Annotated in this window: 51 protein-coding genes (1 of these 51 cut by a window edge); 21 read left to right on the top strand and 30 right to left on the bottom strand. The window is 70.7% G+C overall.

Annotation, left to right across the window (positions count from 1 at the left end; all coding sequences use genetic code 11):
• Positions 1–1134, top strand: partial view of an ROK family protein gene (locus tag ACFWP7_RS06880; protein ID WP_384377145.1) — the 3' portion only. It extends 114 nt beyond the left edge of the window; 1134 of the gene's 1248 nt are visible here — the last part of the coding sequence; the start codon falls outside the window, past its left edge; it ends in the stop codon at positions 1132–1134.
• Here ACFWP7_RS06880 and ACFWP7_RS06875 read toward each other — a convergent pair.
• The 5 genes from ACFWP7_RS06875 to ACFWP7_RS06855 form a co-directional block, all read right to left on the bottom strand.
• Positions 1131–2306 carry an MFS transporter gene (locus ACFWP7_RS06875; protein WP_384377142.1) on the bottom strand — a complete coding sequence of 392 codons (1176 nt, stop codon included), beginning with the start codon at positions 2304–2306 and terminating at the stop codon, positions 1131–1133. The two genes, ACFWP7_RS06880 and ACFWP7_RS06875, sit on opposite strands and share 4 nt — an antisense overlap.
• 90 nt (positions 2307–2396) lie before the next feature.
• On the bottom strand, positions 2397–2996 hold the full coding sequence (locus ACFWP7_RS06870; protein WP_384377139.1) for a TetR/AcrR family transcriptional regulator: 600 nt from the start codon (positions 2994–2996) through the stop codon (positions 2397–2399).
• Positions 2997–3054: 58 nt separating this feature from the next.
• A complete protein-coding gene (locus ACFWP7_RS06865; protein ID WP_384377136.1) occupies positions 3055–3963 on the bottom strand; it encodes a phosphotriesterase in 909 nt (302 codons plus the stop codon).
• Positions 3960–4544, bottom strand: coding sequence for a DUF4865 family protein (locus tag ACFWP7_RS06860; protein WP_384377133.1), 585 nt, complete (start codon positions 4542–4544; stop codon positions 3960–3962). The genes ACFWP7_RS06865 and ACFWP7_RS06860 overlap by 4 nt, the downstream gene beginning before the upstream one ends.
• Positions 4545–4562: 18 nt before the next feature.
• The gene (locus ACFWP7_RS06855; RefSeq protein WP_384377130.1) at positions 4563–5144 is read right to left on the bottom strand and encodes a TetR/AcrR family transcriptional regulator; all 582 of its coding nucleotides are present in this window, start codon (positions 5142–5144) and stop codon (positions 4563–4565) included.
• Between the two features lie 199 nt (positions 5145–5343).
• On the opposite strand from ACFWP7_RS06855, the gene ACFWP7_RS06850 reads away from it, so the two are divergent.
• From ACFWP7_RS06850 to ACFWP7_RS06840, 3 genes are read left to right on the top strand one after another with little or no spacing between them, the layout of a single operon-like run.
• On the top strand, positions 5344–5634 hold the full coding sequence (locus ACFWP7_RS06850) for an SHOCT domain-containing protein (RefSeq protein WP_384377204.1): 291 nt from the start codon (positions 5344–5346) through the stop codon (positions 5632–5634).
• Positions 5631–6389 (top strand): ABC transporter ATP-binding protein, encoded by a 759-nt coding sequence (locus tag ACFWP7_RS06845; protein WP_384377127.1) that lies wholly within the window; start codon positions 5631–5633, stop codon positions 6387–6389. The genes ACFWP7_RS06850 and ACFWP7_RS06845 overlap by 4 nt, the downstream gene beginning before the upstream one ends.
• Positions 6386–8947, top strand: a complete 2562-nt coding sequence (locus ACFWP7_RS06840) for an ABC transporter permease (RefSeq protein ID WP_384377125.1) — start codon at positions 6386–6388, stop codon at positions 8945–8947. The genes ACFWP7_RS06845 and ACFWP7_RS06840 overlap by 4 nt, the downstream gene beginning before the upstream one ends.
• Positions 8948–8973: 26 nt before the next feature.
• Here the strand turns inward: ACFWP7_RS06840 and ACFWP7_RS06835 are convergent, their stop codons facing one another.
• Positions 8974–9489, bottom strand: coding sequence for an ATP-binding protein (locus tag ACFWP7_RS06835; RefSeq protein WP_384377122.1), 516 nt, complete (start codon positions 9487–9489; stop codon positions 8974–8976).
• Positions 9490–9705: 216 nt separating this feature from the next.
• Entirely contained in the window at positions 9706–10029 is a 324-nt protein-coding gene (locus tag ACFWP7_RS06830; RefSeq protein WP_384377119.1) for a hypothetical protein, read from the bottom strand.
• 347 nt (positions 10030–10376) lie between these two features.
• Between ACFWP7_RS06830 and ACFWP7_RS06825 the strand changes: the two genes are divergently transcribed.
• Positions 10377–11501 (top strand): PLP-dependent cysteine synthase family protein, encoded by a 1125-nt coding sequence (locus ACFWP7_RS06825; RefSeq protein ID WP_384377116.1) that lies wholly within the window; start codon positions 10377–10379, stop codon positions 11499–11501.
• A 56-nt stretch (positions 11502–11557) separates the two neighbouring features.
• Here the strand turns inward: ACFWP7_RS06825 and ACFWP7_RS06820 are convergent, their stop codons facing one another.
• Positions 11558–12037, bottom strand: a complete 480-nt coding sequence (locus ACFWP7_RS06820) for an SRPBCC family protein (protein WP_384377113.1) — start codon at positions 12035–12037, stop codon at positions 11558–11560.
• Positions 12038–12143: 106 nt separating this feature from the next.
• The gene (locus ACFWP7_RS06815; protein WP_384377110.1) at positions 12144–12974 is read right to left on the bottom strand and encodes a DeoR/GlpR family DNA-binding transcription regulator; all 831 of its coding nucleotides are present in this window, start codon (positions 12972–12974) and stop codon (positions 12144–12146) included.
• Positions 12975–13247: 273 nt separating this feature from the next.
• On the opposite strand from ACFWP7_RS06815, the gene ACFWP7_RS06810 reads away from it, so the two are divergent.
• Positions 13248–15650: a hypothetical protein gene (locus ACFWP7_RS06810; protein ID WP_384377107.1), complete on the top strand. Its 2403-nt coding sequence runs from the start codon at positions 13248–13250 to the stop codon at positions 15648–15650.
• On the opposite strand, the gene ACFWP7_RS06805 is transcribed toward ACFWP7_RS06810, so the two are convergent.
• The 4 genes from ACFWP7_RS06805 to ACFWP7_RS06790 form a co-directional block, all read right to left on the bottom strand.
• Positions 15620–18055 (bottom strand): right-handed parallel beta-helix repeat-containing protein, encoded by a 2436-nt coding sequence (locus ACFWP7_RS06805; protein ID WP_384377104.1) that lies wholly within the window; start codon positions 18053–18055, stop codon positions 15620–15622. The genes ACFWP7_RS06810 and ACFWP7_RS06805 overlap by 31 nt on opposite strands.
• A gap of 157 nt (positions 18056–18212) precedes the next feature.
• Positions 18213–18818, bottom strand: a complete 606-nt coding sequence (locus tag ACFWP7_RS06800) for a hypothetical protein (RefSeq protein WP_384377101.1) — start codon at positions 18816–18818, stop codon at positions 18213–18215.
• Positions 18819–19006: 188 nt separating this feature from the next.
• Positions 19007–19831 carry an MOSC domain-containing protein gene (locus ACFWP7_RS06795; RefSeq protein ID WP_384377098.1) on the bottom strand — a complete coding sequence of 275 codons (825 nt, stop codon included), beginning with the start codon at positions 19829–19831 and terminating at the stop codon, positions 19007–19009.
• Positions 19832–19891: 60 nt separating this feature from the next.
• Positions 19892–20332 (bottom strand): DUF6643 family protein, encoded by a 441-nt coding sequence (locus tag ACFWP7_RS06790; RefSeq protein WP_384377095.1) that lies wholly within the window; start codon positions 20330–20332, stop codon positions 19892–19894.
• A gap of 279 nt (positions 20333–20611) precedes the next feature.
• Between ACFWP7_RS06790 and ACFWP7_RS06785 the strand changes: the two genes are divergently transcribed.
• A complete protein-coding gene (locus ACFWP7_RS06785; RefSeq protein ID WP_384377092.1) occupies positions 20612–21949 on the top strand; it encodes a TerD family protein in 1338 nt (445 codons plus the stop codon).
• Positions 21950–21953: 4 nt separating this feature from the next.
• Here ACFWP7_RS06785 and ACFWP7_RS06780 read toward each other — a convergent pair whose 3' ends face one another.
• Positions 21954–23129, bottom strand: coding sequence for a glycosyltransferase (locus tag ACFWP7_RS06780; RefSeq protein ID WP_384377089.1), 1176 nt, complete (start codon positions 23127–23129; stop codon positions 21954–21956).
• 58 nt (positions 23130–23187) lie between these two features.
• Between ACFWP7_RS06780 and ACFWP7_RS06775 the strand changes: the two genes are divergently transcribed.
• Positions 23188–23973 carry a glutamate racemase gene (locus ACFWP7_RS06775; protein ID WP_384377086.1) on the top strand — a complete coding sequence of 262 codons (786 nt, stop codon included), beginning with the start codon at positions 23188–23190 and terminating at the stop codon, positions 23971–23973.
• Between the two features lie 126 nt (positions 23974–24099).
• Positions 24100–24645, top strand: coding sequence for a hypothetical protein (locus ACFWP7_RS06770; protein WP_384377084.1), 546 nt, complete (start codon positions 24100–24102; stop codon positions 24643–24645).
• Here the strand turns inward: ACFWP7_RS06770 and ACFWP7_RS06765 are convergent.
• Positions 24599–25729 (bottom strand): O-antigen ligase family protein, encoded by a 1131-nt coding sequence (locus ACFWP7_RS06765; protein WP_384377081.1) that lies wholly within the window; start codon positions 25727–25729, stop codon positions 24599–24601. The two genes, ACFWP7_RS06770 and ACFWP7_RS06765, sit on opposite strands and share 47 nt — an antisense overlap.
• Before the next feature lie 265 nt (positions 25730–25994).
• Here ACFWP7_RS06765 and lnt point away from each other — a divergent pair, with 265 nt between their 5' ends.
• From lnt to ACFWP7_RS06745, 4 genes are all read left to right on the top strand, one after another.
• Positions 25995–27629 (top strand): apolipoprotein N-acyltransferase, encoded by a 1635-nt coding sequence (gene lnt / locus ACFWP7_RS06760; RefSeq protein ID WP_384377078.1) that lies wholly within the window; start codon positions 25995–25997, stop codon positions 27627–27629.
• Between the two features lie 34 nt (positions 27630–27663).
• Positions 27664–28137, top strand: a complete 474-nt coding sequence (locus ACFWP7_RS06755; RefSeq protein ID WP_384377075.1) for an NUDIX domain-containing protein — start codon at positions 27664–27666, stop codon at positions 28135–28137.
• Between the two features lie 60 nt (positions 28138–28197).
• Positions 28198–28998, top strand: a complete 801-nt coding sequence (locus tag ACFWP7_RS06750; RefSeq protein ID WP_384377072.1) for a 3-hydroxybutyrate dehydrogenase — start codon at positions 28198–28200, stop codon at positions 28996–28998.
• A gap of 76 nt (positions 28999–29074) precedes the next feature.
• Complete coding sequence (locus ACFWP7_RS06745) at positions 29075–31096, top strand: helix-turn-helix domain-containing protein (RefSeq protein WP_384377069.1); 2022 nt, start codon at positions 29075–29077, stop codon at positions 31094–31096.
• An 87-nt stretch (positions 31097–31183) separates the two neighbouring features.
• Here ACFWP7_RS06745 and ACFWP7_RS06740 read toward each other — a convergent pair whose 3' ends face one another.
• The 5 genes from ACFWP7_RS06740 to ACFWP7_RS06720 form a co-directional block, all read right to left on the bottom strand.
• Positions 31184–32020, bottom strand: coding sequence for a trypsin-like serine peptidase (locus ACFWP7_RS06740; protein ID WP_384377066.1), 837 nt, complete (start codon positions 32018–32020; stop codon positions 31184–31186).
• A 606-nt stretch (positions 32021–32626) separates the two neighbouring features.
• Entirely contained in the window at positions 32627–33931 is a 1305-nt protein-coding gene (locus ACFWP7_RS06735; protein WP_384377063.1) for a hypothetical protein, read from the bottom strand.
• Between the two features lie 60 nt (positions 33932–33991).
• Complete coding sequence (locus tag ACFWP7_RS06730) at positions 33992–36319, bottom strand: transglycosylase domain-containing protein (RefSeq protein ID WP_384377060.1); 2328 nt, start codon at positions 36317–36319, stop codon at positions 33992–33994.
• A gap of 436 nt (positions 36320–36755) precedes the next feature.
• Positions 36756–37511, bottom strand: a complete 756-nt coding sequence (locus ACFWP7_RS06725; protein WP_384377057.1) for a TIGR03943 family putative permease subunit — start codon at positions 37509–37511, stop codon at positions 36756–36758.
• On the bottom strand, positions 37508–38527 hold the full coding sequence (locus tag ACFWP7_RS06720) for a permease (protein ID WP_384377054.1): 1020 nt from the start codon (positions 38525–38527) through the stop codon (positions 37508–37510). Before ACFWP7_RS06720 ends, ACFWP7_RS06725 begins: the two co-directional genes overlap by 4 nt.
• Positions 38528–38718: 191 nt before the next feature.
• Here ACFWP7_RS06720 and ACFWP7_RS06715 point away from each other — a divergent pair, with 191 nt between their 5' ends.
• The 6 genes from ACFWP7_RS06715 (at position 38719) to ACFWP7_RS06690 (ending at position 44357) form a co-directional block, all read left to right on the top strand.
• Positions 38719–40227 (top strand): purine-cytosine permease family protein, encoded by a 1509-nt coding sequence (locus ACFWP7_RS06715; RefSeq protein WP_384377051.1) that lies wholly within the window; start codon positions 38719–38721, stop codon positions 40225–40227.
• A complete protein-coding gene (locus tag ACFWP7_RS06710; protein ID WP_384377048.1) occupies positions 40224–40787 on the top strand; it encodes a cysteine hydrolase family protein in 564 nt (187 codons plus the stop codon). The genes ACFWP7_RS06715 and ACFWP7_RS06710 overlap by 4 nt, the downstream gene beginning before the upstream one ends.
• On the top strand, positions 40784–41491 hold the full coding sequence (locus tag ACFWP7_RS06705; RefSeq protein ID WP_384377045.1) for a GntR family transcriptional regulator: 708 nt from the start codon (positions 40784–40786) through the stop codon (positions 41489–41491). The genes ACFWP7_RS06710 and ACFWP7_RS06705 overlap by 4 nt, the downstream gene beginning before the upstream one ends.
• A gap of 35 nt (positions 41492–41526) precedes the next feature.
• Positions 41527–42531, top strand: coding sequence for an ADP-ribosylglycohydrolase family protein (locus tag ACFWP7_RS06700; RefSeq protein WP_384377042.1), 1005 nt, complete (start codon positions 41527–41529; stop codon positions 42529–42531).
• A complete protein-coding gene (locus ACFWP7_RS06695) occupies positions 42528–43460 on the top strand; it encodes a PfkB family carbohydrate kinase (RefSeq protein WP_384377038.1) in 933 nt (310 codons plus the stop codon). Before ACFWP7_RS06700 ends, ACFWP7_RS06695 begins: the two co-directional genes overlap by 4 nt.
• Positions 43461–43943: 483 nt before the next feature.
• Positions 43944–44357, top strand: coding sequence for an SseB family protein (locus tag ACFWP7_RS06690; protein WP_384377035.1), 414 nt, complete (start codon positions 43944–43946; stop codon positions 44355–44357).
• Positions 44358–44595: 238 nt separating this feature from the next.
• On the opposite strand, the gene ACFWP7_RS06685 is transcribed toward ACFWP7_RS06690, so the two are convergent.
• From ACFWP7_RS06685 to ACFWP7_RS06645, 9 genes are read right to left on the bottom strand one after another with little or no spacing between them, the layout of a single operon-like run.
• Positions 44596–45969 carry an FAD-binding oxidoreductase gene (locus ACFWP7_RS06685; protein WP_384377032.1) on the bottom strand — a complete coding sequence of 458 codons (1374 nt, stop codon included), beginning with the start codon at positions 45967–45969 and terminating at the stop codon, positions 44596–44598.
• Complete coding sequence (locus ACFWP7_RS06680) at positions 45966–47174, bottom strand: acyl-CoA dehydrogenase family protein (RefSeq protein ID WP_384377029.1); 1209 nt, start codon at positions 47172–47174, stop codon at positions 45966–45968. Before ACFWP7_RS06680 ends, ACFWP7_RS06685 begins: the two co-directional genes overlap by 4 nt.
• Positions 47171–48175, bottom strand: coding sequence for an ABC transporter substrate-binding protein (locus ACFWP7_RS06675; RefSeq protein WP_384377026.1), 1005 nt, complete (start codon positions 48173–48175; stop codon positions 47171–47173). The genes ACFWP7_RS06680 and ACFWP7_RS06675 overlap by 4 nt, the downstream gene beginning before the upstream one ends.
• Before the next feature lie 27 nt (positions 48176–48202).
• Entirely contained in the window at positions 48203–49303 is a 1101-nt protein-coding gene (locus ACFWP7_RS06670) for an LLM class flavin-dependent oxidoreductase (RefSeq protein WP_384377023.1), read from the bottom strand.
• Positions 49304–49357: 54 nt separating this feature from the next.
• Complete coding sequence (locus ACFWP7_RS06665; protein ID WP_384377020.1) at positions 49358–50329, bottom strand: ABC transporter substrate-binding protein; 972 nt, start codon at positions 50327–50329, stop codon at positions 49358–49360.
• Entirely contained in the window at positions 50326–51042 is a 717-nt protein-coding gene (locus ACFWP7_RS06660; RefSeq protein ID WP_384377017.1) for an ABC transporter ATP-binding protein, read from the bottom strand. Before ACFWP7_RS06660 ends, ACFWP7_RS06665 begins: the two co-directional genes overlap by 4 nt.
• A 2-nt stretch (positions 51043–51044) precedes the next feature.
• The gene (locus ACFWP7_RS06655) at positions 51045–51941 is read right to left on the bottom strand and encodes an ABC transporter permease (protein ID WP_384377014.1); all 897 of its coding nucleotides are present in this window, start codon (positions 51939–51941) and stop codon (positions 51045–51047) included.
• Between the two features lie 23 nt (positions 51942–51964).
• The gene (locus ACFWP7_RS06650) at positions 51965–52813 is read right to left on the bottom strand and encodes a sulfurtransferase (RefSeq protein WP_384377011.1); all 849 of its coding nucleotides are present in this window, start codon (positions 52811–52813) and stop codon (positions 51965–51967) included.
• On the bottom strand, positions 52810–53541 hold the full coding sequence (locus ACFWP7_RS06645; RefSeq protein ID WP_384377008.1) for an alpha/beta hydrolase: 732 nt from the start codon (positions 53539–53541) through the stop codon (positions 52810–52812). The genes ACFWP7_RS06650 and ACFWP7_RS06645 overlap by 4 nt, the downstream gene beginning before the upstream one ends.
• Before the next feature lie 353 nt (positions 53542–53894).
• Here ACFWP7_RS06645 and ACFWP7_RS06640 point away from each other — a divergent pair, with 353 nt between their 5' ends.
• Together ACFWP7_RS06640 and ACFWP7_RS06635 are read left to right on the top strand one after the other, a co-directional pair.
• Positions 53895–54743 (top strand): LysR family transcriptional regulator, encoded by an 849-nt coding sequence (locus ACFWP7_RS06640; RefSeq protein ID WP_384377006.1) that lies wholly within the window; start codon positions 53895–53897, stop codon positions 54741–54743.
• 178 nt (positions 54744–54921) lie between these two features.
• On the top strand, positions 54922–56091 hold the full coding sequence (locus ACFWP7_RS06635) for a hypothetical protein (protein ID WP_384377003.1): 1170 nt from the start codon (positions 54922–54924) through the stop codon (positions 56089–56091).
• Positions 56092–56148: 57 nt separating this feature from the next.
• On the opposite strand, the gene ACFWP7_RS06630 is transcribed toward ACFWP7_RS06635, so the two are convergent.
• Positions 56149–56541: a MarR family winged helix-turn-helix transcriptional regulator gene (locus ACFWP7_RS06630; RefSeq protein WP_384377201.1), complete on the bottom strand. Its 393-nt coding sequence runs from the start codon at positions 56539–56541 to the stop codon at positions 56149–56151.
• Positions 56542–56569: the final 28 nt, after the last annotated feature.

Here is a 56569-nt window from a genome sequence, read left to right as displayed (position 1 = left end):
CCGACGCGCGCCGTACTCACCGCCGAGCTGGGCGTCACCCGGGCGACCGCCGGCGCGGTGGCCGCGGAGCTGGAGGCACTGGGGCTGATCAGGGTCGACGCGCGGCCTGGAGCGGCGGCGGGTTCGCAGGGCCGGCCCTCGCACCGTCTGGAGGTCGCCGAGGACGGTCCGGTCGTGCTCGCCGCGCAGGTGCACGCCGACGGATTCCGCGCCGCGCTGGTCGGTCTCGGCGGGCGCCTCGTCGCCACGGCGCCCGGCTGCGAGACGGTCGAGGCCGATCCGGGCAAGGTGCTCGGCTCCGTCGTCGAGGCCGGCGCGGAGCTGCTCCGCGAGACGGGGCTGCGCTGTGTGGGCGCCGGCCTCGCCGTGCCGTCCGCCGTCACCGAACCCGAAGGGCTCGCCCTCAACCCGCTGCACCTGGCCTGGCCCGCGGGCTCCCCGGTGCGCCAGATCTTCGCCGAGAAGGTGCGCGCGGCCGGAATCCTGGGGCCCGCGTTCGCCGCCAACGACGTGAACCTCGCCGCCCTGGCGGAACACCGGCACGGCGCGGGCCGCGGCGCCCGCGACCTGCTCTGCGTGGCCACCGGGCACCGGGGTGTCGGCGGCGCGCTCGTGCTCGACGGCCGCCTCCACACGGGCAGTTCGGGGCTCGCTCTCGAAGTCGGCCACCTCACCGTCAACCCGGAGGGCCGCCCCTGCCACTGCGGCAGCCGTGGCTGTCTCGACGTCGAGGCGGACCCGCTGGCCTTCCTCACCGCGGCCGGCCTCGATCCAGGGCCCGAGGTGTCGCTGCTCCAGCAGGCCAACGACCTGATCCGCCACCAATACGCAGACCCGGCCATCGGCCTGGCCACCGAAGCCCTGATCGACCGCCTCGGCCTCGGCCTCGCCGGCCTGGTCAACATCCTGAACCCCGACCGCATCATCCTCGGCGGCCTGCACCGCACCCTCCTCGACGCCGACCCCGACCGCCTACGCGCCGTCGTCGCCGCCCGAAGCCTCTGGGGCCGGAGCGGCGGCGTACCCATCCTCGCCTGCACCCTGGACCACAACAGCCTCGTCGGCGCTGCCGAGTTGGCGTGGCAGCCGGTGCTGGACGATCCGTTGGGTGCGTTGGTCGAGGCCGGAGACTAGGCAGGTTCCACCGCGCACTCGGGCGGGCGGGCCTGCTCGGTACGGCGGGCGAGGGCCGGCAGGACCGTCGCGATTCCCAGCAGGGCCATGCACGCGCCGAGCCACAACGGCGCGCGCAGCCCGAAGGCACCGATCAGCGGACCGCCCAGCGAGGTCGCGATGATGATGCCGAGCGTGATGAACGACGAGTGGACCGTGTTGACCAGGGGGCGCGCGTTGCCCTCGCGCTGCACGCGGGTCACCATCGCCGGATTCATGGTGACGCCGACCAGGCCGATACCCATCACGAACACCACTGCGGGGAGGGGTAGTTGGGCAAGCAGAGCAAAGCCGGTCAGGAAGCCTGCGTTGAGCACCAGACCGATGAGCAGCACGCCGAGGGTGTGGCGGTCGGCGAGCCGCCCGACCACCGTGTTGCCCAGCACCGTGGCGGCGCCGTACGCGATGAGCAGCGGCGGCACGGTCCCGTTACCGAAGCCGGTGACCTCGGTGAGGATCGGGTTGAAGTAGCAGAACGCGGAGAACGTGGCACCGATGACCAGGGTGCTGGTGGACAGCGCCAGCCACAACCGGGGCCTGCGGAAGGCCTTGAGCTCCTGGCGCAGATCCGAGTCGCCGACCGCTCGCCCCAGGCGCGGCACCCCGGCGAGGGTGCACAGCGCGGCGAGTACCGTCAGGACGGTAATGGCCCAGAACGCCGCACGCCAGCCCAGCCGTTCACCGATCAGTGTGGAGAGCGGCAGGCCCAGCAGCGTGCCCAGCATCAGACCGTTCATGGCCAGGGCGATGGCCCGACCGCGCATCTCGGGCCTGGTCAGCTGGGCGCAGAGAGAGATGCCGACGCCGAAGAAGGCCTGGGACGCGATGCCCGTGACGACACGGGCCGTCATCATCGCGCCGTACGAGGACGCGGTCGCCGCCAGTACGTTCCCCGCGAGGAAGATCCCGAACAGCACTAGCAGCGCGTTCCTCTGAGGGAGCCTCAGCAGCGCCACGGTCAGGAACGGCCCGCCCACCGCCATGGCCACGGCGAAGGCAGTGATGAGGTAGCCGATCTGTGGGATCGAGGCTTCGAGTCCCTCGGCCAGTTGCGGCATCAGGCCGGCGACGACGAACTCGCTTGTCACCATGGCGAAGATGCCGAGTGCCAGGACGTATACGGCGCGAGGCATGTGTTCGGGTACTCCTCTGTGTCTCGAGTTGTTTTGGATTGATTGGTTCAAAACGATGGCATGGGAAAGAAGAGCCGAGGGTGGGTGGGATCAGTGTGCGGTCAGTGCGTCCAGTGCTGTCGCCGCGATGGACTCCAGTACGGCGCGGTCGGCGCCTCCCTGTGCCGACACCCGCAGGCCGCCGATCAGGGCGTTGATGAAGCGGGCAAGCGCGTCGGCGTCCCGCGTCGAGGCGATCTCGCCGTGGCGCTGCCCCTCCTGGATGGTGGCCCGCAGTGCCGCGATCCGCCGGGCCAGGTCGCGTTCGAGCATCGCGCCCGCCTCCGGGTCGCGCCCACCGAGCTCCACCGTCGTGTTGACCGTCAGGCAGCCCAGGCTGCGCCCCCCGGGCCGGTTCTCGATCTCACCGTCGATGACGCCCGCGAAATATGCCCGGATGCGCTCCAGGGGTGGGCGCTCCGCATCCTCCAGGAGCTCGATCTGAGCCGTCGTCATGACGTCGATATAGCGAGCCAGCGCCCTCTTGAACAGGTCGTGCTTGCTGCTGAAGGTGTTGTAGATGCTGCTGCGCCCCAGTCCCGTGGCGTCGCACAGATCCTGGGTCGAGGTCCCCTCGTAGCCATTCGCCCAGAAGGTGCGCATCGCGGCCTCGAGGGCCCGGTCCTCGTCGAACGTCCTTGGTCGGGCCATGCGGGAACGGTAGCACGGTATTGGATCGATCAGTTCAATAAGCGCTCTGCGTCGTGGCCTAACGCCAGTCCACACCGAAAGCGCGCCCAGGGTTCACGGTGAGCATCTGCTCCACCAGGCCCTCGCCCAGGGCGAGTTCGAGCCTCTGTCGCACCCTGCGCAGCAGATACGGCATCCCCGGACCGCCGTTGACCGAGCGGGCCGCGGCGGTGGTCGTTTCGCCGCCCAGGAGCAGACGGTCGCTGAAGCCGGCGTCGGCGAGGGCGCGTACGGCGTCGGGCATGCACCAGTCGGTGCCGTGGTGGGCGCGGGAGGGGCCGTCGAAGGCGAGGTAGGCGCCCGACTCCGCTGCCTGACGCTGGGTCACGAAGCCAGGGGAGCGGTTGAGATGGCCGAGGATCACTCGGTGCGGGGGCACGCCCAACTCGCCGGACAACAGGTCGAGTACGTCCAGCGCGCCGGTGCCCAGCTCCAGGTGGACGGCGATCGGCGCCCCCGTGGCGTGGTGGGCCTCGGCCGCGGCGGTCATCGTCCACCGGGCGTGCGCGTCCAGGGTGTGGAAGCCGCCCGCGACCTTGATCAGTCCGGCCCGGACACCGGAGGTGCCGATGCCCGTCGTCAGCTCGGAGGTGAAGGTGTCGGCCAGCTTGCCGTGCAGCTGAGTGAGCAACTCCGGTGTGTAGTGCGCCGCTTGGTGGAGTCCGGTCGCGGCGATCACCTGGACGCCGGTGTCACGGGCGATCAGCGGCAGGTCCGCGGCGCGTCGGCCCATGCCGTACGGCGTCCACTGCACGACGCTCCCACCGCCCGCCGCGCGGAACGCCGTCAGCTCGGCCCGCGCGGCGGAGGCGTCGTTGAGTTCCTGTCCGGCGAGTCGGGGGCTGCTCAGGAAGAGGTGGTCGTGCGCGTCGCACACCCCCAAGTCCTCGGGGAGCGTGTCCCCGAGGACGGTACGGACCCTGCTCACCACTGCCGGCCACGCGGGAGCCGGTCACGCTCGGGCGTGTTGACGTACAGCACCTGGAACACCTCACCCGGCGCCTTCGGAGCGTCATGGTCCCAGAGTGAGAAGTGCACGAGCTCCCAGTGACGCGGATCGACAACAGCGGCCGCGCACACCGCACCGTCCAGCGCGGCCAGCCGCTCGGTCTCCCGTACCGCCTCCGCCATCACCTCGGAGAGCCGCACCCCCTCGGGCACGCTCTGCCGCCGCCGCACGGCGACCGTGGCCGGGGAACCCGCGGCGACCCCCTCCTCGTACGACAGGCAGGTCCAGTGCCGCACCTCCGGCCGCCCGAAGTCGTCGACGAGACCCTGGAAACCCGGTCCCCAGAGGAAGGAGTTCATGCCCTCCGGGGCGTTCCACAGATAGAACGGCCCGTACTGGTTGACCGGCGACCCGTCGACCCCGCGCTCGCGCATCAGATACGCCTTCAGGCCGAGGCCGGGAAAGTCGTCGAGCAGCGGCCCCTTGCCCGTCGCCCGGGTGCGGATGATGTCCATGTCGTAGTCGGCGGGCAGGGTGAGCTCGTACTGCATGGCATGCATCGTTTGTCTCCTGGAGGTTCAGCGGTGCGTCGAATGGGCGGAGCCGACTGGCCTGAGCAGGGAGAGCAGCCCGCGAACTCCCGTGTCGAACGCGGCCGGTGAACCTGAGGCGCGCGCCAGCACATAGCCGCCCTGCACGGTCGCGAGGATCGTCGCGGCGATCTCCTCCGCGTCGAGTGAGGCGGCGAACTCGCCCTGCTCCTTGCCCTCTTCGACGATTCCCGCCAGCCGCTCACGCAGCCAGTCGATCGTCTCGTCGACCGGCGCGCGCAGCTCGCCGCTCGCGACCACTTCCGGGTCCATCGTCAACCGCCCGACGGGGCAGCCGCGCAGGACGTCACGCTCGCGGCGTAGATACGCCTCGATGCGTTCGTACGGCGACCCGGGCGCGCTCAGTACTCCCTCGGCGGCAGCACGCAGTTCCTCGGCGGTGCGACGGATCGCGGCGAGGGCCAGATCGGGCTTGCCCTTGAAATGGTGGTACATGCTGCCCTGCCCCGCGCCCGCGCGTTCCAGGATCGCCTTGGGGCTGGTCCCGACGTAACCGCGCTCCCACAACAGCTCGCGCGTGGACTCGATCAGCCGCTCCGGAGTACTCATGAGCGCACTGTACATACTAGTAGGTACAGACGTCTAGGCGCTGGGGAAGCAGTCGAACGGAGCCCATGTACTCCCGTGGAGGTACGCGCACTGCCGCTGGCCGTACGACGACTGAGACCCCCTCCCGGAGCGAGTCTCAAGGCATCGGAAACCAATCCCGCGGTCGATCGGAAACGGTCCCGCAGAGGAGATGACTGAGATGCAGACCCTGTCGAACTGGGACGGCGGCCCCGGGCCGTGGATCCTCTTCTTCCCGCTCATCTGGGCGGCCGTCGTGATCGGCGTCGTGACCGTCCTGCGCCGCACCGTCTGGCGCGGCCGTCGCGGCCCGTGGCGCGCGATGGCCGACCCCCGCCCGACGGGTGACGCGCCTATCGCGGTGCTCGGCCGCCGCTTCGCCTCGGGCGAGATCGACGAGGACGAGTACTGGCGGCGGCTCTCCGTCCTGGACGAGCAGTTCGGTCCTACGGGCAAGGGCGGTGCGGCATGACCACCGTGACGGTCACTCGGACGGCGGCCCGTGTCACCGACGCCGTCAAGGTGTACGGCAGCGGCGACACCGCAGTGCGGGCCCTGGACGGGGTGAGCGTCGGCTTTCCCACCGGGCGCTTCACCGCGATCATGGGGCCCTCGGGCTCCGGCAAGTCCACCCTGATGCACTGCGCGGCCGGCCTGGACACCCTCACCTCCGGTGCGGCCTTCATCGGCGACTCGGAGCTGAGCACGCTCGACGACCGCCGCCTCACCCTGCTGCGCCGCGACCGCGTCGGCTTCGTCTTCCAGGCGTTCAACCTGCTCCCGACGCTGACCGTCGCGGAGAACATCACCCTGCCCCTGGACCTCGCGGGGGCGAAGGGTTCACGGGAGTGGATCGACGCGCTCATCGACATCGTCGGCCTGCGCGACCGGCTCCACCACCGCCCCAGCGAGCTCTCCGGCGGACAGCAGCAACGTGTCGCCGTGGCAAGGGCGTTCGCCGGACAGCCCGATGTCGTCTTCGCCGACGAACCGACCGGAAACCTCGACTCGCGCTCCGGCGAGGAGGTGCTCGGCCTCCTCGGCCGGGCGGTGCGCCAGATGGGCCGTACGGTCGTCATGGTCACCCACGACCCCGTAGCCGCCGCCCACGCCGACGAGGTCGTCTTCCTCGCCGACGGCCGCCTCGTGGACCGGATGGAATCCCCGACGGCGGACAAGGTCCTTGACCGCCTGAAGGCCTTCGACGGCAAGGGGGCGCCGTCATGAACGCCTCCCTGCGCATCAGCGTCTCCTCCCTGCGCGCCCACAAGCGACGCTTCGCCGGTACGTTCCTCGCGGTGGTCCTCGGTGTCGCCTTCCTCGCCGGAACCCTCGTCATGGGCGACACCCTGCGCGCCAGCTTCGACACGATGTTCGGCAACGCGAGCAGCGGCACCGACGCCGTCGTCCGCAGCGCCGACACCATCACCACGCCCGGCGAGAGCGAGGGAGTGCGGCAGCCCGTCGACACCGACCTGGCGTCGACGATCGAGAAGACCCCGGGTGTGGCGGCCGCAGTGCCCGACATCCAGGGCGCCGGCCAGCTGGTCGGCGCCAACGGCAAGCCCATCGGCGGCCAGGGACCGCCCACTCTCGCGGGCAACTGGATCGACGACCCGGAGCTCAACGCCTACCAACTCGCCGAAGGTCGCGCCCCGTCGAAGTCCGGCGAGGTCGTCGTCAACCGGGGCGCCGCCGACAAGGGCGACCTGAAGATCGGCGACACCACCACGCTGCGCACGCCCGACCCCGTCAAGGTGACGATCGTGGGCCTGGCGACCTTCGGCGGCGAGGACGGTATGGCCCAGGTGACCTTCACCGGCATGACCCGGGCCGACGCGGAGAAGTACCTCACCGCCAAGCCCGGCGAGGCCGCGAGCATCCGTGTGCGGGCCGGCCCCGGAGTCAGCCAGGAGGAACTCGTCTCCGCTCTGACACCCGTACTGCCGAAGGGGGTTGAGGCGATCACCGGCCAGGAGTCGGCCCAGGAGAACACCGACATGATCTCCAGCCAGTTCCTGAGCATCTTCACCACCCTCCTCCTGGTGTTCTCCGGCATCGCGCTCCTCGTCGCGACCTTCTCCATCCACAACACCTTCGCGATCGTCGTCGCCCAACGAACCCGCGAGAACGCCCTGTTGCGCGCACTCGGCGCCTCACGCCGTCAGGTGACCGTCTCGACGCTCATCGAGGCGAGCGTCGTCGCCTTCACCGCGTCGGTCGTCGGTCTCGCGGGCGGTATCGGCGTCGCGGCCGGACTGCAAGCGCTGTTCCCGGCCATCGGATTCCCCTTCCCCGAGGGCGACTTGGTGATCAGCGGACTGTCCATGACGCTGCCGCTCGCGGTCGGCGTCATCGTCTGCCTCGGCTCCGCGCTGCTGCCCGCCGTACGCGCCGGACGCACCGCACCGCTGGCCGCACTGCGCGAGACGGCCGTCGACCAGTCCGGGGCCTCCCGCACCCGCGCCGTGGCCGGTGGCGGTCTGGCCGCGCTCGCCATCGGCATCACGCTGTTCGGCGTACTGGCGAGCCCGTCCCTGTGGCTCGCGGGCCTGGGCGCCGTCCTGGCCCTCGCCGCCTTCGTGGTCCTCGGTCCTGTCGCGTCCTCGACGGCCGTACGGGTCCTGGGTATGCCCCTCGACAGGCTGCGCGGCGTCACGGGCGGCCTTGCCCGGCGCAACGCCCTGCGCAGCCCGAAGCGGACCGCCGCCACCGCGAGCGCCCTGATGATCGGCGTCGCCGTCGTCTCCCTGTTCACGGTCTTCGGCGCCTCGCTCAAGGCCACCATGGACCAGACGGTCTCCCGGTCCTTCGCGGGTGATGTCGCCGTCAGCACCCCGTCGTTCGGCGCCGGCGGCAGCGGTCTGAGCCCGAAGCTGGCCCCCGCGATCGCCGAGCAGCCCACGGTCGAGAACGCCGTCGGCCTGGGCCGCGGGGTCGCCGAAGTCAACGGCAAGGGCCGGGCGTTGACCGTCACCGACCCGGTCACCCTCGGCAAGGTCTTCGACCTCGGCGACGTACGCGGCTCGCTCGAGGGCCTCGGCACCGACGGCATCGCGATCACCGGGAACGAGGCCGACAAGCAACGCCTCAAGGTCGGCGACACCGCCCAACTCGCCTTCACCGACGGCGAGAAGGAGACGTTCACGGTCCGCGCGGTCTACGGGCAGTCGGAACTCGCGGGCGACTACGTCATCACCCGCGCCGCCTGGAACCCGCACCGCACCCAGGACGCCGACACACTCGTCGCCGTCTCCTTCAAGGACGGCGTGCGCACGGCCGACGGCAAGGCCGCCGTGCAGAAGGTCGCGGACCGGTACGGCAGCCCCGAGGTCCAGACCCGCGACGAGTACGCGCAGTCCTCGGCCGGCGGTATCGACATGATGCTGACCCTGGTCTACGCACTGCTCGCCCTCGCGGTGCTCATCGCGCTGCTCGGCATCGCCAACACGCTGACGCTCGCGATCCACGAGCGCACCCGCGAACTCGGCCTGCTGCGGGCCGTCGGACAGACTCGGGCGCAGCTGCGCGCCATGGTCCGCTGGGAGTCCGTCCTGGTCGCCGCCTTCGGTACGGCGGGCGGACTCGCCCTCGGCGGCTTCCTCGGCTGGGTGCTCGTCAAGGCCTCGGACGGTGCGAGCGACAGCGTCTTCGCCTTCGCAATACCGCCCGTGCAACTGGTCGTGGTCGCTCTGGTCGGCCTCGCCGCCGGAGGCCTCGCGGGCCTGCGTCCGGCGCGTCGGGCGGCACGCCTGGACGTGTTGCGCGCCATCGCCACCGAATGACGTACGAGGAGGGTGTCACCGCCCGGTCAGCCGCCAACGGCGGACCGGGCGGGAGCGTGTTCGGGCCTGCGACCGTCGACCGGGTGCAGGCGCGGGGCCTCGCATGCCGTGTCGTACGGGGGAAGCGCGGGCACCGCCACGGCGGGCGCCGACGCCGGAAGTGTGAACCACACGACCTTGCCGGACTCGCCGTCGGGACGCACCCCCCAGCTCTCGCTGACCGCGGCGACCATGGCGAGGCCGCGTCCGCAGGTGGCGGCGGGGTCCGCCTCCCGAACCTCGGGAAGGCGGGGGTCGTGGTCGTGCACCGAGACCGTGAGCCGGTCGAGCAGCAGCTCGATCTTCACGGTGCACAGCTTGTCGGGCTGGGCGTGCCGGTGGACGTTGGTCAGCAGCTCGGTCACACCGAGCGCGGCCGGGTCTATCAAGGGGTCCAGATGCCAGTAGCGCAACTGCGCAGATACGATTCTGCGGACCTGGCCGATCCGCGACGGCAGGGCTTGGAGCTCCACCGTGCAATGCCTGCTTGGCTGGCTGATCACGGCTGCGACTCCCCGAATTGAGGTCCGGAAGAAGACGGAGATCGGATCCAGCAGAGTGGCTGAGTGGAACGGCCGCCTGCTGACGTGGCCGGCGGGCTGGTTCGCAGCGTTATCGCCGGTAAACCCAGAGTAGTGACGTGAGAACAGAGTGACTCAAGGGGTGCGGTCCTGCAACTCGCGGGCGCTTCTGCCCCCGCAGCCCCTGTCGCCGTGGCTTCAGTGCTTGCGTCCCGCCGCCTTGCGTACGGCCTCTATGAAACGGCGGGCCGAGGGCGGCCCGGGCTTGCCGGGAGCGGGGTCGTGCTCGCCGAGGGTGAGCGAGTACCGGGTGCCGTTGACGTCCGCCAACGCCCGGTCCTCGGGCGCGAACCACGGCTTGGACGCGCGCACCGCCTGCACGGGCGCGCTGTCGATCTCGCTCCCGTAACTGGTGAGCAACTCCAGCCTGCCGTCGTTGATCCGGACCTGTCCGGCCCGGGTGAGCGAACGCAGCCTCTTCCCGATCCGCACGCCCGTGGCCGTGAACTCCGGCTCCGCCATGGTGCCCCGCCCCCTTGTGCGCTTCGGCTGTGCTGTGCCGTGATCCAGTGTGCACCCCACCAGGAGGGCCCGGCTCGTTCTTGACGAGCGCCGTGCCGCCGGACACTGTCCCCGCGGTGCAGTCTGCCCGCACCCGGCGGCGAGCACCAGTGTGCATGGCGAGGCCATGACGAGAACGGGAGCACTTTCCCGAATGCGCCCCCGCCGTCCCGCAGGCCCGGGGTCCAGGGGTGCCTTTGGGATGCCCAAAGACATGTTTATGCAGGTGAGAAGCGTGCGGAAGGTGCCTATGATCGAAGGTGTCCGACCTCGCGATCCGGCGTCGGCACGATCCGAAGGAGCCCGCCGTGACCACCCCTCAGCAGACCCGGACCGGCGAAACCCTCGACGTCGACCACAGCGACCCGGGATACCGGGCCTGGCTCAAAGAAGCCGTGCGCAAGGTGCAGGCCGACGGCAACCGCTCGGCCGACACTCATCTGCTGCGCTTCCCGCTCCCCGAGCACTGGGGCATCGACCTGTATCTGAAGGACGAGTCGACACACCCCACCGGCAGCCTCAAACACCGGCTCGCCCGCTCGCTGTTCCTGTACGGACTGTGCAATGGCTGGATCCGGCCGGGCCGCCCGGTCATCGAGGCGTCCAGCGGCTCGACGGCCGTCTCCGAGGCCTACTTCGCGGGGCTCATCGGCGTGCCCTTCATCGCGGTCATGCCCCGCACGACGAGCGCCGAGAAGTGCCGCCTCATCGAGTTCCACGGCGGGCGGTGCCACTTCGTGGACGACTCCCGCAAGATGTACGAGGAGTCCGCCGCCCTCGCGGCAGAGACCGGCGGCCACTACATGGACCAGTTCACCTACGCGGAACGGGCCACGGACTGGCGCGGCAACAACAACATCGCCGAATCCATCTTCCGCCAGCTGGAGTTGGAGCGGTTCCCGGAGCCCGCGTGGATCGTCGCCACGGCCGGTACCGGCGGTACCTCGGCGACCCTCGCGCGCTACGTCCACTACATGCAGCACGACACCCGTATCTGCGTCGCCGATCCGGAGAACTCGTGTTTCTTCGAGGGCTGGACCACCGGTGATCCGGACGTCACCTGCGACTGCGGCTCGCGCATCGAGGGCATCGGCAGACCGCGGATGGAACCGAGCTTCGTGCCGCGCGCCATCGACCGGATGATGAAGGTGCCGGACGGGGCCAGCATCGCCGCAGTGCGCGCGCTGGAACAGGCCATCGGCCGCAAGGCGGGCGGCTCCACCGGGACCGGCCTGTGGAGCGCGCTGAAGATCGTCGCCGAGATGGTCGCGGAGGGGCGTACAGGGAGCGTGGTGACGCTGTTGTGCGACCCCGGGGACAGGTATCTCGACAAGTACTACTCGGACGCGTGGCTGGCCGAACAAGGGCTGGATCTCGCGCCGTACACGAGGGCGATCGCGTCGCTGCTGGAGACGGGCGTCTGGCAGGACTGACGCATGTGAGACGCCGGTGGGACGGTCAGGCGCCGATCGGGTGCGGGGGTTGCCGGTCAGACGTTCGTCGACGCCAGCCGTCGGTCCAGTGCCGTCACCGCGTCGCGGAACGTTCGTCCCAGGCCGGCCCGGCTCAGTCCGAGGGCCAGCCGGAAGGGTGCCGTGCCGTCCGTGGCGAAGGTCCACCCTACCCGCGTGCCCGTTCCGTCGGGCGTCAGCCGCCACTCCTCGAGCAGGGCGCGGGCCCCGGGCGCGTTCGTGACGTCCACCCGGTACGTGTACACCTCGGGAGCCGTGGCCACGAGGACCGTCTCCTGGAAACGAATGCCGCCCCGGAGCCGGATCTCACGCCCGGCGCCGTCCTCGGTCTGCCGGGCGAGCGTCACCGCCGGGAACCACTCGGTCCAGCCGGGAACGTCCTCGGCGAGCGCGCGGAAGACCGACTCCGGGGACGCGGTCACCACCCCGGCGAACACCAGACGTACCGGAGCGCTGTCGATGAACTCGGGTCCTACCGGGCGCAGTCGGCGTGCCATGTGCGGAACCCCCTGGCGGGACACGGTCCCGGGCGGAGACGGGCAAGGACGGAACGCGCCCGCACCGCGCGGCGGCGGGGGCAGTGTCACCATAACTGGCGGACCGTCAGATGTCTGTACCGTCTTCGGGTTCGCCGGCCACCACCAGGCGCATGAGGTGCTCCGAGATCTCCTCGCGGGCGTCGGCCGGCAAACCCGCGTCGGTGACGAGCGTGTCGACCTGTTCGAGCGCGGCGAACGAACTCAGGCCCACGGTGCCCCACTTGGTGTGGTCGGCGACCACGACGACTCGCCGCGCGGACTGCACCAGCCGCCGATTGGTCTCGGCTTCCGCCAGGTTCGGCGTCGACAGACCGGCCTCGACCGATATCCCGTGCACACCCAGGAACAACACGTCGAAGTGGAGCGCCCCGATGGCCTGATCGGCCACCGGGCCGACCAGGGAGTCGGACGGCGTGCGCACCCCGCCCGTCAGGACGACGGTGGCGGCGCCCTGCCGCTGACCGGAGACGCGCTGCGCCGAGTGGAACACATCGGCCACCCGCACCGAGTTGGTGACCACGGTCAGGTCGGGGACGTCCAGGAGGTGCTGGGCCAGCGCGTACGTCGTCGTGCCGCCCGAGAGCGCGATCGCCGTGCCCGGCCCGACCAACTCGGCGGCGGCCCGCGCGATGTCCTCCTTGGCGGTGAGCTCCAGGCCGGACTTGGCCTCGAAACCCGGTTCGTGCGTGCTCGCCTCGACCAGCGGGACCGCGCCGCCGTGCACCTTCTCCACCATGCCCTGGCGGGCCAGGGCGTCGAGATCGCGGCGGACCGTCATGTCGGAGACGCCGAGCTTGCGGGTCAGTTCGTTCACGCGGACGCCACCGCGGCGTCGTACTTCATCGAGGATCAGGGCGCGACGCTGCTCCGCGAGGAGGTTCTGATTCTCACTCACGTCCGCTCCGGTTTCCTTTCGTCCAAGCCTGTTCGACACTCCATCCGAACCCACTCCCACGTGGACATTCTCCCCGTCAGAGGGCTTCAGGACGCCTCATCCTCGCACGGGTCACCGACAGCCGCGCCACTGCCCGTACAGACTCCTCTCGCGCTGGTGTCACACGTATCGGGGAGATTCCGTGACGACGGGTGCACACAGCGTCCGCGGGCGGGATCCTTGTGCCTGCACATGACACATGGGAGACACGCGGCACGGGGGAAGTGTGAAGCGGTGGAATCTGCACGGGAAAACGGTTCGACGGGGGAGCTCGGCAGCCCCGTACAGCGGCCCGAAGCGGCCGCGCCCGCCCTGGAACTCCTGGTTCACGGAGTGGGCGGTGCTTCACCCGAGGGGATGCTCGACGACCCACGGACGGTCCGCATCACCGGCGACGAGACGGCGGCCGTCTACCGGCGCATCGCCGACGCAGACGCCGAGCGGCACCCTGACGCCCAACGGGGCCAACCGGTACCCGAGGCCTATGTGTGGTGCAACCTCACGTCGGGCAACGGCTCCCGCGCCCTGTGGCTGCTACTGCTGCCCTTCATGGTGGTCAACCTCGCGCACTGGATGCGCCCCACCACCCGGGGCCGCAGACGCACGGTCCGCCTGTACGGCCTGCTCGTCCGCCTGGCCGGACTCACCCTCACCGTGCTTCTGGTCGCCGCCGCCTGCGAGGTAGCCCTCGACCTGGCCGCCTGGCAGTGCGCGGGCACGCACGCGTGTGCAGAGGACCACTCCTGGCTGGACTTCCTCTCACCGGCCGCCTCCGATGCCGGCTGGTGGAGTCAGCCCGGCCGCCGCCTCGCCCTCGCCTCCCTGGTGCCCACCGCGCTGACCGCTCTCCTGTGGTACCTGTCCCACCGCACCTGGAGCGCCTACGAGTCACAGCAGCCGATGTCCCGCAAGCCCGAACCCGACGAGGAGACCGGCCGTTCAGGGCTCGGCCGGCCGGGATTCTGGTACGGGCGCCGACTGGTCGCCCGGCTGCGTGCCGCGCACACCGCCGCGGGCCTGCTGACGGTTGCCGCCGCCGTGGGCACTTCCGCCGCGCGCTACGACCGCACGTCGGACGGCCCTGGCGTACTGGCGACCCTGGGCCTGCTCCTGGACGTGATCCTCGTCGCGGGCTTCGTCGTCGTGGTGTGGGTGGTGTGCCGAAGGGGCCGCACCGAGAACCGCCTCGACGAGGAACTCGACCAGCCCCTGGTGCGCCGACTGCCCATGGGTTCGGTCATCCTGCTGGCCCTCACACTGCTGTACGCCGGCTGGTCGCGGCCCGGCTGGCACTCACAGGGGCGGCTGCCCGGCGACATGACGTTCGGCGGCATCGCCCTCCTCCAGGGGCTGCTCGTCATCGTGCTGGGCGTGGTGGCCCACATCCTGTTCCGCGCCCGGCCCGACACACGCACCGCGATGCGCGGACTGGCCGGTCCCGCCGTCGCCATGCTGGCCTGCGCGCTGGGCGGTGTGATGTCCGGAGGGGTGTCCCAGCGCGTCGCCGACTGGCTCGACGGCACCCGGAGCTCGATCCCGGGGCCGCCCGTCCTGCTGACCTGGCAGGCCTCCACGATCCCCGTCCTGCTCGTCGTGCTCGCCTTCGTCATCGGCTGGCTGGCCTGGCGCACCTGGCTGCTGCGAAAGCGTGAGATGGGAGCTGTTGAGCTCGACTACGAGGGTGAGCCCCAGGACCCCGTCCGTACACGCCGCATCGCGAGCACGCGCGCGATGGCCTCCCTCACCGACAGGGCGCCCCTCCTGGTCGCCGTCATCTCGTCCGTGACCTGGCTGCTCGGCGCCGGAGCACTGGTCGGCGCACTGGCGACCGAGGACGCTCCCAGCGAGGCGGCGCACGGCACGTACGCGTTCGTCCAGGGCGCCGCCGAGACCGCCCAGGCCCTCGGCTCCTGGCTGATCGGCCTCGGTTTCATCCTGTTCGTCACCTGGGGCCGCCGCGCCTACAGGGACCCGGCGGCCCGCCGCACCATCGGCATCCTCTGGGACGTCGGCACCTTCTGGCCGCGCGCCGCCCACCCCTTCGCGCCGCCCTGCTACGCCGAGCGCGCCGTGCCCGACCTGACCTGGCGGATGGCCACCTGGACCCGTGCCACCGGCGGGCGGCTCGTCATCTCCGGGCATTCCCAGGGCAGTGTGCTGGCAGCCGCGGCCGCCTGGCAGCTGAAGCCGTCCGTACGCAAGCGGGTCGCGCTCCTCACCTACGGCTCACCGCTGGAGCGTCTGTACGGGCGCTGGTTCCCGGCCCACTTCGGCCCGGCCGCCCTCGCCTCCCTGCACCGTGACGTCGCCTGCTGGCGCAATCTGTACCGGCTGAGTGACCCCATCGGCGGAAGCGTCCGGTTGACGGGGGAGTGCGGCCCCCAGGTGGACCGGGAGCCCCTCAAGGATCCGCTGGCCTACGGACGCACTCCGCAGCACCCGCTGCCCGCGCCGATCCTGGGTCACTCCGACTACCAGGCGGACCCCGCCTTCGCTGTCGAGAGGCAGGAGTTGCTGGCCCGGCTGACGCCGGACGTGCCGCTGCCGCGCGCGCGGCAGGACGACAGCGCGCCGGCTGCCCTTCGAACCCGGGACGACGGCCCGCCTCAGGGCAGTTCGGGGAGGTCCTCCGAGTAGAGGAGGGTGAGGTCGTCCGTGCTCGGCTCCGTGAGCTGGGCGACCCGCCCCGCATGGCGCTCGACCATCGCCTCGAACGTCTGCCGTGCGGTACGGCCGTTGCCGAAAGCGGGTCCCTTGGGGATCGCGGTGAAGTACTTCGTCAGCGCCTCGGGCGCCCCCGGGGCCAGCCGGTACTCGTGCTCCTCGGCCTGTTGCTCCACGATCCGCAGCAGCTCCTCGGGGTCGTAGTCGCTGAAGGTGATGGTCCGTGAGAAGCGGGACGCCACACCGGGGTTGACGGTGAGGAAACGGTCCATCTCGGCTGTGTAACCCGCCACGATGACCACCACCGCCTCCCGGTGGTCCTCCATCAGCTTCACCAGCGTGTCGATGGCCTCCCGCCCGAAGTCGCGGCCCGAGTCCTCCGGCGACAGCGCGTACGCCTCGTCGATGAACAGCACCCCGCCGCGCGCCTTGTCGAACGCCTCCTGCGTACGGATCGCGGTGGAACCGATGTGCTCGCCGACCAGGTCCACGCGGGACACCTCGACGAGATGCCCCTTCTCCAGGACGCCGAGCGAGGCGAGGATCTCGCCGTACAGCCGCGCGACGGTGGTCTTGCCGGTGCCGGGGGAGCCGGTGAAGACCAGGTGGCGCCGGGCGGAGGCCGCCTTGAGGCCCGCCAACCGGCGGCGGCGGCCCACCTCGATCATGTCGGTCAGGGCGCGCACCTCGCGCTTGACGCTCTCCAGGCCCACCAGCGTGTCGAGTTCACCGAGGACGTCGTGCGACGAACGCGTCGGCTGCTCGGGCTCCTGCGCCACGACGAGAGGCTCCTGCTCGGTGGTGCGCTGGCCCGGGATCGCGCCAAGGAGGCCCGTCGTCGCGCTCGACGTCTGTACGGCGCTCTCGTGCGCCGGGGACCGCAGCCCCGCGCTCTCGTCGCTCGTGCAGTCCTCCATGACAGGTCCGTCGCCCGCGCCTTGTGTCGCTTTGGCGTCGGCGAACTCGTAACCCCCGCGCGCACACCGCTCCGTACGGCACTTCTTCAGTGTCGCGCGGGCGCCGTCGATCACATGGAAGCCGTAGCCCCCGCTGTCCGTCACCCGGCAGTTGTGGAAGCTGCCCCGGCCACCCGCCGACACATAGAAGCCCGCCTCGGCGGGCGAGGTGACCGTGCAGCGCTCGATGGTGGGATCGGCGCCCTTGGTGACGATCACGCCGGTCTGGGTGCCGTCCACGGTGCAGCCGGACAGGGTGCCGCCGCTGCCGTGGTCACGGAACCAGGCGCCTGTCGCGGCGTCTCGGATGCGGCAGTCGTCGAGCTGAGCGGTCGCGCCGTCGCTGACCGACACGGCGGTGTTCCGCACCTGCGAGAGGTCGCTGTCGACGACGTCCGCGCGGGAACCGCGGTCCAGGACGAACAGTGCGTCCGGCACGTCGTGCACTCGGCACGAGTCGAGCACCGCGGTCGCGCCGTCGCTGATCCACACCGCGGGGTAGTCGCCGGTGCTGTCGAAGATCTCGCACTGGTTGGCGTCCACCCGCGTGCCCGGGTCCCAGACCGAAAGACCGTTGCGTCCGAACTGCCGCACGGTGGTGCGCGTCAGAGTGAGGACTGAGCGCGAGCGCAGATCGACCGCGTTCTCCGGGATGTCGTGGATGCGGCAGTCGGCGAGCGTGAGCACCGCGTCCGTGTCGAGGGTGATGCCGTCCCCGGTGGTGCGGTGCACATCGCAGTCGGTGAGATGGGCCGTGGCCCGTCCGGTGATCTGCACGCCGGAGCCCTTGACCTCGTACACCTCGCAGCCGACGGCCTCCAGCGACGAGCCCTCGCCGGTAGCCGACAGGCCCGCGCCGGAGGCGTGATGGACCCGGCAGCGCTCCAGGCGCGGACGGCCGCCCCCACGGACGACGATGCCCGACTGGCCCGCCGCGACGACCTCGCACTCCTCGAACACCCCACCGCCGCCGTCCAGTACGGCGATGCCGATACCGGCGGGATTGTCGACGGTGCAGCGGCGGACGGTCGGGCGGGCGCCGCCGCGCACTTCGATCCCGGCGGCGGAGCGCGTGACGATCCGTACGTCCAGCAGCTCCGGGGTGCCCTCCTCGACGAGCAGCGCGGGCGCGGCGGAGTCCTGGCCCTCCACATGAAGGTCCTGGACCACGGCGGAGGCGCGGACGGTCAGCGGCACTCCGTCGACCGGCGCGATGCGTACGGAGCCGGGGGACCCTTCGGGGCCGCGCAGCGTCACCGCGCGCTGGACCACCAGATTCTCCCGGTAGGTGCCCGGAGCGACAGTGAGGACGTCACCGTCGGCCGCCGCCTCCAGTGCGGCGGCCAGCGATGCGTACTCACCCGTACGGCGCCGCCACCGCGAGGTGCCGGTGTGCGTCACCTGGACCGTGCCCTGTGCCATGGCGCTGTTGTGCCCCCACCTCGTGATACGCGGGTCCTGCGAGGCCGAACCGAAACCCCGTCGGCATGACGGAAAGCCTCTCACGACGGTGCCGAAGACCTCGCCGGTCCACCGTAGCGTGCGTGGGCACGCCGAGTTGACCGTAGTGGGAAGGCGGTCAGCTGCCCGCGCCGGTCCTGCCCCAGTCGGGGCCCGCCTTGTCCCAGGCACGGTCCCAACGGACGTACCGGCGAAGGACCATGCGCCAGACGATCAGCCGCCTGCCGCCCTCGACGAGTCCCACAGCCATCACGACCACGCCGAACCCGGCCAGCACGGCATGGGTCGTCGCGGTGGCACCGTCCAGCGGGCGGGGGACTGTTCGGCCGTGCAAATCGGTCCAGATCGTGAAGTGGTCCCCGGGCACGGGGGACTTGAGGGCGGCCGTCACCGCGCCGTGTTGTGAGGTGCCGTCCGGTGCCGTCCAGTTGGCCATCACGCGGCTGTGGGCGTCCCGTCCCGAGGCTGTCTCGGGGTCGGGGTCGAGCGGACCGAGGGCCAGCTTCCTGACGACGGTGGCCGCCACCTCGTGGCGGGCCGCACGCTGGTCCCGTACGGACTGTTGGAGGGCGCTCTGCGCCGCGGCTCCGACGGCGACTCCCACGAGGGGTACGACAGCGACGATCAGCACAATGGCCGTCAGAGCCAGCCAGGCTTCGGCCAGATCGGTCCCTCGGCGCAGCGGGTTGTGCCGCCAACGCCAGAGTCCGCCGATTGATCGCACCGTTCCGCACCCCCTTCCGCTTCCGTGATAACTCACCGCAGGGGCGTCCGCGCGACGAGCTCGGGGAAGAGAGAGCGAAATCACCCCGCCCCGGGCCTTTCGTGAACTCCTCGCGAAGTGTCAACGACCGTGCCTGGGGACCGGGTTCCCATTATGCGTGGCCTATTCACGGAACTTGACCGGACGGTTCATTCGAGGATCGTGACGGCATCGCCGATCCGTACCCTGCCCGTCGACTCGGGCACGAGGTTCTGCCCGAAGACCAGCCGGTCCCCGAAGCGGCGGTGGCGCCCGAGTGTCCGCAGCGGTTCCCTGCCGCGCTCGGCGGTGCCCTGGTCGGTGGTGGTGACGACACACCGGCCGCACATCTTGGCGACCCGGAAGGTGACCTCGCCGATCGAGATCCGCGACCAGTCGTCCTCGGCCCAGGCCTCCGTGCCCGCCACGACCACGTTCGGCCGGAAGCGGTTCATGGGCAGCGGCCCCTCCTCGGCGTGATCGCCCTGGGCGATGAGGGAGTTGAGGGCGTCCAGCGAGGCGAGCGTGGTGAGCAGCAGTGGGTAGCGGTCGGCGAGGCTGACCGTCTCGCCCGGCCGGGAGTGCGGGGGGTCGTCGATCGGGCGGCGCGTGGCGGGGTCATCCATGTGGACGAGGCGCACGTCGGCGCCCAGGAACGCGCTGCACCAGGCGTGCGCGGCGTCGTCGGCCGGGACCGCGTCCACCTTGGTCCCGAAGATGCTCAGCGTCGTCGTGTCCAGCGGCTCGGGCACGGGAACGGTCACCGGCTCACGGTCGGACGCGGACAGACGGACGCCGCCGGGCAGAAGCTCGGCGGCGGCCAGTGCCAGACGTGGCTGCTGGCGCTGAGTGACGACCTTTCCCCCGTCGTCGATCAGTACCCAGCGTCGATCTCCGGTCAGCCCCCAGGGCTCCACCATGGCTTCCCGGACCGCCTGGCCGGTGAAGGCCTTGACCGGGTGGACATGGATCGAGTGCAGCTTCGTGTTCCCCATGACGCCATCGTGCCAGCAGGCACTGACAACCTCGCTCCAATAACTTCGGTGCCCGCTGCCTCAGTACCCGCGGTACTGCTGGCCGTTGTACGGATCCTGGTAGGGGGCCGGAGCCGGACGGGGAGCCGCGGGGCGCATGGCCTCGTAGCCCGTGCCGGGCGCCATCGGGCGCTGCTGCTGGGGCTGGCCACCGGGGTAGCCGCGCGGGACGCCGGTCTGCTGCGGAATGTAGGGCGCCGGGGCCTGCTGCAGCGGTGCGGGCTGCTGGGCCTGCGGGTAGCCGTACATCGGGGCTTGCTGGGAGGGGCCGGGCGGCAGGGCGGGGAGCGCCGACGGGAGCGCGGGCAGATAGCTGTTGCCCGAGTCGTAGGCGGCGGGAACCCGGATCGGGGCGATCTGAGGAGTGCCCCGCTCGGCGACGAGGGAGTCATAGATGGGGGTGTCCGGGAAGGACGGCGCGGAGTAGTAACCGCCGCCATAGGTGGAGCGGGGGGAGGTCATGGCACATAAGTTAAGCCCACGATGTGCTGGTTGGGGAGACCGATAAGAGGGTTGTTTTCCGTGTCGGCAGTGACGTGGGATCCCCAATGCGAGCGAACTCGGCAAAAAGGGCACCGAAGCACGTTCGGATCGTGTAAAGGCCTAGTTCCTGGCAGGTTACCGGCGGTTGACCACCAGTCTTCCGGTGCGGATCTTGGGAGTTCGTCACGCCGGGGATTAGGTTTGGCGGGAGCGCAGCCAACGGACCGACCGAGGCGCCCTTCGGCGCGGAGACACGTGATGGGGGCGTACATGCCAATGTCTAAGGGATCGAATGTTCCCGTGCCGACGACCGCGCTGCGCGTCGAATTGGGATGGCGTTCGGCGCCGGGTGTGCCCGACGCGGACGCCTCCGCGCTGTTGCTGGTCTCCGGGAGGGTCCGGTCGGACGGCGATTTCGTCTTCTACAACCAGCCCGTGCACTCCTCCGGCGCCGTGCGGCACGAGGGCAAGCGGAGCGAGGGCGGTCAGGTGACCGACACCCTGCTCGTCGACCTCGCGCGCGTGGAGCCCGCGATCGAGACCGTGGTACTGGCCGCCTCCACGGACGGCGGCCCCTTCGGGCAGGTGCCCGGACTGTACATTCGGGTGCTCGACGTACAGCGGGGGAGTGAGGTCGCCCGCTTCGACAGCGCAGACGCGAGCGTCGAGACCGCCTTCGTACTCGGTGAGTTCTACCGGCGTCAGGGTGCCTGGAAGTTCCGTGCGGTCGGGCAGGGGTACAGCAGCGGACTGGAAGGACTGGCCACGGACTACGGGATCACGGTGGACGAGCCGCAGTACGTGGCACCGCCCGTTGCTCCGCCGACGGCCGTGCGGCCGCCGGTCGCTCCGCCCGTTACGACGCGGCCCCCGGTCCCCCCGCCCGCCACCATGCGGCCGGCTGCCACGCCCGTCACCACGCCGCCCCCCGTCCCGCCCTCAGCCCCTCCGGCCCCGGTGCGCCTGACCAAGGTCACGCTCACCAAGGAGGCACCGTCGGTCTCGCTCAGCAAGCAGGGCGGTACGTCCGGCGCCATGCGTGTGAACCTCAACTGGGAGGTGCGCAAGCAGTTCTCGGGGTGGGGAAGCAAGCTGGGCCGGGCCGTCGCGATGCACGCGGATCTCGACCTCGACCTCTGCGCCCTGTACGAACTGTCCGACGGCCGCAAGGGAGTTGTCCAGGCTCTCGGTAACGCCTACGGAGCGCTGCACCAGCCGCCGTACATCCATCTCGACGGCGACGACCGCACCGGTGCGTCGGCGAGCGGCGAGAACCTGTCCATCAATCTCGACCACAAGCAGAGCTTCCGGCGCATCGTCATCTTCGTGACGATCTACGAAGGAGCGCGCTCCTTCGCCGACCTGGACGCCACGGTGACCCTCCAGCCGCTGAACGGCGCGCCGATCGACTTCTCCCTCGGCGAGTGCACAGTGCCCTCGACCGTCTGTGCCCTCGCCCTCATCACCAACAACGGCGGCGACCTGATCGTCCAGCGCGAGGCCCGGTTCCTGGTCCCCGAGCGCGGAGTGAGCCCCCAGCGCACCATCGACTACACCTACGGGTGGGGCATGAACTGGACCCCCGGCAGGAAGTGAGCGATCAGATTTCGTCCAGGGCGGCGTCCGGACGCGTGTAGGTGCGGCCCTTCCAGGCCGCGCCCCGCCCCCTGTAGTGCTGCACCGCGGAATCGACCGTCATGAGGAGGTACAAAAACGCGGTGACCGGCAGCAGCGGAGCCAGCCAGAGGGGCTGCCGGTAGTAGCGCAGCATCGGCAGATACGTCGCCGTCATCAGCAGCCACGCGAGCCCCCCGGCCGTCGCGGCCCCCGCACTCCCCGCGGCGAGGCCCACGAAGAGCGCGAGTGGCGGCACCAGGTAGACGACGGCGAGGCCGGCGACTGTTCCGGCGAGCAGCAGCGGATTGTGCCGCAACTGGGCGTACGCGCTGCGCGACACCATCCGCCACAGGTCGTGCAGCCGCGGATACGGGCGCACGCTGTCCACGCCCTCCGCGAGCCCCAGCCAGATGTGGCCCCCGCTCCCCTTGACCGCCCTCGCGAGCGCGACATCGTCGATGACGGCGTGCCGGATGGCGTCGGGAATCCGGGCCCGCTCGGCCGCGTCCGCACGCAGCAGGACACAGCCGCCCGCCGCGGCAGCCGTGCGCGAGCCCCGGACGCCGATCCGGCGGAAGGGATAGAGCTGAGCGAAGAAGTAGACGAAGGCGGGCACCACGAGCCGCTCCCACACGCTTTCCACCCGTAGCCGGGCCATCTGCGAGACCAGGTCGAAGCCGCCGGTGCGCGCCGCCGCCACCAACTCCCGCAGGCTGTCCGGCGCATGGGCGATGTCGGCGTCCGTCAGCAGCAGATACTCGGGATCACGCGCGCGTGCCAGGCCGATGCCGTGGCGAACGGCCCAGAGCTTGCCCGTCCAGCCCGCGGGCGGCTCCCCGGGAGAGCTGACGGTGAGCGGCAGCCCGCCGTGCCCCCGTGCCAGCTCACGGGCCAGCTCCCCGGTGCCGTCGCAACTGCCGTCGTCGACGAGGAAGACCTCGGCCCGCCCCGGATAGTCCTGAGCGAGGAGTGACGGCAGACTCTCGGGCAGTACGGCGGCCTCGTCGCGCGCCGGTACGACGACACAGACGGACGGCCAGTCGTCCGGCTCCCCGCGCGGCGGCAGTCTCACATCCGTACGCCAGAAGAAGCCCTGGCCGAGCAGCAGCCAGAGCCAGGCGGCCAGTGATCCAACAGCGGTCCACGCAACGGCGTTCACCCGCCGAAGTCTGCCCCACCCCGGCGGCCCGTCGAGGCGGATCGTCTATGGTGACCGGGTGAAGATCGCGCTCATGGACTCCGGTATGGGACTGCTCGCCGCCGCCGCCGCGGTACGCCTTCTGCGACCCGACGCCGATCTCATCCTCTCCTCGGACCCCGGCAGCATGCCGTGGGGACCGCGCACGCCGGAGGACGTGACCGTGCGAGCTCTCGCCGTCGCCGAGGCCGCCGCGATGCACCGCCCCGACGCGCTGATCGTCGCCTGCAACACCGCCTCGGTACGCGCCCTGCCCGCGCTGCGCGCCCGACTGGAGCCCGGCGTGCCCGTCATCGGCACCGTACCGGCGATCAAACCGGCCGCGGCCGGCGGCGGACCCGTCGCGATCTGGGCCACGCCCGCCACCACCGGCAGCCCCTACCAGCGAGGTCTCATCCGTGAGTTCGCGGACGGAGTGCACGTCACCGAGGTGGCCTGCCCCGGCCTCGCCGAAGCCGTGGAGCACGCGGACCAGGAGGCCATCGACGCAGCGATCATCGCGGCTGCGGCGGGTACCCCCGACGATGTAAGGGTCGTCGTCCTGGGTTGCACCCATTACGAGCTGGTCGCGGAGCGCATCCGCGCCTCCGTACAGCAGCCCGGGCTGCCGCCGCTGGTCCTGCACGGTTCCGCCGGAGCGGTCGCCGCCCAGGCGCTGCGCCGGATCGGTGAGGCCCCGGACCCGGAGGCCCCCGCCGACGGCTCTCTCACGGTGCTCCTGAGCGGCCGGGAGGGTGCGCTTCCCGCTCCCGCACTGGCCTACGAAGAAGGCCGACTCCTGTCCGCGGTCACCCCGGCGCGCTGACCGGCGGTCACCGGTAGGCACCCTCGGCCATGGTGTGGACGCTCTGCCCAGGAAGAACGTCCACCCGGAGCAGTAACGCTCCGCAACCCGGTGCCCGCACGGCGGAACCTGAGTAGTCTCATTGCCATGAGGGACCACCCCCACCGCGAGAAGACCTCGCATCCCGCGATCTGGACGGGGCGCGCGACCAACCGCGTCCAGTGGCTGCCCGCGCTCGGCGGGGCCGCCTGCATCGCGCTCGGCATCGAACTGGCCGTCGACTCCACCTGGACGGCCGGCAGCGCCCCACTCGTCATGTCCGTCGTCGGATGCATCGCGGCAGGGCTGCTCATCCTGTTCGGCACGCTCGCGTTCGTGCATGTCGCGGTGAAGGTCGACAAGGACTCCCTCGAAGTGCGCTGCGGCCACATAGGGCTGCCGCGTCGCCGTATCCCGCTCTCGAACGTCGTCGGGGCCGACTTCGCGCCCTCGGTCACACCCCGTCAGTGGGGCGGCTGGGGTTACCGCTGGCGTCCCGAGATGGGAACCGCCGTCATCGTGCGGCGTGGCGAGGGCGTGGTGCTCCTCCTGGGGGACGGCCATACATTCACGATCACAGTGGACAACGCGGAGGCGGCCGTACGGATCATCCGCGACCATCTGCGTACGACCACGCCGGGCACGGCGCTCTGATCCCTCGGCCGTCGGCCGTTACGGCTCCGGACGGTCGCTCCGGGGACGTTCTCCCGGGGGCCGTGGTGTTTTCTTCGTCGGACAGTGGTCGTGATGGGGCGAGCCCCGCCAGCAGGCCCGCCCCGGCCGTCACCGTGGTGAAGCTCAGGGCGTTGCCGACCGACGCGACGACGGCCAGCATGGTCAGGGTCGCGTCCGCAGTGAGGGCGATCGGTGTGGGACGCCGCGTGCGCCACAGTGCGTAAAGAACCCAGCAGAACACCATCACGAGCAGCAGTACGCCGATCACGCCCTGCTCTGCCGCCTGCTGCAGTGGCGCGGAGTGCGGCTTGTGGTCGGGCAGGAGCGACCGGGTGACCGTAGGGCTGAGTTCCCCGTAGCGCCCCGGCCGGCGCCCAGGGCCGGATACTCGCGGGCGAGGTGCAGCGCGTCGCGCCAGCAGGACCCGATGCCGAGTGAGGGGGCCTTCCAATGCCGCGGTGAGGCCGTCGGGCAAAGGGTCTTCGGCGATGGCCAAGGACATTCCCGTCGCCAGAGCCGCGGTGAGCGCGAGGCTCGCCAGTCCCAGCGCGCGGCGGCGCATACGGGCGGCGGCGAGGGAGCACAGCAGCACCTCCGTGCACAGGACGAAGCCGGTGGTCGAGCCCAGTGCTGCCGCGGTCACGGTGATTCCGGCTGCCAGCAGCCCCAGCGCGAGGCGCAGCACCGGTGGATGTGCCGCCCAGGCCGCGCAGCACGCGGCTCCGGCGGAAGGGGCCAGCAGTGCGGCCGTGGCGCCGGCGTGCCCAAGCGGCGAGGTGACTCCCGCGCCGGGAGCGGTGTGCGGGGCGGCGACGGCGAGGCCGAGTCCGGCGAGCGCGCCCCTGCAGGGTGCGGCGACGGGCAGGAGCGCTCCGAGGATTCGTCCCGAGGCATAGCCGGCTGTCACGGCGAGCGCCGCCAGGAGCACGCCCTCGGGCCGGCCGTGGTGCGCGCCCGCCGTGATCAAGGACCAGATCGCGCACGCCCCGAGCGCGATCATGCCCGCGACGTCGGACGCGCTGCGTCTGTCGCCCGCGGCCGCGGAATCGGCCGCAGACGTCATCCCCGTGGGTCCCACCCCGCCGCTCCCCGGCCGTGCCGCTCCCCGGCCGTGGTGCCCCCCGGCCGTGGTGGCTGTCCGTCCGCACGTCAGAGGTTCGGGCACACCGTAACGGGTGATGCGCCGGCTTGTGGACGAGTTGCGCAGGAACGCTGCAGTAGATGTGGAGGGTGCGGTCGGGCAGAGGCCTTCCCACCGGACCGGTTCCTGTTCGGGGCCGGGTGGACCACGCTGTCGGCGCCCAGGTCATGCGCCGTACACTCCCGGAGTGACCGCCACCGCGACATCCGTAGACGAGCCGGAACAGCTCGAACCCCAGGCCGCGCCCGCATCGCGCGGGGCCGGACTGGCCCTCCGTCTCGTTCCGGCCGTCTCCGCGGCGCTCTCCGGCGTGCTGCTGTACGTCAGCTTCCCGCCACGCACGCTCTGGTGGCTGGCCCTTCCGGCCTTCGCGGTCTTCGGCTGGACCCTGCGCGGTCGCACCTGGAAGGCGGGTCTCGGGCTCGGCTACCTGTTCGGCCTCGGGTTCTTTCTGCCGCTGCTCGTGTGGACCGGTGTCGAGGTCGGCCCCGGGCCGTGGATCGCACTCGTCATCGCGGAGTCGGTGTTCGTCGCGCTCGTGGGCGCGGGCATCACGGCCGTCTCCCGGCTGCCGGGATGGCCCCTGTGGGCGGCGACCCTGTGGATTGCGGGCGAGGCCGCACGCGCACGCGTGCCGTTCGGTGGGTTCCCCTGGGGAAAGATCGCCTTCGGGCAGGCGGACGGGGTTTTCCTTCCGCTCGCCGCGGTGGGCGGAACGCCGGTACTGGGCTTCGCGGTCGTGCTCTGCGGCTTCGGGCTGTACGAGGCCGTACGCCTGCTTCTCGAAGGCCGCCGCACCCGGGTCGTACGCCGCGGGGCCGCCGCGGTGGCACTGCTCAGCGTCGTCGTCCCCGTGCTGGGGGCGCTCGCCGCACGGTCGCTGGTGAGTGACAAGGCCGAGGACGGCACGGCGACCGTCGCGGTCATCCAGGGCAATGTTCCGCGCGCGGGGCTGGAGTTCAACGCCCAGCGGCGTGCCGTTCTCGACTACCACGCGCGGGAGACCGAGCGGCTGGCAGCCGAGGTCAAGGCGGGCAAGGTCGCCCAGCCCGACTTCGTGCTGTGGCCGGAGAACTCCTCCGACATCGACCCGTTCACCAACCCCGACGCCCGCGCCGTGATCGACGGCGCGGCCAAGGCGATCGGCGCCCCCATCTCGGTCGGCGGAGTCGTCGAGCGGGACGGCAAGCTCTATAACGAGCAGATCCTGTGGGACCCGGACAAGGGCCCGGTCGACACGTACGACAAGCGGCAGATCCAGCCGTTCGGTGAGTACCTGCCCATGCGTTCGCTCATCGGGGCCATCAACAGCAACTGGACGTCCATGGTGAGCCAGGACTTCAGCCGCGGTACCAAGGCGGGCGTGTTCACCATGGACGGCACCAAGGTCGGCCTCGCCACCTGCTACGAGGCGGCCTTCGACTGGGACGTGCGTGACACCGTCCTCGACGGAGCGCAGATGATCTCGGTGCCCAGCAACAACGCCACCTTCGACCGCAGCGAGATGACCTACCAGCAGCTCGCCATGTCGCGCGTCCGCGCCGTGGAGCACAGCCGCACCGTCACGGTGCCGGTGACCAGCGGCGTCAGCGCGATCATCATGCCGGACGGGAAGATCACCCAGAAGACCGGGATGTTCGTGGCGGACTCGCTCGTCCAGAAGGTGCCGCTGCGATCCTCCGAGACCCCGGCCACGCGCCTGGGGATCCTTCCCGAGATGGTCCTGGTGCTGGTTGCGGCGGGCGGGCTCGGCTGGGCGGTGGCGAGGACGGTGCGCGGACGGCGCGGTAGCGGCGTTCAGGCCGCAGTCTCCGGACCGTAACGGAGCTGTGGAACGGGGCCGTTAGGGTCGATGCATGGCTACTCCCGACTTCATCCGTACGATCCGGGCCACCGCCGGCCACCAGTTGCTCTGGCTGCCCGGAGTCACCGCCATCGTCTTCGACGACGAGGGCAGAGTGCTGCTGGGGCGCCGCTCCGACACGGGCAAGTGGTCGGTGATCGGTGGCATCCCGGACCCGGGGGAGCAGCCCGCCGCCGGAGCGGTCCGGGAGGTTTTCGAGGAGACGGCGGTGCGGTGCGTCGTCGAGCGCGTCGTGCTCGTCCAGGCCCTTGCACCGGTCACCTACGAGAACGGCGATACCTGTCAGTACATGGACATCACGTTCCGGTGTCGTGCTGTCGGTGGTGAGGCGCGTGTCAACGACGACGAGTCGTTGGACGTCGGCTGGTTCGACGTGGACGCCTTGCCGGAACTGAACGAGTTCTGCCTGCTGCGGATCAAGCAGGCACTCTCCGACGCACCCACATGGTTCGACCCTACGACCTGAGCGCGAAGTGTGTGAGCTGACCACATGGGTTGAGTCCGGGGCGCTGCTTAGGGTCGAGATATGACCGAGCCCAGTGCCCTCCCGGGAACCCAGACCCCCGCACTCGACCTCGGCGGCCGCACCGCCCTTGTCACGGGCGCCGCGGGTGGAATCGGCAGTGCCTGTGTGCTGCGGCTCGCCGCGGCCGGGGCCAGGGTGAGAGCGATCGACCGCGACTCGGCGGGGCTGAGCGCGCTCACCGAACTGGCCCAAGGACTCGCGGGCACCGTCGAGCCGCACGTCCTCGACCTCACCGACCTCGACGCGGCGGAGCGGTCCGCCGCGGGCGCCGACATCCTCGTGAACAACGCCGGGCTGCAACTGGTCCGCCCCATCGAGGAGTTCCCGCCCGACGTCTTCCACACCGTGTTGACCGTGATGCTGGAGGCACCGTTCCGGCTCATCCGCGGAGCGCTGCCCCACATGTACGGGCAGGGCTGGGGCCGTATCGTCAATGTGTCGTCGGTCCATGGACTGCGAGCCTCGGCGTTCAAGTCGGCGTACGTGGCCGCAAAACATGGTCTTGAGGGGCTCTCGAAAACCGCCGCCCTTGAAGGCGCGCCCCATGGAGTCACCTCGAACTGTGTGAACCCCGCCTATGTGCGTACCCCCCTGGTCGAGAAGCAGCTCGCCGATCAGGCACAAGCACACGGGATTCCCGAGGAGCGGGTGCTCGCCGAGGTGCTGCTCCAGGACAGTGCCGTCAAACGGCTCATGGAACCGGAGGAGGTCGCCGAGGCCGTCGCGTATCTGTGCGGCCCGTATGCGTCCTTCATCACCGGCACGTCGTTGGCACTGGACGGCGGCTGGACCGCGCATTGAGCGGGAGCGGCGGGTGGCTACGGTGAGTTATCCACAGGCTGGCGGCGGCGATCTTCCGATGGGTGATCCTGGGAGCATGTCTCGCGATCACACGCAGTCCGCCGAGGCCGCCGCTGACGGCACTGAGCCCGCTGTCGTCAGTGCCGAGCCCGCTGTCGTCAGTGCTGAGCCTGCCGTTGGCAGTGCCGAGTCTGCCGTCGGCAGTTCCGAGGCGCCGTTCCTGGAGCTGCTGGCCAGAGGCGCGTCTGCCGATGCCTACGAGCAGCCGGTGCTGCTCGCCCGCGCCGAGGGCCGGCCCACCGAGCACGTCACCGCCCTCGAACAGGCGAAACTGCTCGCGCTGCGTGTGCGCTCGGAGATGGAGGGACGTCGCCGCCGCGAGGCGGAGCTCTCCGCGCTCTTCGAGACCGCCCACGACCTGGCGGGACTGCGCGACCTCGACGCCGTGCTGCGGGCCATCGTGCAGCGGGCCCGGTCACTGCTGGGCACGGACGTCGCGTATCTCAGCCTGAACGACGCGGGCAGGGGTGACACCTATATGCGGGTCACCGAGGGCTCGGTCGCCGCTCGCTTCCAGCAACTGCGGCTCGGTATGGGCGAAGGGCTCGGCGGGCTCGTCGCGCAGACCGCCCGCCCGTATGTCACCGACGACTACTTCAAGGACGAGCGTTTCCAGCACACCCTGACCATCGACGTCGGCGTTCGGGACGAAGGTCTGGTCGCGATTCTCGGTGTGCCGCTCATGATCGGGCCCCAAGTCATCGGCGTGCTGTTCGCCGCGGACCGCCGCGCACGGGTCTTCGAGCGGGAACAGATCGCCCTCCTCGGCTCCTTCGCCGCTCTCGCCGCGGCAGCCATCGACACGGCGAACTGGCTCGCGGAGACCCGCTCGGCCCTCGACCGCCTGGGCCGCGCCAACGAGATCATCCGCGACCGCAGCGGGGTCATCGAGCGCGCGTCCGAAGTCCACGACCGGCTCGCGGAACTCGTCCTGCGCGGCGGCGGAGTCCACGACGTGGCCGCCGCGGTGTCCGAAGTCCTTGACGGCACGGTCGAGTTCGCGGAGGTGGGAGCAGCACCCGCCGCCGCACTGGAAACATCCAGGGCAGATGGACACGCCGTGCGACGCGGCCACGACTGGGTCGCCGCAGTAGCGGCCGGAGGTGAACTGCTCGGCGCGCTGGTGCTGCACGGCCATCCGGGCCTCGACCCCGTCGACCAGCGCACGCTGGAACGCGCAGCGATGGTCACCTCACTCCTCCTGCTCGCCAGACGCTCGGCTTCCGAGGCCGAACAGCGCGTCCGGGGAGAGCTGTTGGACGACCTCCTCGACGCCCGCGACCGCGACCCGCGACTACTGCGCGAGCGTGCCGCCCGACTGCACGCCGACCTCGACGGCGCCCACGTGGTGCTGGCCGCCCGGCTTGAGGCACCGGCGGCCGATGCCGACCAGGAGGCCGCCGCTCGCAGACGTCTTTGGTCGGCCGCCTCCCATCTCGCCACCACCCGGCGGGGACTGGCCGCCGCCCGCGACGGCGGCACCGTCCTGCTGCTGCCCCTCCGCCCCGGCGACACCGCGACAGACCTGGCCCGTCGCACGGCCAAGCACCTCGGCAGCGCCGTGCACGAGGAGGTCACCGTCGGCTCCTCCGCTCCCGTCGACCGACTCGTCCAGCAGCTTGCCACCCGCCCGGGCGCCGTGGCCGCGGCGTACGCGGAGGGGCAGCGCTGCCTGGAAGCCCTGCGCCTGCTCGGCCGCGCCGGGGACGGCGCCGCGGCCGAGGACTTCGGGTTCCTGGGCCTGCTGCTCGCCGGGGACCGGGACATCTCCGGCTTCGTCGACCGCACCGTCGGCCAGGTGGTGGCGTACGACGAACGACGCGGCACCGACCTGCTGCGCACCCTCGACGCGTACTTCGCGTGCGGCATGAGTCCGGCACGCACCAAGGACGACCTGCATGTGCATGTGAACACGGTCGCGCAGCGGCTGGAGCGTGTGGGCCGACTGCTCGGGGACGACTGGCAGAGCCCGGCCCGCGCGCTGGAGATCCAACTCGCCCTGCGGCTGCACCGGTTGGCGTCGGCCGGGCCACACTGACCCGCATGAGGGCGCCCCGCGACAGAGGCCGAAGGGAACGCCCGCAGACGGTCGCGGCCGCGCCCCGTTGTAGCATGAACCGGAAATTTACCCCCTCTCTGGGAGACAAACGATCGAGATGGCGTCGAGCCCCGGGACTGACCGGCCCCCACTTCGCCGACCTGCCGTCGAGCCAACGCAGAGCGCTGGAAACGTGCTTCGCGCTGGTGGACACCGATGAGCCGAACCCGTACGCCGTGTGCGCCGGGACCCTGAATGTGCTTGCCGCCGCCGGTGAAGCCGGGAGGCCGCCGCGGCGGCTCGCGCGGCCAGAGCCTCGGCGGCGGGCAGTGCTGTGGGTGCGGTGGCGGGGAGCAGACCCAGGTCCCCGAGCAGCTGCTCCCGCGCGGTCCCGGACAGCGATGTCCGCAGGCGCGCCACGATACGGCTGACCCGGGCGCCCTCGCTGGCGACCCAGTCCACCACCTCGTCCGGGTCGCCGGGCTGGACGAGAGTGCCGTCGCGCCGCAGTTCCCTGCCCTGGTCGTCCTTGCGGGGGACACCGGCATGATGCAGCACCACCACTTCCCACTGGTCGTTGAAGACGGGCGAACCGGAGTTCCCGGGCTCGGTGTCCGTCTCGTAGTGCAGGAAGTCCTCAAGCTGGAAGAGCAGTTCGTTGCGGCGGATGGCGATCTCCTTGAGTCGGCCGCTCGGGTGCCCCACGATGTTGACGGACTCGCCGTTCACCAGCTTTCCCTGCGCGCCGATGAGCCGGTTCCAGCCGAACTGCGCCCCCGGCGGCCGCCCGTCGGCCCCCGCCTCGACACGTACGAGGGAGAAGTCCAGCTCCTCTTCGGTGAGCGGGACGAAGTCCCCGACCAGCCGGTACACGGCAGGCTGCGCCGCGGAGTTGTCGATTCCGGTCTCGGCGGGTAACTCCACGACGACGTGTGCGGCCGCGTCCGCGTCCGGCACACATGGTGATTGGTCAGCAGCAGATCCGGGGAGACGAGGAATCCCGTTCCCAGCGGCGGCACGCGGCCGTTGTCGAACACCGAGATACGGCCCACGGTCGCGGCGGCACGTGAACCGCGCGAGAGGAAGTTGACCGCCTGGAGGTCCTTGGAGGCGCCGATGATGCGCTCCAGGAGCCGCCGCCCCGGCAGTTCCTGGGAGACGAGCGACATCACTGTCTCCATGGGCAGTGCGCCCCCGCTGATCAGATGCTCCGCGCGGGCCTGGAGCTGGGATTCGCTGTCCGGCAAGGACGCGTCCTGCCCGGCCAGTTCCTCGGCCGCCTCGCGTTCCGGGAGCGCCGCGCCGAATCGCTCGGCCGCCGCTTCGTCATGACGCTGCCGGGAGTCCCGTACGCGTTCGTACATGTCCGCGGTGAAGTCGTGGTCGTCCATGCGCACCATCCCGAAGGCGAGGCCGAGGCAGAAAGCGGGCTGCCTTCTGCTTAGCCGGGTCTTCCGCGGTGCCGCATCGGGGAACTCCCTACATACCTGGATCCTGGCCATCGAAATCGCAACGGGACGTCGGCCAGGGCTATTTGACGACCGTCGACCAGTCCGGTGACTGCGCCGGGTCGAGGCTGCGCAGGTGCTCCAGGACCTCGGGTTTCTGGACGTCCATCCAGTCGGCCAGTTCGCGGAAGGAGACGCAGCGGACCTCCTTGCGCACGCACACGTTCTTGATGACGTCGTCGATGGCCTTCATGTAGATGCCGCCGTTCCAGTCCTCGAAGTGGTTGCCGATGAACAGGGGCGCCCGGCTGCCGTAGTACACGCGGTCGAAGCCGGCGAGGTAGGAGTCGACGGTCTCCTGCCGCCACAACTCGTACTTGGCCGGGTCGCCTTCGGTCTCGCCGTCGGACTGGTTGTAGAGGAAGTTGAAGTCCATGGACAGGCCCTGGTACTCGCCCCCCTCGTAGGGAAGCATCTGGAGCGGGAAGTCCCAGAGGCCGTCCTTCTTGGTGGGCCATATCTGGAAGTCGCCCGGCGAGCTGGCGTCGTAACGCCAGCCGAAGCTCTTGATCGCCTCGAGCAGGTTCTTCTGGCCCTCCAGGCACGGCGCCCGGCCGCCGATGATCTCCTGCTTCGCGTCGAAGGGAAGCGGTGGCAGGTCGGTGTAGCCGGTGTTGGTCTTCCAGTTCTCCACGAAGGAGTAGAACTGGCTGATCTCGCTCTTCCACTCCGCGACGCTCCAGTCGCCGCCGCCCTTGGCGTCGCAGAAGTGGCCGTTGAAGTGGGAACCGATCTCGTTCCCCTCCTCCCAGGCCAATGAGAGCTGCTCCAGCGTGGTGCGGATGTGCTCGTCGGTGGGGTAACTGATCGCCGCTGCCCCGGGATCGTGCATCGGCGGATCGTAGAGCGTCTTCTTGTCCTTCGGCAGCAGGTAGATGCCGGTCAGGAAGAACGTCATATGGGCGTTGTATTCCTTCGCCAACTCCCGGTAGTGCGAGAAGAGTTCGTCGTCGCCCTGCAGGGCGCCGTCCCAGGAGAAGACGACGAACTGCGGCGGCTTCTCTCCCGGCTTGAGCGGCTCGGCCTTGAGCTCCTCGGTCTGCGGTCCGGTGTACGACGTGGAGCCGTCCCCGATCACCTTCGTCTTGCCGTCCCAGGAGGGTTCCGTGTCCTTCTTCGTCGAGTTCTCCCCGTCTGCGGCGGCTTTGCCGTCCGCCGATCCGGTGAGCACCGGATCGTCTCCGTTCCCCAGCACCAGCAGGGGTACGGCGATGCACACGAGGGCGAGAGCGATGGCGGCGATCAGGATCCTTGGGCGGGCGGTGAGCCGGCCGAGGATGTGAGCACTGTTCCGTCTGCGGCGACGGCCGTGGGCTTTGGAGGTCATCGGTGGCACATTCTGCGAGAAGGGATGCGGAATGGGGCTCTGTCGCCGTCGCGGCTCGCGTCAGCTGAGCGGGCTCATGGCGCTCGACCAGATGCTGTAGGGAACGTCGGTGGCGGGAGAGCCCGCCACGCCCTTCAACGGCAGCGGTTCGAGGCTCTTGGTCAGATCCATGCGGTAGACGACGATCGCCGTCGACACCGACGTCTGCGTGCCGACGTACCAGGCGGCCGTGTCCTTCTCGGTGGTGCCGCCCTTGCCGGCGACCTGGGCCGACTCCCCAGCCGCGTCGGGGTGTTGGGTGACGAACGACTCCGTGAGCGCCTCGGTGACCTGGTCGGCGACCTTGGAGCTGATCGCGCGGTCCGATGCGGGCTTGTCCAGGAGGACATCGGTTCCGTTGCGGGTGATGCGGTGTACCGAGTACGGCTCGGTGTGGATGCCCTCGGCCGCGAACGTGGCGTAGGAGTCGGCCATTCGGATCGCGCTGGGCGTCGAGCTGCCCAGCGTCAGCGCGGGTACCTGCGAGCCCATACTGGACGGCAGCATGCCGGCCGCCTCGGCCGTGAGACGGACCTTGTCCAGGCCGGTGTCCATGCCGAGCTGCATGAACGGGGCGTTGACGGAATGGGCGAGCGCCTTGTGCAGGGAGATCTGCCCCCAGGACGTGTCGTTGTCGTTGTGGGCGGTGACCTTCTTGCCGCTACGGTCCCAGTAGGGACCCTCGGGTGTGCTGACCGGCACGTCGCTGTCTCCGTTGTAGAGGGAGTCCGGACTGACAGGTGTCGCCGGCGCGCCCCGTTCCGTGGTGACGCCGTTTTCCAGGCCGGCGGCGTATACGAACGGCAGGAACGCAGAACCGGCCGGGACCGTCGTCGCGTTGGACTCGTTGAACCCCTGCGTGCGGTGGTCGGGGCCGCCGTAGACGGCGAGGATCCGACCGTCGTCGGCGACCGAGGCGGCGCCGTAGTGCGCGGTCTTCGCCGTCGAGGCGTCGCGTTCCTCGGCATCTTGGCGGGCGCTGGTGACGGCCTTGGTGAGCGCGTCCTCCCGCTTGCGGTCGAAGGTCGTGTAGATCTGGTAGCCGCCCAGGTCGAACTGCTTGTCCGAGATGCCCGCGGCCTTCTTGGCGTACTGGGTCGCCAACTCGACCAGGTAGTCGCTCTGGTGGCCGGTGTCGTAGACCTGGGACTGCTTCAGCGGCTCGGGGAACTCCTTGTACTTCGCGCGCTCGGTCGGCGACAACTTGCCGATCTCCACCATGCGGTCGAGGATCCAGGACCACCGCTCGACGGCTCGGTCGTGGTTGTCCGCACTCAGGGTGGGGTCGTAGAGGCCCGCTCCCTTCAGCAGGGACGCGAGGAACGCGGCCTCGCTGACGTTGAGTTCGCTGACCTCCTTGCCGTAGTACGCCTGTGAGGCTCGTTGGATGCCGTAGGTGCCCCGGCCGAACCAGCTGGTGTTGAGGTAGCCCTCCAGGATCTCGTCCTTGCTCATCTGCTGGTCGAGCTTGATGGCCATCATCGCTTCGGTGAGTTTGCGGCTGACCGAGCGGTCCTGCGACAGGTAGACGTTCTTGACGTACTGCTGGGTGATGGTGGAACCGCCCTGCGTGTCGCCCTCACCCACGGTGCGCCACAACGCGCGGGAGACGCCGCTCAGGGAGATTCCGGGGTCGGAGTAGAAGCTCGCGTTCTCGGCGGCCAGCACGGCCCAGCGCACGTCCTCGGGGATGTCCTTGAGGGGCATCTCCTGCCGCTGCACCCAGCCGGTACGGGCCATGGGCGTCCCGTCCGACCAGAAGAAGACGTTGTCCTGCTGGGTGGCGTAGGTGTTGAGGTCCTCCGGGATGTCCGTGGTGACGTAGAGGACGGTCAGCAGGGAACCGGTCACGGCGATCAGTGTCAGACAGGCCCCCAGCCACTGACGCCAGGACGGTGTCCATCGCCGCCAGCCGGTGCGGCCCGGTCGCGGGTAACGGGGACGAAGGCGGCGTGCCGTGGGTGCGAGGCCCTGGAGGACCGGCGCGAGGCGTGCGGTGACACCGGCCGCGACACGGCGAGCGACGGTGGGCGGCGCGGGCTTGCGCCGGGGGCCGAGGCGAGCGGCTGTGGGTATGCGGAGGACCCGAAGCATGATGGTGGAGTCCGGGTCGGCCGGTGGCGGAACGGATGCGCCCGCCGTGTCATGTGCACCGGGTTCACTGCCGGGCTCGGGAAGGGAGGGTCCGGCCTGCGGATACGAGGAGTCCGCCTTGGTATCCGGCGAGTCGGCTGCCGGGTGGGAGGCGTCCGTCCCCTCGACGCCGGTGCGGTTGTTGCGGCGACGGAACCTGGCTTGTCTCGCGGCGGTCAGGCGGCGGCCCAGGCTGCCTTCCTCCGGCCTAGCCATGGACGTCTGCCGGGTATGTGTCCCCTCCGGGGAGCCCCCGATGTATTCGCTGCCATGGCCTGGACATGCCTACGTCTCCTCCGCGCTCGTGCTTGCTCGCGCGGGTAGATGCAGCTGCCGCAAATGCGGCTGCGAGCCCCCTCCCCGACCTTTCGGCACATCGCGGCCCCCACAAATTAGCAGTGGTCACTGTGAACTCTTCGGTCGGATGCGGTTCAGAATGTGACCAGAGGTGATCCATTTGTATCGGAGTTGGAGTTTTCGCGAAATGTAAGGCCGGGCGGCTCGCCCGGACGTCGTCGCGCCGGAAGGGCGAGCAGGCTTGAAGATCGGCTGGAATTGATCGCTCCCGCAAGCCCGCGTCCATCGAGCGACAGGGCGACGATCTCTCCCCGGCACCCTCCTGAAAGGGCCCGGCGACTCCCCGGAGAAGCGCTCAGTTGTTCCAGCTCTCGTCGTACGGATCGCGCGGGGCCGCGACGGGCTTGGCCTCGCCGACGTCGATGAAGGGGATGACGCCGTTGTTGACGGGGTCCTTGGTCTGCTTGCTGGTGTAGGTGCCGGTGACCTCGAGCCAGGAGTCGGGTTGCAGGACGGGAGGAATCCGTCCGGTCAGGCCGATCTTGACCGGCTGGGCGTCGGCGGCACAGCAGTTGAGAGCCATGCGGACGAGGTAGGGAGTGCCGTCGTGGCCCAGCGCGATGAAGCCGGTGACCTTGATCCGCCGGTCGCCGAGACTCTGCCCGTGGTCGTAGGCCGCGCGGCCGGCGTAGTCGACCAGGCTGAGCGGAAGCGGGTCGTCGGCGGGCAGGTCGGCGTAGCCGAAGGGGGGTTGCAGGGCCGTGCCGGTGCGCATCGCGCTGTAGGAGCCCAGCGCGGGCGGGGCGACCAGGATGAGGGCGAGCAGGGGGAGGACCAGGAGCCAGGCGATACGGGGCTCGCGGTGGGCGTGGGCGTGGTCGTGCCCTTCGTCGTCCCGGCCGTCGTCGGGCGGACTCGCGTGGCGCGTGCGCCCCTGCCGCAGCTCGTACCACACGGTGGCGAGGGCCGTGACGATCAGGACGACGCCGGCTGCCAAGAGCAGCGGGCGCAACCCGGCCTTGACGTACCGCAGATAGAGATCGCTGGAGCCGGCCTTCAGCACTGCCGCACCGAGGAGGAACAGGACGGCCGCCTGCGCCTGCCGGTTCACAGCAGCACCGCCCCGACGAGTACCGACATGAGGATCGCCAGGGTGAAGGTGGCGGGTGCGAACCGCAGGGCGAACCCGCGGCCGAACGTGCCGACCTGCATGGCGAACAGCTTCAGGTCGATCATCGGCCCGACGACGAGGAACGCCAGCCGGGCGGTGAGGGAGAACTGGGTCAGCGACGCGACCACGAACGCGTCGGCCTCGGAGCAGATCGACAGGAGTACCGCGAGGACCGCCAGGGCGAGGACGGACACCAGGAAGTTGCCCGCCGCGGCCTGCAGCCAGCTCGCCGGTACGACGGCCTTGAGTGTGGCCGCGGCCATCGCGCCGACGACCAGGAAGCCGCCCGCGTGCATCACGTCGTGCCGTACGGACCCCCAGAACGCGGCGCCCCTGCCGAGGCCTTCGTGTGCCGGGCGGTCCGGCGGGCGCAGCCAGTCCGCGCGCCCCAGCCGCTGCCAGAGCCAGCCCATCGAGCACGCCACGAGCAGGCTCGCCACGAACCGGGCGAGGACCATCTCCGGATTGCGCGGGAACGCGACCGCCGTGGCGGTCAGCACGATCGGATTGATCGCCGGCGCGGACAGCAGGAAGGCCAGCGCCGCCGCGGGCGTCACACCCCGGCGCACCAGCGCTCCGGCCACCGGAACGGAGGCGCACTCGCAGCCGGGCAGGACCGCCCCGGCCATCCCGGCGACCGGCACCGCGAGAGCGGGCCTGCTCGGCAGGGCGCGGGCGAAGAACGAGGGCGGGACGAACACCGCGATGACCGCCGACAGGAGTACCCCGAGGACGAGGAAGGGGAGAGCCTGGATGATCACCGCGACGAACACGGTCATCCAGCTCTGCATGACCGGCGCGGACAGCGCCTTCCGGATCGGTCCCTGCAAGGTGACCAGCAGGAGCAGGACCATGGTCAGGACGAGAGGGGAGCTGAAGTGCCAGCCCCGCCGGCCCTGCGGGTCGCCCGCGGTGCGGTGCTCGACCGGCGGCGGGGCCGCCTTGGTGATGGTCACGGTGAGGTACCTCCGGTAAGGAAGGGCTCGGTGGCTTGGTGCCCCTCCACCCTCAGTACGCCGGTTCGGGCACAGCGTCTCATCGCGGCGAGCAACGTCCGCGGGCCGGTCCCCGATTCGCTCGCGCCCCTTGACGACTCCGGGCGGCCGACCTAGCCTCCACTGAACACGTCTAGACAGGTAGGTCGAAGATGACGGACTCCCGCGAATCCTCCGAGAACAGAGCCGAGAACAGATCAGGGGGCAGGCAGCTCCAGGTCGAGACACACGGTCTCGACGTGATCGGCGACGCCGAACGCAAGGGCACTCCAAGGACACTGTTCTGGCCCTGGTTCGGAGCCAACGTCGGCGCTCTCGGCCTGAGTTACGGCGCGTTCGCGCTCGGCTTCGGCATCTCCTTCTGGCAGGCGCTGATCGCCGGATCGATCGGCATCGTGTTCTCCTTCCTGCTCTGCGGCTTCGTCGCCGTGGCGGGCAAGCGCGGATCCGCGCCGACCATGGTGCTCAGCCGCGCTGCCTACGGGGTCCGCGGGAACCGGCTGCCCTCGGTGATCTCCTGGGTGCTGACCGTCGGCTGGGAGACCGTGCTCTGCGCGCTCGCGACGATGGCCACCGCGACCGTCTTCGGACGGCTCGGCTGGGGCGGCGGCACGGAGACCAAGGTGGTCGCCCTGCTCGTGGTCGGCGCGCTGACCGTGGTCGGGGGCGTGATGGGCTTCGACGTCATCATGCGCCTGCAGACGGTGATCACCGTCGTCACCGGGGTACTCACGGTCGTCTACATCGCGCTGGTTGCCGACCACATCCACTGGAGCACCGTCAGCGCCGTACCGGCGGGCTCCGCGCAGGAGTTCATCGGCGCGCTGGTCTTCATGATGACCGGCTTCGGGCTCGGCTGGGTCAACGCCGCGGCCGACTACTCCCGCTACCTGCCGCGCGGTTCCTCCAGCCGGGGCGTGATCGGCTGGACCACTGTCGGCGGCTCGGTGGCGCCCCTGCTCCTGCTGCTCTTCGGCCTGCTCCTCGCGGGCTCCTCCAAGGACCTCAGCCAGGCCATCGCCATCGACCCGATCGGCGCGCTGACCACCATCCTGCCCACGTGGTTCCTGATCCCCTTCGCGGTCGTCGCCGTGCTCGGCATGGTCGGCGGCGCGGTCCTGGACATCTACTCCTCGGGTCTGGCGCTGCTCTCCGCCGGTCTGCGCGTGCCGCGCTATCTGGCGGCGCTCGTCGACGGTGTCCTGATGATCGCGGGCTCGATCTACATCGTCTTCTTCAGCGACAACTTCCTGGGCCAGTTCATCGGCTTCCTCACCACGCTGGGCGTCCCCGTGGCCGCCTGGTGCGGGGTCATGCTGGCCGACCTGGTGATGCGCCGGCGTGACTACGACGAACGGGACCTGTTCCGTAACAGCGGCCGGTACGGCGACCTCCCGCTCCAGCCGCTGCTGCTCACCCTCGCCGCCACCGTGCTCGGCTGGGGCCTGGTCACCAACTCGGCCGCGAGCTGGCTGGACTGGCAGGGCTATCTGCTCGACGCGTTCGGACTCGGCGGCAAGACGGGCGCCTGGGCCTACGCCAACCTGGGCGTCCTGCTCGCCCTCGCCCTCGGATTCCTCGGCACACTGGCGCTCGGTCGCGGCCGGGTGCGCGCCCAGGAGCGGCAGGACCCCAGCGAGGAGGTGCTCAGCGCCGTATGAACGCCGAACCGGTTCACGGACTGCTCACCGTCATCGACATGCAGCGCGTGTTCGCCGAGCCCGACAGCCCCTGGGCGACGCCACGCTTCGACGAAGCCGCCCAAGGCGTACGTCGACTGCTGCCGGCCTTCGGTGACCGTGTCACCTTCACCCGCTTCCTCGCGCCGGAGAAAATCGCCGGCGTATGGCGCGCGTACTACGACCAGTGGCCCTTCGCGCTGCAACCACCCGACGCCCCGCTGTGGGATCTGACGGACGAATTCGCCGTACAGGCACGGCACTTGGTGAACGCCACCACCTTCGGCAAGTGGACCCCCGAGCTCGCGGCGCGTGTCGGCGCCGACGGACGGCTGGTCCTCGCCGGGGTCAGCACCGACTGCTGCGTCCTGTCCACCGCCCTCGCCGCCGCCGACGCCGGAGCCGAGGTGCTGGTCGTGTCCGACGCCTGCGCGGGCGTCGACGACGACTCGCATGCCAAGGCTCTCCATGTGCTGGATCTGTACCGGCCGTTGATCCGGGTCGTCACCGTCGACGAGGTCCTCGCCGGGGGCGCGGCATGACCGGAATCCCGCTGAAGCACCAGCAGATCACCGAAGTACTCGCCAGGGAGATCCGCAGCGGACACCGGCCGGTGGGGGAACAGCTGCCGGGGGAGCATGCCCTGGCCCAGCGCTTCGGGGTCAGCCGCACCACGGTGCGCGCCGCGCTCGCCGAACTGAACGACGCCGGACTGATCGCCACCCGCTCCGGCAAGGGCTCCTACGTACTCTTCGACGGCCGCCCGCTCGACGACCCGCTCGGCTGGGCGCACGCCATGGCCGTCCAGGGCATCGACACGCGCGTGCGGACACTCGCGGTCCGGGAGGTCCACGACAAGGAGCTGGCCGGTCAACTTGCCCTGGACATACCGACGTTCATACGGGTCGAGCGGATCCGGGAACTCGTCGCCGACGGCTCCGTGATCTCGTACGAACGCAGCTGCCTGCCGCCCGTTCCCGGCGTCAGAGAACTTCCGGGGCGCGGTCTCGACGGCCTCTCCCTCACCGAGGTGATGCTGCAGGCCGGACTCCACCCCGACCACGGTGAACAGCGGCTGGCCGGGCGGCGGATCGACGTCCGGGAGGCGGAGGTGCTGCGCCGCGAACCGGGCGACTGGTTCCTCGACACGCGGCGCACGAGCCGCGCGGTCGACGGCTCCTTCGTCGAACATGTCGCGAGCCTGCTCGACCCCGACCATTTCCAGCTCTCCCTCGAGTTCGGCTGACCCCTCGCCTGACCGACCCCCTACGGAAAGTACTCATGACTCTCCAGAGCCGCGCCGCCGGAGCCCTGTACGGGCTCGCCCTCGGGGACGCCCTCGGCATGCCGACCCAGATGCTGTCGCGCCCGCAGATCCTCGCGCGGTACGGGCCGGTGCTGACCGGGTTCGAGCCCGCCGACCCCGACCACCCGCTGGCCGCCGGGATGCCGGCCGGGGCGATCACCGACGACACCGAACAGGCCGTCCTGCTCGCCCGGTTGCTGCTCGACGGCAAGGGGAGCATCGACCCGGCGGAGCTGGCCAGGCGTCTGGTGGCCTGGGAGGAGGACATGCGGGCCCGTGGCTCGCTGGATCTGCTCGGCCCCTCCACCGAGCGGGCGGTCGAACTGGTCCTGGCGGGTACGCCCGTGGACGAGGTCGGCCGGTACGGCACCACCAACGGCGCGGCGATGCGGATCGCGCCCGTGGGCATCGCCGTGTCCGGGACGGATCCGGTCGCGCTGGTGGACCGGGTCGTGGAGGCCAGTCGGCTGACCCACAACACCGGGGTCGCCCTCGCGGGCGCGGCAGCCGTGGCCGCCGCCGTCAGCGCGGGACTTGACGGCGCGTCGGTTCCGCAGGCCGTCGAAGTCGCCGTGTCGGCGGCCCGGTCCGCGGCAGACCGTGGCCACTGGGTGGCCGCCGCCGACGTGGCCGAGCGGATCGTGTGGGCCACCGCGCTCGTACGAGGCCTCGATGAGGCCCAAGTCTGCGATCGGGTCTACACGTTGGTGGGCACCAGCCTCGCGACCCAGGAGTCCGTACCCGCCGCCTTCGCCGTCCTGGCGGCCTGCCCGGACGACCCGTGGCGGGCCGTGCTGCTCGCGGCGTCCGTCGGCGGCGACTGCGACACCATCGCCGCGATCGCGGGTGCCGTCAGCGGCGCCTGCCACGGAGTGGACGCCTTCCCTGCCGACGCGCGGGCGACCTTGGTACGGGTGAACCCACACCTGGACCTGGACGCGACCGCCGCCGCGCTTCTCACCCTGCGAGGGCGGCCGTGAGCCGGCTCCTGCACCTCGGCAACGTGATGATGGACCTGGTCCTGGAGGTTCCGGCGCTGCCCGAGCGCGGTGGCGACGTCCTCGCCACCCGCACCGACCGGACGCCGGGCGGCGGCTTCAACGGCATGGCGGCGGCAGCCCGGCAGGGACTTCCCGTGACCTACGCGGGCGCCCACGGCACGGGTCCCTTCGGCGACCGGGCCCGCAGCGCACTCCGCGCGGAGGGCATCGACGTCCTGCTGGCACCCCGCCCGGACCTCGACACCGGCCTCTGCGTCTGCCTCGTCGACGCCGAGGGCGAGCGCACCTTTGTCACAAGCCCGGGCGCCGAAGCCACGCTGTCCTTCACCGATCTCGCCGAACTGCGTCCAGAGGCCGCTGACTTGGTCTACATCTCCGGCTACAGCCTGATGTACGAGGCCAATCGCGCCGCGCTCTCCGCATGGGTGCCCCGGCTGGACCCGGCCGTCACGGTAATCGTGGACCCTGGCCCCTTGGCGGGCGAAATCCCCCTTGAGGCGCTGGAGTTGCTCATGGCGCGAGCCGACTGGTGGAGCTGCAACGCCCGCGAAGCCGCGCTGCTCACGGGGGTTGACGACCCTGTCGCATCTGCCCACGCGGTGCGGTCCCGTCTGAAGCGCGGCTCGGCCCTGATCCGTACCGGACCGGACGGCTGCCTCCTGCACCACGAAGGCACACTCACCGCGGTCCCCGGATTCGACGTCCGGGCAGTCGACCTCAACGGCGCGGGCGACGCGCACACCGGCGTCTTCATGGCCGCCCTCGCAAGCGGTCTGCCCCCGTCCGACGCCGCGCGTCGCGCCAACGCGGGCGCCGCGCTGGCGGTCACCCGATCCGGACCCGCCACCGCGCCCGACGCGCACGTGCTCGACGAGTTCCTCCGTCAGTCGCGCCCGGCTCCCCGGTAGAGGTCCATCCCCCGTCGAGTTCGACGGCCGGCACGGTGGCGTACTCGTCGAGGTCCGCCGAGGCGGGAGCGTCGATCCAGGTCACGCCGGGTACCTCGGCCAGGGCTGCTGGAGGGCACGCCCGGCCCGACCTGTCGGAGGCTCGGGTGGTCGGAGTGGTCGGAGTGGTCGGGGTGGTCGGAGTGGTCGGGGTGGTTCCGGTCGGAGTGCGAGGAGCAGACGCCGACCTTGAGGTCCCGCTCGCGCAGGGCGTCGATGGGCCCGGGGAGGGTTATATCGGTATGCGCCCGAGCCAGGCACGGCTGCGCTGCCCGGGCGTGGGCGCAGGGAGGCGCCACTACTGGTCCGTTTTCATCCTGTGGCCCGGTCTCCGCTGGATGAGAAGCGCGAGGAATGCCCCGGCACCGGGTGGGTACGCGACGAGGATGTGCCCGGGGCGGACCCCGTCCCGGGAGGCCCGTCCGTACTACCCCGGGATTTGCCATGGACACCCCCACGAACGACCACACCACACCCACGACACCCGCCCAGGAGGCTTTGGACGTCCTCACCCGGAACACCGAGGATGCGGGGGCTCTGGACACGCTGGCCGGCAGCGATGTCCTGGTCCCCGTGCCGGACGACGTGAGCGAGGAGGAGGTCGCCGACCCGACGGCCGTCGCGCTGCCCGTTCTGGAGGCGCCGGGCGGTGAGCAGGTCGTGCCGGTGTTCACCTCGGAGCTGGAGATGGCCGAGCTGCTCCCGTCCGTCTCCCGCTACCGCATGGTGCCGCTGGGCGCGCTCGCCTCGCAGTGGCCGTCCAGCGACCTGGCGCTCACGATCGACGGCAGTTCGCCGCACGGCCTGACCCTCACCTCCGAGGGCGTACGCACTCTGCTCGCCAGGCCCCAGGCGTAGAGCTTCCCAAGGACCTGTCCGGCCGATCATGCCGCAGACGCGGGGTGTGGTGCGCACATCTGCGGCGTTGTCGTCACTCGCCGACTCCCCCACTCGCGGCTTCGCTCGAGCGGGGGCTCCCATCGCGTCGACTCCCTCATGCGCCTCGCAGCTGCACGCACCACACCCCGCTCACCAGCGCTGATCAGTTGCCGCCGATTTCCTGAGACTGACTGGCCGGACAGGTCCTAGAGGAGTCCTAGAGGCTCTTGCCGGGGTTGAGGATCCCGTGGGGGTCGAAGGCGTCCTTCAGCCGCCGTTGCAGCGCGTGGGCCGCGGGCCCCAGCTCGTCCGCCACCCACTGCCGCTTCAGGATCCCCACCCCGTGCTCGCCCGTCAGCGTGCCGCCGAGGCGCAGGGCCAGCGCGAAGATCTCGCCTGCCGCCTCCCAGGCGGCGTCCGGCAGGACGGGCAGCGCCGGGTCCACCACGATGATCGGGTGGAGGTTGCCGTCCGCGGCGTGCGCGATCGTGAAGACGGGCACGTCATGGCGCGCGGAGATGGCGCGGATCTCACGGGCCGCCTCCGCGAGGCGGGAGCGGGGTACCGCGATGTCCTCGATCAGCGGACGGCCCAGGCGCTCCAGCGCCGGCAGCGCGAGGCGGCGGGCGGCGAGCAGTGCGTCGGCCTCGGCCGGGTCCGCCGCCGTCTCGACCGTCGTGGCCAGCGGTGCCAGCAGCCGGGCGACGGTCTCCGCCTCGATCGCCGCGCCCGCGCCGTCGCACTGCACGAGCAGCAGGGCCGCACCGCGCTCGCGCAGCGCGGGGTCGATGGCGTGCAGAACCGGCCCGTCGACCAGCTCGGCCAGCGCGGGCTCGACCCCGGCCCGCCCGATCGCGTACGAGGCCTCGGCGGCGTCCTCGAAGGAGGCGAAGTACGCGGCGAGCGTGGCCGTCGCCACCGGAACGGGCCGTAGCCGCAGCGTCGCCGACGTGATCACCGCGAGGGTGCCCTCGGAGCCGGTGAGCAGCGCCGTCAGGTCGTAGCCCGTGACGCCTTTGACGGTACGGCGGCCGGTGCGCACGACGGTGCCGTCCGCGAGCACCGCCTCAAGACCCAGCACGCTGTCCCGCGTCACGCCGTACTTGGCGCAGCGCAGACCGCCCGCGTTGGTCGCGATGTTCCCGCCGATCGTGGAGATGGCCGCGCTCGCCGGATCGGGTGCGTAGCGCAGACCGTGCGCGGCGGCCGCCTGGTCCAGCTCGGCGGTGATCACACCGGGTTCGACGACGGCGAGCTGGTCGTCCGGCGACAGTTCGAGGATGCGGTTCATCCCGGACAGGTCGAGGACGAGCGTGCCCTCGCCTGCCGTCGCGCCGCCCGACAGGCCGGTGCCGGCGCCGCGCGGCACCACCGGCACGCGCAGTGCGTGCGCGTGCCGGAGGGTGACGGTCACGTCCTCGGTCCGTCTGGCGTGTACGACAGCCAGCGGGCTGCCGTCGAGGCGGGTGCCGGAGCGGTCGGTGGCGTGTGCGGTGAGCGTGGCCGGGTCCGTGGTGAGGCGGTCGGGGGGCAGGTCACGGGCAAGGAGGCCCAGCAATTGGGCCGAGGCGGTGATGGCTGGTGCTGTCATGGGATCAGAGCCTTCGTGTCGGTCGGCGCCTGGGCTTCGCCCGATGTCGTCGTTCCGTTCAGTGCCTTTGCGTCCGTCGTGGCTTTCGTACCGTTCAGCGCCTTCGTTCCGATCGCGAGCAGGGAGATGTCCTCCTGTGGTGCGTGCACGGGCGCGCACTGGATGTCGCGGAAGTGCCTCTCCAGCGGGTTGCCTCGGGCCAGGCCCGGGTTGCCGAGCAGCCGCACGGCCAGTTCCACGGCCCGCACGCCGTGCCGGTCGGCCAGCACGCGCGCGCCGAGCGCCTGTTCCGGGGTGTACGACGAGTCGCCGGCGTCGACCAGGGCGGCACCGCCGAACACCAGTTGCTCGGCGGCGGCCAGCAGCACCTCGATCTCCCCTGCCGTCCGCCTGAAGCGCTCCGTACGGGCCACCGGATGACCGAGGTTGGCCGGCACACGTGAGTGCGCGAAGGTGTGGAAGAAGGCCTGCGCGGATCGGGCGACGCCCAAGTAGAGGGCGGCGAGCGGGAGATGGAGGGCCGCGCCCGCCCGGTTGTCCTGCTCTGCGGCGGGACCGTGCGGGCCCAGGCCGATGACGTTCTCGTACGGGATCTCCACGCCGTGGAAGGCCACGTCATGGCTGCCGCTGGCCCGCAGGCCCAACTGGTCCCAGCGGTCGGCGATCTCGATGCCGGGGGAGTCGCCGGGGACCAGGAAGGTGCCCACGCGCGGCTCCGGTTCGTCGGTGGTGGCCCACACGAGGAACCAGTCGAGACCGTCGGCTCCGGTCACGAACCGTTTGCGGCCACTGAGCGACCAGCCGTCGGCGGTGCGCCGCGCGAGCGTGGCGGGCAGACCGCCCCGCGCGGGGGAGCCCAGATCGGGCTCCACGCGCGCGTGGTTGATGAGAACGGGCCGCTTCTCGGACTCCCTGAGCAGGCTCGCGTACAGCTGGTCGGGCCAGTGCGGCTGGACGGCCTGCCGGGCGTGGGTGTTGAGGGTCATCGCCGTGATCAGGGCGACGGAGGGGTCGCCCTGGCCGAGGGTGTGCAGGATGCGCGCGGTCTCGGCGACCCTGCCGCCCGGGCCGCCGTAGCGTTCGCCGACGGTCGCGGTGAGCAGTCCTGCCTCGTGCACGGCCTGGAGGGACTCGGCGGGAAAGGCCGCCGATCGATCGTATTCGGGAGCGAGTTCAGCGAGGCGAAGCGTTATCGGGGAGGTCACAGTGCCTTCTTGAGATCGGCGTTCAGGTCGCGGCTCCAGAAGGCCCCGACGTCCAGGTGCGACTTGAGCGCGCCGAGTTCGGTGAAGGCGTCGGCCACCTTCTGCTGCGAGGCGATGGTGGCGTCGCTGACCGTCTCGGCCTGGTTGGGCCGCTGGGTCTGCTGGGCGACGAGGTCCTTCTCGGCCTGCTCCACGGGCTGGTGGGTGGCGTCGGCGATGACCTTGGCGAACTCGGCCTCGTGCCCGTCCCTGACATACGCGTACGCCTGGGAGATCCTGGCGATCAGATCGGCCGCGGCGGCGGTCTGGGTGGGGCTCTTCAGCACGGTGTCCCGCGCCGACCAGAGGAAGTTGCCGGACAGGATGTCCTTGCCCGAGCCGACGGTGACGGCGCCCTGCTGGTGGGCGGTGATGATCGACGTGCCGTAGGAGGCGAAGGCGTCGATGCCGCCGCCGTTCAGCGCCGCGAGCCCATCATTGGGGAGCAGCGGCTTGGCATCGATGTCGGACCACTTGAGGCCGGCCTGCTTGAGCAGCTCGTACAGGAAGTAGTGCGCGGTGGTGTTCGCGACGTAGCCGACCTTCTTGCCCTTCAGGCCCGCGATGTCGGTCACCTTGGAGCCCTTGGGGACCACAACCTCCTGATTGAGTGTCGCGGCCCGCTCCACGGCGACGACCTTGAAGTTGGGCTTGCCGTCGGCCGCCGCGAAGATCGGCGGGATCTCGCTGGAGGAGGCGAGGTCGAGCGCTCCCGCCCGGATGGCCTGGAGCTGCTGGTCACCGCCCTGGAAGAGGCTCCACTTGACCTTGTACGGGGTGTCGTCGAGGTGGGCGAACTTCAGGATCGCCTCGTCGGTCTTCCAGCCGGTGGCGCCGACGTCCAGGGTCACGGAGGAGATGTCGGACGAGGATTCGGCCTGTGCCTCGTTTCCGCAGGCCGCCGCGAAGGGCAGCAGAAGGGCCAGGGCGGCGGCGGACGCACGCAGGGTATGACGCAACACGGAATCTCCATGAGAGCTCAGAGGGGTTCAGGCGGCTTGGGAGGTGGCGGCGCGGTGGGCGAGTTCCTGCCGGACCAGCGGCAGGACGTAACGGGCATAGTCGATCGCGTCGTTGAGCGGGTCGTAGCCGCGGATCGACAGCAGGTCGCAGCCGATGTCGACGTAGTCGAGCAGCGCCTGGGCGACGGTCTCCGGGGAGCCGACCAGCGCGGTCGAGGCGCCGGCGGCGTTCGTCGCGATGGCCGGGGCCGTCCACAGGCAGCGGTCGTGGACCTCGCCGCGCTCGGCGATGTCCAGCAGCCGCTGCGAGCCGACGTTGGCCGGCCGCCCGGACGTCTTGTAGTGGCGCAGCACCTCGGTGTTCGCGGTCTGTTCCTTGAGCACGCCGAGTGTCCGGTGCGCCTTCTCCCAGGCCAGCTCGTCGGTGGGCGCGATGATCGGGCGGAACGACACCCAGATACGGGGATGGGGGCGCCCGGCGGCGTCGGCGACCGCGTTGACGGCGGCGATCTGCTCGGCCGTCTCCTTCAGCGGCTCGCCCCACAGCCCGAAGATGTCGCCCTGCTGCCCGCCCACCCGGTAGGCGTCCTGCGAGGAACCGCCCACCGAGATCGGCACGAGCCCGTTCACCGGGCGTACGTCGGAGTGGAAGCCCTCGAACCTGTAGTGCTTGCCCTCGTGCGAGACCGGCCCGTCCGCCGTCCACACCTTCCGCAGGATCTGGATGTACTCGTCCGAACGCTCGTACCGCTCGGTCTTGTTGAGGTAGTCGCCCTCCCTGTGCTGCTCCTCGTCGCTGCCGCCGGAGATGATGTGCACGGACAGACGTCCGTTGCTGATCCGGTCGAGCGTCGCGAAGGCGCGGGCCGCGTGGGTCGGGAAGATCACGCCGGGCCGGTGTGCCAGGACCGGGCGGATCCGCTCGGTGTGGTTGACGACGAACTGGGCGAGCTGGAGGGCGTCCGGTGAGGCCGAGTGGTAGGCGACCAGAGTGTGGTCGAAGCCGCCGTCGTCCAGGGCGCGGGCGTATCGGCGTACGTATTCGGGGTCGAAGCCGGTGCGTGCGCTCGCGGCGGGACCGTTCGCGCCGGAGTCGGTGTGGACGGCGCTGATGAACTCTACGGGCATGGTGAACTCCTGGCGTTCAAGGTCACGTGCTTTCAAGGTCGGTCGGGGAGGCGGTCACTTGAGGACGGAGGTGTCGGCAGACTTCGCCACGTCGACGTTCGGTTCGAGCACGCCGATACCGTTCATGAGGTCGGCGACGTCCTGGACCTTCGAGGTCACCTCCGAGGTGATGGGGAGAACCTGGCTGTACGCGGCCGTGGAGAGCGTCTTCGCGACCGAGGGGTCGGCGCCGTTCAGCTTCACGATGGCGTCCGCGTACTCGGTCTCGTGCGTGTCGGTCCACTCCAGGGCCGTACCGAGGCGCTTGAGGAAGTCGCCGAGCGCGGTCTTCTTCGCCGGGCTCGCGAGGGCCTGCTCGGAGGCGCCGATGAAGCCGTATCCACTGATGCGTCCGTCGGTGCCGTCGACGAGGAGCCGGCCCTCCTGCTGCAGACCGACGGCCATATACGTCCCGAAGGTCGCCCAGACCCCGATCTTCCCGGAGACGAAGGCTGCCTGCGCGTCGGTCGGCAGGAGGTACTGCACCTTCACGTCGGAGTAGCTGAGCCCGTTCTGCTGGAGGACGTTGGCCAGCAGGTACTCGGCGATACTGCCCTTCGCCGAGGACACCACGACCGTCTTGCCCTTGAGGTCCTTGACGCTCTTCACGTCGGAGTTCTTGGGAACGATGATCCCGGTGCTGTGCCCGTCGTTCTTGAGCGCGGCGATGTTCTTGAACTTGACGCCACCGCTGAGCGCCTGGAGGGCGGGCAGATCGGCGGAGTACGCGGTGTCGGTGGCGCCCGCCTGAACGGCCTGGTAGAGCGGCGCGGCGCCCTCGAACTCGGCCCACTTCACCTTGTACTTGGCGCCATCGAGGGCGCCGGAGGCGGCGAAGATGGTCTGGAGTGTCTTGGCCTGGTCGCCGATGGTCAGGGTGACCTCGTCCTGGCTGGTGGCCGTGTCCGCGGAGGAGTCGGCGCCGCAGGCGGTCAGAGCCAGCAGCGCGGTGAGGCTCAGGGCGGCGGCTGCGATTCTGCGTATCACGAGGGGGTTCCTTCGAGGGTGGGGGTGACACCGAGCCAGCCGAGGACGCGGGCGCGGAGAGTGACGAACTCGGGGGCGGTGAGATCACGCGGGCGGGGCAGATCGACGGTGACGTCGTGGGCGATGCGCCCCTCGTCCATCACCAGCACCCGGTCGGCGAGCAGTAGCGCCTCCTCCACGTCATGGGTGACCAGGAGAATCGCGCAGCCGTGCCGCTGCCACAGCTCGCCGACCAACTGCTGCACCTTGCCCCGGGTCAGCGCGTCCAGCGCGCCGAACGGCTCGTCCAGGAGCAGGAGTTCGGGCTCGCGGACGAGGGCGCGGGCGAGCGAGACGCGCTGCGCCTGACCTCCGGAGAGGGTCTTGGGCCAGACGGTCGCGCGTTCCGCGATGCCCACCTCTGCGAGCGCCTTGTCGGCGAGCCCCCGGTCGGGACGGCCGGGCAGCCCGAGAACCACATTGCGCCACACCTTCAGCCAGGGCAGCAGCCGCGGAGACTGGAACGCGGCACTGCGCCGCGCGGGCACGGTCACCTCGCCGCCGATCTCGTCGTCGAGCCCGGCGAGAATGCGCAGCAGCGTCGACTTGCCGCAACCACTGTGTCCGAGGAGGGCCACGAACTCGCCCCCGCGGATGTCGAGGTCGAGGTCGTGCAGGACGGGGTTGCCGTCGAAGGCCCGCGAGAGGCCCCGTATTTCCACGCTGTTGGTCATGATCACGCCTCGCCCTCGAAGTTGGCGCGCCAGGTCAGCAGCCGGCGCGAGAGAACCCGTACGGCGAAGTCGCAGGTCAGACCGAGCAGCGCGTACACCGCGAGGCAGAGCACGATGATGTCCGTGCGGAAGTACTGCTGGGCGTTGCTCATCAGATAGCCGAGGCCCGCGTCGGCGTTGACCTGCTCGGCGAAGACGAGCGCGAGCCAGGCGGTGGAGAGCGCGTACCGCAGGCCCACGAGTGCCCCCGGGAGCGCGCTCGGCAGGATCACGTACCGGATCAGGCCCAGCCGGCCGAGCCCCATCATCCGTGCCGCCTCGATGAGTTGGGAGTCGGTGGACCGGATGCCGCCGTAGATGTTGAAGTACAGCGGGTAGGTGACGCCGAGTGCGACGAGTGCGATCTTCGGGGTCTCGTCGATGCCGAACCAGACGATGAACAGCGGGATCAGACCCACCCACGGGATCGCCCGGAACATGCCCATCGACGAGTCGATGACGTCCTCGCCGAGCCGGAACAGCCCGGCCACCAGGGCGAGGCTCAGCGCGATGGTCGCGCCGATCAGGAACCCGATACCGGCCCGCCGTCCCGACGCGGCGATGGCGCTCGGCAGTTCACCGTTCTTGGTCAGATCCACGGCCTGGCGCAGTACGTCCACAGGAGAGGCGAGCACGGTCTCGGGAAGAACGCCCGTGGCGGAGGCCAGGAACCACAGGAGTACGAGTCCGACGGGGCCGGAGGCACGGCGTACCGAGCGGGGCACGGTGAAGCGTCGGGTGGTGCGGGCGGTGCCGCGGATGGTGACCCGGGGGGTGCTCCGGGTGGCCGGAGCGGCGGGTGTGTCGGGTGTGGGGCCGGGCAGCACGGTCGGCGCCGTGGTCAGGGGTTTCGTCGTCATGGCGGGGTTCCTCTCGCGTCGCCTCAGGACGGCAGGGGGCCGGTCGTGGCGGGGCGTGCGGGATCTGCGGACCAGGCGGACCAGGAGCCGGGGAAGAGGGTTGCCTCGTATCCGGCTATGGCGAGTGCGGCGATCTGATGGGCCGCGGTGACGCCCGAGCCGCAGTAGACGCCGATGCGCGAGGTCGCGTCGGCACCCTTGTCCGCGAACCTCTTGCGCAGCACGTCGGGCGGCAGGAAGGTGCCGTCCGCCGCGAGGTTCTCCCCCGTCGGAGCGGAGACCGCCCCCGGGATGTGGCCGGCGCGCGGGTCCACCGGCTCGACCTCGCCGCGGTACCGCTCGGCCGCGCGGGCGTCCAGCAGCAGCCCCGTCGTGGCGAGGTCGGCGGCCCCGTCCACGTCGATGGTCTGGAGACTGTCCGGACGCAGGACGACATCACCCAGCGGCGGAGCGGCGGGTGCGCCCGACTCCAGCGGCAGTCCGGCCGACCGCCACGCGCCCAACGCCCCGTCCAGGAGCGTCACTTCTGCCACCCCGGCGTAACGCAGCAGCCACCACGCCCGGGCCGCGGCCGTGTTCCCCAAGTCGTCGTACACGACGACCGGTTGACCGGCCCGCAGACCCCACCGCTGTGCCGCCGCCCGCAGATCATCGAGATCCGGCAGCGGATGGCGCCCGCCCTCCGGGCTCGGCGGCGCGGCCAACTCGGTGTCCAGGTCCACATACACGGCGCCGGGGATGTGCCCGGCCGCGTAGTGGTCGCGGCCGTGCGGGTCGCCGAGCGCCCAGCGGACGTCGAGTACCGCGGGCGGTTCGGCGGAGCGCAGCAGGGCGTCGAGCTCGGCGACCGTCGTCGTCACCCGGGCGGTCATGCGAGACCCTCGGCGATCAGGGGCAGCTCGGGGGAGAGGCGCAGCCGCTCCAGGAAGAGGACCACCGTGGCGGCGGCCGTGCGGTGCTGGGCGTCGTTGAGTACGTCATGACGGCCGGCGTTGAACGTCACGGTCCTGATCCCGGGGTGGCTCGCGTACAGGCTCAGCGCCTGGTCGAGGTGGCTGACCGTGTCGTCCGTGCCGTGCAGGGCGAGCACCGGGACCCGTAGGAGATCGAGGCGCAGCTCCGGCAGATCGACCGCCGCGTCGAGCGCTCCGCGCCGGAAGTCCGGGTCGTTCGTGAGCCGGCCCTGATGGGTGGTGCAGGCAGTGCGCGCCTGCACCTCGGCGTCCCAACTGCCGGACTCCCAAGGCGCGGTGGGCAGGCCGACGAGGATCAGCGCGTCGACCCCCGGCGTCTGCTCGGCGGCCAGGTGGGCGGCGTACCGGGCACCGGTGTCCGAACCGACCAGCACCTTCGGGCCGGGCAGCGACTCGTCGGCGAGGAGCTTGGCGGCCTGGTCAAGGACCGACGGGTCGGCGGCGGGATCCCCGAGGGCGACCACGCGGTAGGCGTCGAAGGCGAGCCGGCGGCCGAAGCGCTCGTACAGGCCGCCGTGCTCACCGCGCCCGGCCAGCACGATGAGCGTGCCGCGTGCGGCGAGGCCTTCGGGTTCGTTCCAGGAAGACGATGGCGAGGAGGACGGGGAAGGCGGGGATGCGGGCATGAGGGGGCGACTCCCTTGGCAGGGCGGGGCAACGTGGGGGTGGAGATACGCGGGTGCGGCTCAGGACCGGTGCCACGTGTCATACGCGCAACCGGAAGCGGCTCGCGGGAGGAAGGAGCGCCGAACGCCTCAGTGATGGCCGGCGGCGGAGTGCTTCAGCAGGTCAGCGACAGCGCGCGCTGCACGCCACGCCGAAGTCGATGACTCGGCGCTGCGTCAGGAAGGCAGCGGAAGCGGTGGCGTGAAGCATGGCCTCATCATGACGGGCCGTGGCCGAGCACGTCCAACGACGATTCCGCATCGAAATCGATCAGCAATCGCGATCGATGCCGGAATCGGGCTACGTTCGACGCATGTCCCAACCTGTGCTCGACATCGTGGCCCTACGCAGCCTGACCGCGATAGCCGACTGCGGCGGCTTCCATCGCGCGGCCCACTCCCTTGCCCTCAGCCAGTCCGCGGTCAGCCAGCACGTGCGCAGACTGGAGAAGACGCTGGGCCGCGCGGTCGTCGAGCGTGAGGGCCGCGGGATGCGGTTTACCACCGACGGCCGTCTGCTGGTGGAGCAGGCTCGCCGTATCCTCGCCGTCCACGACGAGGCCGTACGCGCCCTGCTCGACGTGGACGGCGACACCGTGACCATCGGCTCCACCGAGCACGCCGCCGACCAGTTCCTGCCCCGGCTCACCGCGGCCGTGCAGTCGGTGCGGCCCGGCTGCCGGGTGCGCTTCCGCATCGACCGTTCGGCACGGCTCGTCGAGGCCGTGGAGCGGGGCAGCGTGGACGTCGCGGTGTACGTCACCGAGGCCGCCGCCACCGAGGGCACCCCGGTCGGCGGACTGCCGCTCACCTGGCACGCCACGCCCGGCTGGGCGCCGCCCGGCACGCCCGATCCCGTGCCGCTGGTCGCCATCGAGGACCCCTGCGCGATCCGGCGCCGGGCCATCGCGACCCTGGCCGCGCACGGCGTCGCGGCCAGGGTGGTGGGCGACGCGGGGTATCTCGCGGGCGTCCTCGACATCGCCCGCACCGGCCAGGGGGTGGCCCTGCTCGCCGCGGTCGGCCCCGCGCCGGACGGCCTGACCCCGTACGACGGGCTGCCCCCGGTCACCCCGATCCCCATGAGCGCGCTGGCCCGCCCCGGCGCGGACCCGGCGACGGTCGCCGCCGCGTTCGACGCCGTACGGGATCTGCTGCGGTGACGTGGGGCTGGTTACGTGGGGTGGATCACACGGGGGGGGCGGTGGCGTGGGGCGGGCTACGTGGGGCGGATCACACGAGACGGGTGACACGAGACGGGTGACACGGAGCGGGTGACACGAGGTGCGTGACACGACGCGTGTGATCTGAGGTTGTGGTGCACAGCATGACAATGACCCCATGAAATGGATCTCGGGCGTGGCCGGGACACTGCTCCTGGCGGCGGTTCTCGTCAGCGTCCTGCGTACTCTCGTGGTGCCCAGGGGGCTCTACTCCTCGCTGGTGATCCGCTGGTGGCGCACCCTGCGGCTGCTTCTGCGACTCGCCGCTCCGGGCGGCAGCTACCAGGCCCACGACCGCGCGCAGACCTGGCTGGCCCCGCTGATGCTGGTCGGCATGCTGGCGACCTGGCTCGGCGGGGCGCTGCTCGGCTTCGGACTGCTCCTGCACGCCGTGTCCACACTGACCTGGACCAATGCCGTTCGGGAGGCCGGTTCCAGCCTGTTCACGCTCGGCTTCGCCAGCGGTGACCGGCTGCACCTGTCCGCCGTGGACTTCCTGGCGGCGGCCACCGGCCCGATCGTGATCGCCCTGCAGATCGCCTATCTGCCGACGCTGTACGCCGCCTACAACCGACGCGAACTGGAGGTGACCCTGCTCCAGTCGCGCGCCTGGGGGCCGGAGATCCTGGCCCGGCAGTGGCTGGTGGACACCGAGACCGCGCTGCCCGAGCTGTACCGGTCCTGGGAGCGGCTCGCCTCGGACATCGGCGAGAGCCACTCCACGTATCCGATTCTGCTGACGTTCCGGTCACCGCGGCCGTACCGCAGCTGGATCGTCGGTCTCGTCGCCGTCATGGACACCGCCGCCCTGCAGCTCTCCCTCGCGCCGAGCAGTGTCCCGCCCGAGGCCCGCCTGGTGCTGCGCGCGGGCTTCACGGCGCTGCGCGACATCGCCCGTTCGCTGCGCTTCGGCTTCGACACCGACCCGGCGCCGGACGCGCCGATCCTGCTCACGTTGCCGGAGTTCGAGGCGGCCGTGGCGATGACCGAGGTGGCGGGGTTCCCCGCGGAGCGGACGGCGAAGCAGGCGTGGCCGCACTTCCACGGCTGGTGGGTCAACTACGAGGCGATCGCCTACGAGTTGTGCCGTCGATGTGACGCGGTCCCCGCTCTGTGGACCGGGTCGCGGGACTTCGCCGTCGGCCCGGTCGGCCCGCAACGGCCGATGGACCGGCGCCCGGGGGACGACGGGGGCAGCGGGGACGAGGAAGGCGCGGGCGGCGAGCGAGGCGAGGGGCGCCCAGGCGGCGAGGGGCGCCCGGAACAACGGCCGCCTTCCGCCCAGTAGTTGGCTCCCGGCGCGGTGTTGTCCGTCCGCCCACCATGCGGGCGGGGTGGCGCGTTGCTATCCGTCCAACATGCGGGCGAGGGTGGCGCGTTGCAGAGGGTGCACCTCGGCGTGCAGGTCGTGTCCCTTCGCGGTGAGCGCAACCCACACCCCCCGTCGGTCGTCCTCGCAGAGGGTGCGCTCCACCAAGCCGTCCTTCTCCAGCCGCCCGATGAGGCGGGACAGCGCGCTCTGGCTCAGATGGACACGGTCGGCGATGTTCTGCACGCGGCACAGAGCGCCGGGATCGGCGGCCACGCCCGAGGCGAGGATGTCGAGCACCTCGAAGTCGCTGGCGCCCAGACCGTAGGGGTGCAGTTCGCGGTCGATCTCGCACATCGTGCGCGCGTGCACCGAGAGAATGTCCCGCCACTGGTCCTCAAGCCGAGTGTCCGGAGTGTTCGCTGCCATAACTGAACGGTAACAGAGATCCGGCCGG

The organism is Streptomyces sp. NPDC058470 (genome assembly GCF_042721055.1).
Lineage (GTDB): Bacteria > Actinomycetota > Actinomycetes > Streptomycetales > Streptomycetaceae > Streptomyces.
The sequence above is the reverse complement of the archived record's forward strand: the minus strand, read 5'-3'. Positions and strand labels throughout refer to the sequence as shown.

Excerpts from the sequence above, each read along its gene's own strand:
- ACFWP7_RS06630 (WP_384377201.1), bottom strand. The coding sequence starts at position 56,541 with ATGGCAGCGAACACTCCGGACACTCGGCTTGAGGACCAGTGGCGGGAC.
- ACFWP7_RS06670 (WP_384377023.1), bottom strand. The coding sequence starts at position 49,303 with ATGCCCGTAGAGTTCATCAGCGCCGTCCACACCGACTCCGGCGCGAAC.
- ACFWP7_RS06635 (WP_384377003.1), top strand. The coding sequence starts at position 54,922 with ATGAAATGGATCTCGGGCGTGGCCGGGACACTGCTCCTGGCGGCGGTT.
- ACFWP7_RS06750 (WP_384377072.1), top strand. The coding sequence starts at position 28,198 with ATGACCGAGCCCAGTGCCCTCCCGGGAACCCAGACCCCCGCACTCGAC.
- ACFWP7_RS06805 (WP_384377104.1), bottom strand. The coding sequence starts at position 18,055 with ATGGCACAGGGCACGGTCCAGGTGACGCACACCGGCACCTCGCGGTGG.
- ACFWP7_RS06765 (WP_384377081.1), bottom strand. The coding sequence starts at position 25,729 with ATGACGTCTGCGGCCGATTCCGCGGCCGCGGGCGACAGACGCAGCGCG.
- ACFWP7_RS06735 (WP_384377063.1), bottom strand. The coding sequence starts at position 33,931 with ATGACCTCCAAAGCCCACGGCCGTCGCCGCAGACGGAACAGTGCTCAC.
- ACFWP7_RS06645 (WP_384377008.1), bottom strand. The coding sequence starts at position 53,541 with ATGCCCGCATCCCCGCCTTCCCCGTCCTCCTCGCCATCGTCTTCCTGG.
- ACFWP7_RS06875 (WP_384377142.1), bottom strand. The coding sequence starts at position 2,306 with ATGCCTCGCGCCGTATACGTCCTGGCACTCGGCATCTTCGCCATGGTG.
- ACFWP7_RS06795 (WP_384377098.1), bottom strand. The coding sequence starts at position 19,831 with ATGGGGAACACGAAGCTGCACTCGATCCATGTCCACCCGGTCAAGGCC.
- ACFWP7_RS06845 (WP_384377127.1), top strand. The coding sequence starts at position 5,631 with ATGACCACCGTGACGGTCACTCGGACGGCGGCCCGTGTCACCGACGCC.
- ACFWP7_RS06730 (WP_384377060.1), bottom strand. The coding sequence starts at position 36,319 with ATGGCTAGGCCGGAGGAAGGCAGCCTGGGCCGCCGCCTGACCGCCGCG.
- ACFWP7_RS06820 (WP_384377113.1), bottom strand. The coding sequence starts at position 12,037 with ATGGCACGCCGACTGCGCCCGGTAGGACCCGAGTTCATCGACAGCGCT.
- ACFWP7_RS06700 (WP_384377042.1), top strand. The coding sequence starts at position 41,527 with ATGACTCTCCAGAGCCGCGCCGCCGGAGCCCTGTACGGGCTCGCCCTC.
- ACFWP7_RS06745 (WP_384377069.1), top strand. The coding sequence starts at position 29,075 with ATGTCTCGCGATCACACGCAGTCCGCCGAGGCCGCCGCTGACGGCACT.
- ACFWP7_RS06785 (WP_384377092.1), top strand. The coding sequence starts at position 20,612 with ATGGGGGCGTACATGCCAATGTCTAAGGGATCGAATGTTCCCGTGCCG.
- ACFWP7_RS06715 (WP_384377051.1), top strand. The coding sequence starts at position 38,719 with ATGACGGACTCCCGCGAATCCTCCGAGAACAGAGCCGAGAACAGATCA.
- ACFWP7_RS06770 (WP_384377084.1), top strand. The coding sequence starts at position 24,100 with ATGAGGGACCACCCCCACCGCGAGAAGACCTCGCATCCCGCGATCTGG.
- ACFWP7_RS06840 (WP_384377125.1), top strand. The coding sequence starts at position 6,386 with ATGAACGCCTCCCTGCGCATCAGCGTCTCCTCCCTGCGCGCCCACAAG.
- ACFWP7_RS06705 (WP_384377045.1), top strand. The coding sequence starts at position 40,784 with ATGACCGGAATCCCGCTGAAGCACCAGCAGATCACCGAAGTACTCGCC.
- ACFWP7_RS06690 (WP_384377035.1), top strand. The coding sequence starts at position 43,944 with ATGGACACCCCCACGAACGACCACACCACACCCACGACACCCGCCCAG.
- ACFWP7_RS06655 (WP_384377014.1), bottom strand. The coding sequence starts at position 51,941 with ATGACGACGAAACCCCTGACCACGGCGCCGACCGTGCTGCCCGGCCCC.
- ACFWP7_RS06710 (WP_384377048.1), top strand. The coding sequence starts at position 40,224 with ATGAACGCCGAACCGGTTCACGGACTGCTCACCGTCATCGACATGCAG.
- ACFWP7_RS06640 (WP_384377006.1), top strand. The coding sequence starts at position 53,895 with ATGTCCCAACCTGTGCTCGACATCGTGGCCCTACGCAGCCTGACCGCG.
- ACFWP7_RS06790 (WP_384377095.1), bottom strand. The coding sequence starts at position 20,332 with ATGACCTCCCCCCGCTCCACCTATGGCGGCGGTTACTACTCCGCGCCG.
- ACFWP7_RS06860 (WP_384377133.1), bottom strand. The coding sequence starts at position 4,544 with ATGCATGCCATGCAGTACGAGCTCACCCTGCCCGCCGACTACGACATG.
- ACFWP7_RS06650 (WP_384377011.1), bottom strand. The coding sequence starts at position 52,813 with ATGACCGCCCGGGTGACGACGACGGTCGCCGAGCTCGACGCCCTGCTG.
- ACFWP7_RS06685 (WP_384377032.1), bottom strand. The coding sequence starts at position 45,969 with ATGACAGCACCAGCCATCACCGCCTCGGCCCAATTGCTGGGCCTCCTT.
- ACFWP7_RS06755 (WP_384377075.1), top strand. The coding sequence starts at position 27,664 with ATGGCTACTCCCGACTTCATCCGTACGATCCGGGCCACCGCCGGCCAC.
- ACFWP7_RS06855 (WP_384377130.1), bottom strand. The coding sequence starts at position 5,144 with ATGAGTACTCCGGAGCGGCTGATCGAGTCCACGCGCGAGCTGTTGTGG.
- ACFWP7_RS06870 (WP_384377139.1), bottom strand. The coding sequence starts at position 2,996 with ATGGCCCGACCAAGGACGTTCGACGAGGACCGGGCCCTCGAGGCCGCG.
- ACFWP7_RS06850 (WP_384377204.1), top strand. The coding sequence starts at position 5,344 with ATGCAGACCCTGTCGAACTGGGACGGCGGCCCCGGGCCGTGGATCCTC.
- ACFWP7_RS06660 (WP_384377017.1), bottom strand. The coding sequence starts at position 51,042 with ATGACCAACAGCGTGGAAATACGGGGCCTCTCGCGGGCCTTCGACGGC.
- ACFWP7_RS06830 (WP_384377119.1), bottom strand. The coding sequence starts at position 10,029 with ATGGCGGAGCCGGAGTTCACGGCCACGGGCGTGCGGATCGGGAAGAGG.